General features: G+C 68.6%; 52 protein-coding genes and 1 riboswitch (1 of these 53 only partly in view). Of the genes, 18 read left to right on the top strand and 34 right to left on the bottom strand.

Going from position 1 to position 56,229, the window contains the following annotated elements:
• From ACTJKH_RS06275 to ACTJKH_RS06265, 3 genes are all read right to left on the bottom strand, one after another.
• Window positions 1-343, bottom strand: the 5' portion of a protein-coding gene (locus tag ACTJKH_RS06275; protein WP_440736197.1) for a nuclear transport factor 2 family protein. The gene continues 47 nt to the left of window position 1, outside the view; 343 of the gene's 390 nt are visible here — the first part of the coding sequence; it begins with the start codon at window positions 341-343; its stop codon lies off the left edge, out of view.
• 36 nt (window positions 344-379) lie between these two features.
• The gene (locus ACTJKH_RS06270; protein ID WP_440736196.1) at window positions 380-1,171 is read right to left on the bottom strand and encodes a MoaF C-terminal domain-containing protein; all 792 of its coding nucleotides are present in this window, start codon (window positions 1,169-1,171) and stop codon (window positions 380-382) included.
• 278 nt (window positions 1,172-1,449) lie between these two features.
• Window positions 1,450-2,406: a helix-turn-helix domain-containing protein gene (locus tag ACTJKH_RS06265; protein WP_440736195.1), complete on the bottom strand. Its 957-nt coding sequence runs from the start codon at window positions 2,404-2,406 to the stop codon at window positions 1,450-1,452.
• A 111-nt stretch (window positions 2,407-2,517) separates the two neighbouring features.
• Between ACTJKH_RS06265 and ACTJKH_RS06260 the strand changes: the two genes are divergently transcribed.
• Window positions 2,518-3,624 (top strand): DUF998 domain-containing protein, encoded by a 1,107-nt coding sequence (locus tag ACTJKH_RS06260; RefSeq protein WP_440736194.1) that lies wholly within the window; start codon window positions 2,518-2,520, stop codon window positions 3,622-3,624.
• A 10-nt stretch (window positions 3,625-3,634) separates the two neighbouring features.
• Here ACTJKH_RS06260 and ACTJKH_RS06255 read toward each other — a convergent pair whose 3' ends face one another.
• Window positions 3,635-4,489 carry a MurR/RpiR family transcriptional regulator gene (locus tag ACTJKH_RS06255; RefSeq protein ID WP_440736193.1) on the bottom strand — a complete coding sequence of 285 codons (855 nt, stop codon included), beginning with the start codon at window positions 4,487-4,489 and terminating at the stop codon, window positions 3,635-3,637.
• 75 nt (window positions 4,490-4,564) lie between these two features.
• On the opposite strand from ACTJKH_RS06255, the gene ACTJKH_RS06250 reads away from it, so the two are divergent.
• Together ACTJKH_RS06250 and murQ are read left to right on the top strand one after the other, a co-directional pair.
• Window positions 4,565-5,542: an N-acetylglucosamine kinase gene (locus ACTJKH_RS06250; RefSeq protein WP_440736192.1), complete on the top strand. Its 978-nt coding sequence runs from the start codon at window positions 4,565-4,567 to the stop codon at window positions 5,540-5,542.
• A complete protein-coding gene (murQ, locus tag ACTJKH_RS06245; protein ID WP_440736191.1) occupies window positions 5,532-6,467 on the top strand; it encodes an N-acetylmuramic acid 6-phosphate etherase in 936 nt (311 codons plus the stop codon). Before ACTJKH_RS06250 ends, murQ begins: the two co-directional genes overlap by 11 nt.
• 70 nt (window positions 6,468-6,537) lie before the next feature.
• Here murQ and ACTJKH_RS06240 read toward each other — a convergent pair whose 3' ends face one another.
• Both ACTJKH_RS06240 and ACTJKH_RS06235 read right to left on the bottom strand, forming a co-directional pair.
• Window positions 6,538-8,517, bottom strand: coding sequence for a primary-amine oxidase (locus ACTJKH_RS06240; protein WP_440736190.1), 1,980 nt, complete (start codon window positions 8,515-8,517; stop codon window positions 6,538-6,540).
• Window positions 8,518-8,637: 120 nt separating this feature from the next.
• Window positions 8,638-9,222, bottom strand: coding sequence for a TetR/AcrR family transcriptional regulator (locus ACTJKH_RS06235; RefSeq protein WP_440736189.1), 585 nt, complete (start codon window positions 9,220-9,222; stop codon window positions 8,638-8,640).
• A 66-nt stretch (window positions 9,223-9,288) separates the two neighbouring features.
• Between ACTJKH_RS06235 and ACTJKH_RS06230 the strand changes: the two genes are divergently transcribed.
• Window positions 9,289-9,819 (top strand): hypothetical protein, encoded by a 531-nt coding sequence (locus tag ACTJKH_RS06230; protein WP_440736188.1) that lies wholly within the window; start codon window positions 9,289-9,291, stop codon window positions 9,817-9,819.
• Between the two features lie 33 nt (window positions 9,820-9,852).
• Here ACTJKH_RS06230 and ACTJKH_RS06225 read toward each other — a convergent pair whose 3' ends face one another.
• Both ACTJKH_RS06225 and ACTJKH_RS06220 read right to left on the bottom strand, forming a co-directional pair.
• Window positions 9,853-10,176 (bottom strand): DMT family transporter, encoded by a 324-nt coding sequence (locus ACTJKH_RS06225; protein WP_440736187.1) that lies wholly within the window; start codon window positions 10,174-10,176, stop codon window positions 9,853-9,855.
• Window positions 10,173-10,544: a DMT family transporter gene (locus ACTJKH_RS06220; RefSeq protein WP_440736186.1), complete on the bottom strand. Its 372-nt coding sequence runs from the start codon at window positions 10,542-10,544 to the stop codon at window positions 10,173-10,175. The genes ACTJKH_RS06225 and ACTJKH_RS06220 overlap by 4 nt, the downstream gene beginning before the upstream one ends.
• A gap of 201 nt (window positions 10,545-10,745) precedes the next feature.
• Between ACTJKH_RS06220 and ACTJKH_RS06215 the strand changes: the two genes are divergently transcribed.
• Complete coding sequence (locus ACTJKH_RS06215; RefSeq protein WP_440736185.1) at window positions 10,746-12,194, top strand: glyceraldehyde-3-phosphate dehydrogenase; 1,449 nt, start codon at window positions 10,746-10,748, stop codon at window positions 12,192-12,194.
• Window positions 12,195-12,230: 36 nt separating this feature from the next.
• Window positions 12,231-13,277 carry a winged helix DNA-binding domain-containing protein gene (locus ACTJKH_RS06210; protein WP_440736184.1) on the top strand — a complete coding sequence of 349 codons (1,047 nt, stop codon included), beginning with the start codon at window positions 12,231-12,233 and terminating at the stop codon, window positions 13,275-13,277.
• 15 nt (window positions 13,278-13,292) lie between these two features.
• On the opposite strand, the gene ACTJKH_RS06205 is transcribed toward ACTJKH_RS06210, so the two are convergent.
• Window positions 13,293-14,735 (bottom strand): helix-turn-helix domain-containing protein, encoded by a 1,443-nt coding sequence (locus ACTJKH_RS06205; RefSeq protein ID WP_440736183.1) that lies wholly within the window; start codon window positions 14,733-14,735, stop codon window positions 13,293-13,295.
• A 109-nt stretch (window positions 14,736-14,844) separates the two neighbouring features.
• Between ACTJKH_RS06205 and ACTJKH_RS06200 the strand changes: the two genes are divergently transcribed.
• Complete coding sequence (locus ACTJKH_RS06200) at window positions 14,845-16,707, top strand: phosphoenolpyruvate carboxykinase (GTP) (protein ID WP_440736182.1); 1,863 nt, start codon at window positions 14,845-14,847, stop codon at window positions 16,705-16,707.
• A gap of 140 nt (window positions 16,708-16,847) precedes the next feature.
• On the opposite strand, the gene ACTJKH_RS06195 is transcribed toward ACTJKH_RS06200, so the two are convergent.
• Both ACTJKH_RS06195 and ACTJKH_RS06190 read right to left on the bottom strand, forming a co-directional pair.
• Entirely contained in the window at window positions 16,848-18,731 is a 1,884-nt protein-coding gene (locus tag ACTJKH_RS06195; RefSeq protein ID WP_440736181.1) for an ABC transporter ATP-binding protein, read from the bottom strand.
• A 77-nt stretch (window positions 18,732-18,808) separates the two neighbouring features.
• A complete protein-coding gene (locus tag ACTJKH_RS06190) occupies window positions 18,809-19,015 on the bottom strand; it encodes an AsnC family protein (protein ID WP_259160017.1) in 207 nt (68 codons plus the stop codon).
• A 92-nt stretch (window positions 19,016-19,107) separates the two neighbouring features.
• Here ACTJKH_RS06190 and ACTJKH_RS06185 point away from each other — a divergent pair, with 92 nt between their 5' ends.
• Window positions 19,108-20,139 carry a S66 family peptidase gene (locus ACTJKH_RS06185; protein ID WP_440736180.1) on the top strand — a complete coding sequence of 344 codons (1,032 nt, stop codon included), beginning with the start codon at window positions 19,108-19,110 and terminating at the stop codon, window positions 20,137-20,139.
• A gap of 75 nt (window positions 20,140-20,214) precedes the next feature.
• Here ACTJKH_RS06185 and ACTJKH_RS06180 read toward each other — a convergent pair whose 3' ends face one another.
• A complete protein-coding gene (locus tag ACTJKH_RS06180; protein WP_210097367.1) occupies window positions 20,215-21,675 on the bottom strand; it encodes an MFS transporter in 1,461 nt (486 codons plus the stop codon).
• 148 nt (window positions 21,676-21,823) lie between these two features.
• Between ACTJKH_RS06180 and ACTJKH_RS06175 the strand changes: the two genes are divergently transcribed.
• Window positions 21,824-22,321, top strand: coding sequence for a metallophosphoesterase family protein (locus ACTJKH_RS06175; RefSeq protein ID WP_440736179.1), 498 nt, complete (start codon window positions 21,824-21,826; stop codon window positions 22,319-22,321).
• Window positions 22,318-22,839, top strand: a complete 522-nt coding sequence (locus ACTJKH_RS06170; RefSeq protein ID WP_440736178.1) for a GAF domain-containing protein — start codon at window positions 22,318-22,320, stop codon at window positions 22,837-22,839. The genes ACTJKH_RS06175 and ACTJKH_RS06170 overlap by 4 nt, the downstream gene beginning before the upstream one ends.
• Window positions 22,840-22,848: 9 nt before the next feature.
• Here ACTJKH_RS06170 and ACTJKH_RS06165 read toward each other — a convergent pair whose 3' ends face one another.
• The 5 genes from ACTJKH_RS06165 to ACTJKH_RS06145 all read right to left on the bottom strand — a co-directional run bounded on the left by ACTJKH_RS06165 (window position 22,849) and on the right by ACTJKH_RS06145 (window position 28,308).
• Window positions 22,849-23,214: an HNH endonuclease gene (locus ACTJKH_RS06165; RefSeq protein ID WP_440736177.1), complete on the bottom strand. Its 366-nt coding sequence runs from the start codon at window positions 23,212-23,214 to the stop codon at window positions 22,849-22,851.
• A gap of 37 nt (window positions 23,215-23,251) precedes the next feature.
• Entirely contained in the window at window positions 23,252-25,003 is a 1,752-nt protein-coding gene (locus ACTJKH_RS06160) for a glycoside hydrolase family 35 protein (RefSeq protein ID WP_440736176.1), read from the bottom strand.
• A gap of 65 nt (window positions 25,004-25,068) precedes the next feature.
• On the bottom strand, window positions 25,069-26,430 hold the full coding sequence (locus ACTJKH_RS06155) for an ABC transporter substrate-binding protein (RefSeq protein WP_440736175.1): 1,362 nt from the start codon (window positions 26,428-26,430) through the stop codon (window positions 25,069-25,071).
• A 68-nt stretch (window positions 26,431-26,498) separates the two neighbouring features.
• On the bottom strand, window positions 26,499-27,344 hold the full coding sequence (locus tag ACTJKH_RS06150) for a carbohydrate ABC transporter permease (protein ID WP_210099125.1): 846 nt from the start codon (window positions 27,342-27,344) through the stop codon (window positions 26,499-26,501).
• A gap of 46 nt (window positions 27,345-27,390) precedes the next feature.
• Window positions 27,391-28,308, bottom strand: a complete 918-nt coding sequence (locus ACTJKH_RS06145) for a carbohydrate ABC transporter permease (RefSeq protein WP_210097372.1) — start codon at window positions 28,306-28,308, stop codon at window positions 27,391-27,393.
• 160 nt (window positions 28,309-28,468) lie between these two features.
• On the opposite strand from ACTJKH_RS06145, the gene ACTJKH_RS06140 reads away from it, so the two are divergent.
• Window positions 28,469-29,452, top strand: a complete 984-nt coding sequence (locus tag ACTJKH_RS06140) for a LacI family DNA-binding transcriptional regulator (RefSeq protein ID WP_440736434.1) — start codon at window positions 28,469-28,471, stop codon at window positions 29,450-29,452.
• Window positions 29,453-29,467: 15 nt separating this feature from the next.
• On the opposite strand, the gene ACTJKH_RS06135 is transcribed toward ACTJKH_RS06140, so the two are convergent.
• From ACTJKH_RS06135 to ACTJKH_RS06110, 6 genes are all read right to left on the bottom strand, one after another.
• A complete protein-coding gene (locus tag ACTJKH_RS06135; RefSeq protein ID WP_440736174.1) occupies window positions 29,468-31,096 on the bottom strand; it encodes an MFS transporter in 1,629 nt (542 codons plus the stop codon).
• Entirely contained in the window at window positions 31,093-31,812 is a 720-nt protein-coding gene (locus tag ACTJKH_RS06130) for an ion channel (protein ID WP_440736173.1), read from the bottom strand. The genes ACTJKH_RS06135 and ACTJKH_RS06130 overlap by 4 nt, the downstream gene beginning before the upstream one ends.
• Window positions 31,813-31,820: 8 nt before the next feature.
• Window positions 31,821-33,254: a DUF2252 domain-containing protein gene (locus ACTJKH_RS06125; protein WP_440736172.1), complete on the bottom strand. Its 1,434-nt coding sequence runs from the start codon at window positions 33,252-33,254 to the stop codon at window positions 31,821-31,823.
• Entirely contained in the window at window positions 33,251-34,747 is a 1,497-nt protein-coding gene (locus tag ACTJKH_RS06120) for a hypothetical protein (protein ID WP_440736171.1), read from the bottom strand. Before ACTJKH_RS06120 ends, ACTJKH_RS06125 begins: the two co-directional genes overlap by 4 nt.
• A 15-nt stretch (window positions 34,748-34,762) precedes the next feature.
• A complete protein-coding gene (locus ACTJKH_RS06115) occupies window positions 34,763-34,918 on the bottom strand; it encodes a hypothetical protein (protein WP_440736170.1) in 156 nt (51 codons plus the stop codon).
• 63 nt (window positions 34,919-34,981) lie between these two features.
• Complete coding sequence (locus ACTJKH_RS06110; RefSeq protein ID WP_440736169.1) at window positions 34,982-37,504, bottom strand: LuxR C-terminal-related transcriptional regulator; 2,523 nt, start codon at window positions 37,502-37,504, stop codon at window positions 34,982-34,984.
• Between the two features lie 203 nt (window positions 37,505-37,707).
• Between ACTJKH_RS06110 and ACTJKH_RS06105 the strand changes: the two genes are divergently transcribed.
• The 3 genes from ACTJKH_RS06105 to ACTJKH_RS06095 all read left to right on the top strand — a co-directional run bounded on the left by ACTJKH_RS06105 (window position 37,708) and on the right by ACTJKH_RS06095 (window position 39,610).
• Window positions 37,708-37,965 carry a hypothetical protein gene (locus ACTJKH_RS06105; RefSeq protein ID WP_440736168.1) on the top strand — a complete coding sequence of 86 codons (258 nt, stop codon included), beginning with the start codon at window positions 37,708-37,710 and terminating at the stop codon, window positions 37,963-37,965.
• A 44-nt stretch (window positions 37,966-38,009) separates the two neighbouring features.
• Window positions 38,010-38,387 (top strand): SHOCT domain-containing protein, encoded by a 378-nt coding sequence (locus ACTJKH_RS06100; RefSeq protein ID WP_440736167.1) that lies wholly within the window; start codon window positions 38,010-38,012, stop codon window positions 38,385-38,387.
• 137 nt (window positions 38,388-38,524) lie between these two features.
• Complete coding sequence (locus ACTJKH_RS06095; RefSeq protein WP_440736166.1) at window positions 38,525-39,610, top strand: ATP-binding protein; 1,086 nt, start codon at window positions 38,525-38,527, stop codon at window positions 39,608-39,610.
• A gap of 18 nt (window positions 39,611-39,628) precedes the next feature.
• On the opposite strand, the gene ACTJKH_RS06090 is transcribed toward ACTJKH_RS06095, so the two are convergent.
• From ACTJKH_RS06090 to ACTJKH_RS06055, 8 genes are all read right to left on the bottom strand, one after another.
• Window positions 39,629-39,988 carry a Fe-S protein gene (locus tag ACTJKH_RS06090; protein ID WP_210097383.1) on the bottom strand — a complete coding sequence of 120 codons (360 nt, stop codon included), beginning with the start codon at window positions 39,986-39,988 and terminating at the stop codon, window positions 39,629-39,631.
• A gap of 53 nt (window positions 39,989-40,041) precedes the next feature.
• On the bottom strand, window positions 40,042-40,515 hold the full coding sequence (gene ribH, locus ACTJKH_RS06085) for a 6,7-dimethyl-8-ribityllumazine synthase (protein WP_056308824.1): 474 nt from the start codon (window positions 40,513-40,515) through the stop codon (window positions 40,042-40,044).
• Window positions 40,512-41,780 carry a GTP cyclohydrolase II gene (gene ribA, locus ACTJKH_RS06080; RefSeq protein ID WP_440736165.1) on the bottom strand — a complete coding sequence of 423 codons (1,269 nt, stop codon included), beginning with the start codon at window positions 41,778-41,780 and terminating at the stop codon, window positions 40,512-40,514. The genes ribH and ribA overlap by 4 nt, the downstream gene beginning before the upstream one ends.
• Window positions 41,777-42,406: a riboflavin synthase gene (locus tag ACTJKH_RS06075; RefSeq protein WP_259159991.1), complete on the bottom strand. Its 630-nt coding sequence runs from the start codon at window positions 42,404-42,406 to the stop codon at window positions 41,777-41,779. The genes ribA and ACTJKH_RS06075 overlap by 4 nt, the downstream gene beginning before the upstream one ends.
• Entirely contained in the window at window positions 42,406-43,440 is a 1,035-nt protein-coding gene (ribD, locus tag ACTJKH_RS06070) for a bifunctional diaminohydroxyphosphoribosylaminopyrimidine deaminase/5-amino-6-(5-phosphoribosylamino)uracil reductase RibD (protein WP_440736164.1), read from the bottom strand. Before ribD ends, ACTJKH_RS06075 begins: the two co-directional genes overlap by 1 nt.
• A gap of 66 nt (window positions 43,441-43,506) precedes the next feature.
• A riboswitch (FMN riboswitch) is annotated at window positions 43,507-43,652 on the bottom strand.
• A gap of 84 nt (window positions 43,653-43,736) precedes the next feature.
• Entirely contained in the window at window positions 43,737-44,570 is an 834-nt protein-coding gene (locus ACTJKH_RS06065; RefSeq protein ID WP_440736163.1) for a carbohydrate ABC transporter permease, read from the bottom strand.
• Window positions 44,570-45,583 (bottom strand): carbohydrate ABC transporter permease, encoded by a 1,014-nt coding sequence (locus ACTJKH_RS06060; RefSeq protein WP_440736162.1) that lies wholly within the window; start codon window positions 45,581-45,583, stop codon window positions 44,570-44,572. Before ACTJKH_RS06060 ends, ACTJKH_RS06065 begins: the two co-directional genes overlap by 1 nt.
• The gene (locus ACTJKH_RS06055; protein WP_440736161.1) at window positions 45,552-46,871 is read right to left on the bottom strand and encodes an ABC transporter substrate-binding protein; all 1,320 of its coding nucleotides are present in this window, start codon (window positions 46,869-46,871) and stop codon (window positions 45,552-45,554) included. The genes ACTJKH_RS06060 and ACTJKH_RS06055 overlap by 32 nt, the downstream gene beginning before the upstream one ends.
• 270 nt (window positions 46,872-47,141) lie before the next feature.
• Here ACTJKH_RS06055 and ACTJKH_RS06050 point away from each other — a divergent pair, with 270 nt between their 5' ends.
• The 3 genes from ACTJKH_RS06050 to ACTJKH_RS06040 are packed head-to-tail and all read left to right on the top strand — an operon-like array spanning window position 47,142 to window position 50,162.
• A complete protein-coding gene (locus ACTJKH_RS06050; protein WP_440736160.1) occupies window positions 47,142-48,143 on the top strand; it encodes an SIS domain-containing protein in 1,002 nt (333 codons plus the stop codon).
• Between the two features lie 14 nt (window positions 48,144-48,157).
• Window positions 48,158-49,045: a PfkB family carbohydrate kinase gene (locus ACTJKH_RS06045; RefSeq protein ID WP_440736159.1), complete on the top strand. Its 888-nt coding sequence runs from the start codon at window positions 48,158-48,160 to the stop codon at window positions 49,043-49,045.
• Between the two features lie 28 nt (window positions 49,046-49,073).
• A complete protein-coding gene (locus ACTJKH_RS06040; RefSeq protein ID WP_440736158.1) occupies window positions 49,074-50,162 on the top strand; it encodes a LacI family DNA-binding transcriptional regulator in 1,089 nt (362 codons plus the stop codon).
• Window positions 50,163-50,173: 11 nt separating this feature from the next.
• On the opposite strand, the gene ACTJKH_RS06035 is transcribed toward ACTJKH_RS06040, so the two are convergent.
• Complete coding sequence (locus ACTJKH_RS06035) at window positions 50,174-51,037, bottom strand: Fpg/Nei family DNA glycosylase (protein WP_440736157.1); 864 nt, start codon at window positions 51,035-51,037, stop codon at window positions 50,174-50,176.
• Between the two features lie 33 nt (window positions 51,038-51,070).
• Window positions 51,071-51,634: a GNAT family N-acetyltransferase gene (locus ACTJKH_RS06030; protein ID WP_440736156.1), complete on the bottom strand. Its 564-nt coding sequence runs from the start codon at window positions 51,632-51,634 to the stop codon at window positions 51,071-51,073.
• 78 nt (window positions 51,635-51,712) lie between these two features.
• Between ACTJKH_RS06030 and mfd the strand changes: the two genes are divergently transcribed.
• Window positions 51,713-55,276: a transcription-repair coupling factor gene (gene mfd, locus ACTJKH_RS06025; RefSeq protein ID WP_440736155.1), complete on the top strand. Its 3,564-nt coding sequence runs from the start codon at window positions 51,713-51,715 to the stop codon at window positions 55,274-55,276.
• Window positions 55,277-55,301: 25 nt separating this feature from the next.
• On the opposite strand, the gene ACTJKH_RS06020 is transcribed toward mfd, so the two are convergent.
• Window positions 55,302-56,229 (bottom strand): SDR family oxidoreductase (locus ACTJKH_RS06020; protein ID WP_440736154.1); only part of this gene is annotated, 928 nt, incomplete at its 5' end.

The following is a 56,229-nucleotide window of genomic DNA, read 5'->3' as shown; positions in this document are numbered from 1 at the left end:
CGAAGGCGACGACCTTGCCGTGCGCCAGCCGCCAGACGTGCGCGACGCGGGCAGCGAAGAATCGACCGGTCGACCGATAGGTGCCCGAGTAGGTGCCGATGCCCACGACCACGTCGCCGCCGTCGATGACCTCGTCGATCGTGACGGTGTAGTCGTCCCACTCCTCCTGGATCCGCGCGAACACGTGGGCCGTGACGGCAGCCGGCCCGATGTACGTGCCGGCATAGGGGAAGCCGGCCGCTTCGGTCCAGTGCACGTCGGCGGCGAACGACTCGAGCATGCCGTCGAGGTCTCCGCGGTCGTTGGCCGCGTAATGGGCCGTGATGATGTCTGCGTTGCCCATGAGGGATCCCTTCGTCCTCGAAGAATCGGTGCTGTGTCAGACCGGCTGCGCGTCGGGATAGTCGACGGAACCGAGAGGGTAGATGTGTCCGCCGCCTCGCGAGTGCTCGGCGTCGCCGTCGCCGTTCAGGCCGAGGAAGATGCCGGTCGTCATCAGCTGATAGCCGAGGTCGTGCAGCCAGACGCTGGCGACCGCGATTCGGAACTCGCGGAAGCAGAAGAGGTAGAGACCGTCGGCGAACTTCCAGACAGTCGACAGGTCCATGTCACCGTGGCCGCGCTGCACGCCCTCGAGGCATTGCCACGCGTAGCGCCGGCTCGAGATGTACACGTGCTCGTACAGATGGTGAGGGCTGTAACGGTAGATGTTGCGCTTGCCGATGAGATCGCGGCTCGGGCCGGGCACCTCTCCGCTGGCCGCGCCCCGATCCGTGGTCGCCGCCCAGAAGTCCTGCCCGACCTGCGGGATGCCTTCGACGGCCTCGGCGGCGATACGCGATCGCACGACCGTGGCGCGATGCGTCGTGGTGGAGTAGACGACCGTGATCGCCTCCCGTTCGCGGCTCTCGAGCGGGATGTTGACGAACATGACGTCATCGCGCACCGCGACGGCGTCATAGGGGTCGGTGCCTGACTCGCCGAGACCCGACCAGGTGACAGCCACGGCGTCGAACGAGAGCGACAGGGTGGAATCGTCGTCGAGCGTCAGCGTGATCATGGTGCCCGAAAGCGAGGCGTTCGGCAGCCGGAACGTGTCGATCCCCGCGGCGAACTCGTCGTAGGTGCGCCATTCGTCGAGCGCCGGGTCGGTCGTGACAGGGGCGGTCATGGGGATCCTGACGTCGCATGCGGCGGAGCATCCTCGCTCCGGGCACCGCATCCTCGCGGTGTGCTTGCCTCATGCTCCGGCGAGGCACGGCATCCGTTCAAGGGATGGGGAGCCATCGCGCGCCGAGAGTCAACCGGCGTGCCCTCCGGGGCAAGGACGTGCCCGGCTGGTCGATCGGCGACGGGCTGAGCGCGCGCCCGAACGGGCGCTGGGTGCGAGTCGGAACGCGGGATCGGCGCCCGTCGGAACGCGCGATCGGGTCGCGTCGGGACGCGCGATCAGTGCGCGGCGCGGTACTCGCTGGGGGAGACGCCGAAGGCCGTCTTGAACGCACGGCTGAAGTGCGCGGCGTCCACGAACCCCCAGCGTGCGGCGATGGCCGCGACCGGGCGGTCGGCGAGCATCGGGTCGAGCAGATCGCGTCGGCACTGCTCGAGGCGCCGCGTGCGGATCCACGTCGAGACCGTCACGCCCTGCTCCTGGAACAGCCCGTGCAGGTGTCTCGTCGAGATGAAGTGCGCCGACGCGATCGAGGCGGGTCCGAGGTCGGTGGAGGCGAGGTTGCGGTCGATGTACGAGCGGATGCGCTGCACCAGTGCGCGGTGCGGGTCGGCCGACCCCTCGTCGAGCCCGAGTTCTCGCGTGAAGACGGTCGTGACGAGGTCGAGCGCGCTGTGCGCCAGTCGTGCCCCGGTGGTTCCGGCGAGCTGATCGAGGTTGCCGGCGAGCTGTGTGAGGTAGGGCACGACCATTCCGCCGAGCCCGCCCTGCCCCGAGATCCGCACGGCCGTGAGCTGACCGACCATGTCGGCCGGAAGGCTGATGAGGTGCTTGGGGAACATCACGACCATGGTGCGGAAGTCGTCGTCGAACACGAGGGAGTACGGGCGATCGGTGTCGTACACGGCCAGGTCGCCCGGCTGCAGCACGGCTTCGCGGTCGTCCTGGATCAGCATCCCGGTTCCGGCGAGCATCAGGCTGAGCTTGAAGTAGGACCTGTCGCTGCGGGCGATGAGCTCGGGGGTGCGCTCGACGACATGCGAGGTCGCGCGCACCTCGTTCACATGCACCTCGTCGACGGATGCTCCGCGGATCACCCCTCGGAAGTGGTCGGGACCGTTGGTCGATACCTGAAGGGGGACGAACGACTCCGACACCGCGGCCCGGAACTCGCTGATGTTGCGCGCGATGAGCGTGGATACCGACTCGGCGGGGGCTGCGGGCACACCGTTCATGACTGATCACCTCGGGTGGTGGAACGACGACGTTGTATACGATCCGTTCCATGATGCTATCACCGGCGTGGCCGCGCAGCGAGGCTTCTATGATGTGCTCGGAGGCTGACGATGCGATATCTCGGTGAGAAGGTCATGCAGATCCTGCGTCAGCTGCGCGGGCCCGACACATCGGATGCCGTGTTCGAGGCGACAGCACTGATCGTCGGCGGGGTCTTCTTCGTGCTCGGCTTCGTGATCGGGTGGCCGGTCTTCTGGGGTCGGGAGATGGCGATCAGCGGGTCGGGATCCATCGGGATCTTCGCCGCAGTCGGTGGGGCCGTCACGGCTCTGCTGGCATTCGCACTAGGGCGGCTCGTCGTCCGCCCGGCGGTCGTGGCGCCCGACGGCACGCGAGACGGATTCAGCGTGCCCGGTGATCGGCTGCGCTGGTACGACCTCGCTGCGATCGCCTTCGCGCACGCGGCGATCGCGTACCTGGGCTGGCTCGGCATCGCCGAGCTTCTCGAGCGCAGCTTCACGGACGCGCCGGTGTTCGCCTTCCCCGGAGCGGTCCTGGTCGCGGTGGCATTCGCGCTCACCGCTTACGTGACGTTCCTCAGCGCCGTCGCGCTCACGCCGACCGTCCTGTCGCTGGTGCTCGCGGTGTTCCTCGTGGTCGGGGCGTTCGCCGCGATGCTCGCGTCCAGCGACGTGCACTGGTGGCGCGACAACCTCTCGGCTCTGGGCATGAGCACGAACAGCGCCTCCGTCGCCTTCAACGTCACGCTGGTGATCGCCGGCGTCATGGTCACCACGATCTCGCGCTACGCGACGGCGGGGCTGCCGATCGACGACCCCATCGATCGGCGAGGCCGCTTCATCGTGCGGGGCGGCCTGATCCTGATGGGCATCTTCCTCGCCTGCGTCGGGATCTTCCCCGTCGACGAGTTCTTCCTCGTGCACAACACGGTGGCCACCGGGATGGTGGTGGTGTTCGCCGTCGTCGTCGTGGGTCTGCCGTGGTTCCTCCGAGCGATCCCGCGGGTCTTCGTCGCGTTCGGGTGGGCCTACGTGCTGGTGATCGTCCTGCTCGCCGCGTTCTTCGCCGTGGGCTATTACAACCTCACCGCGGTCGAGCTGATCGCCGCCGTGCTGATCTTCAGCTGGATCATCGTGTTCCTGCGCACCGCGGGTTCGGTCGGCACCGAGCACCGCGGCGACCCCGTGCCGGCCTGAGACCCGAGCGTCAGCGCAGTGTCTGCGTGGCGTCGGCCGTGCGCTGCAACGCGTGCACGGAGTGGGCGTGGCGTTTCTGGGCCACGCCGACGAACAGGCAGTCGACCAGAGCGAGCTGGGCGATCCTGCTGACCATGGCGCCCGCCCGGAAGCGCGGTTCACGGGCGTGGCTGAGCAGCACGTGATCGACCTCGGCCGCGATCGGGGAATCGGATGCTCCGGTGATGCCGATCGTGGTGCTCGCCGCGGATCGTGCCGTCTGCACGAAGTGCAGCGTCTCGCGCGTCGTGCCCGAGTGGGAGAAGGCGATCGCGACGGTCTTCCTCGCTCCGAGTGCGGCCGCTGCGCTCGCCTCGTGCGCGTCGGTGAGGACGATCGCGGTATGCCCGATGCGCAGCAGCTTGTGGCCGAGGTCCGCCGCGACCAGACCGCTCGCACCGATGCCGAAGAGCAGGATGCGATCGGCCTCGTCTACCGCGTCGACAGCCGCTGCGAGCACGGCGTAGTCGAGGCCGGCGATCGTCTCCTCGATCGACAGGAGCTCGAGCGCGGCGACCTTGGCAGTGGCCTCGCGGAGCGAATCTGCCGAGGAGATCTCCGAGCCGAACCCCGACGAGGCGGGGAACTGCGCGGACTCCCGGCCCAGTTCGGTTGCCAGGGCCATTCGGAGCGCCGCATAGCCGTTCACGCCGATCGCTCGACAGAAACGTACGACGGAGGCGACCGAGGTGGCGCACGCGGACGCGATCTCGGTGATCGTGCTGTCGACGACGATGCGCGGATCATCGGAGATCGTGCGGGCGATGCGGGCGAGCGACGGTGGCAGCGTCTCGGCCGCCGTGGCGATCGTCGTCTGGATGCTCATTGCTCTCCTGCGTCGAGGCTGGTCCCGGTCTGAACAATTCTTTCATGACTGTCTTGAGATGCGTAGACTATTTCCATGCCTTCTCCGCGCGCCGTCATCGCCGTCGATCTCGGCAAGTCGCGGTGCCGCGCAGTGCTCTTCGAACCGAGCGCTCATGGTGAGGACCAGAAGGGGGCGGGTCTTCGCCGCCCTCTCTACGACGGTGTCGGAGCGCCCGGTCTCGCGTCCTCCGACGGCGTGGACGCCGCGCTCGAGGCGATCCTTCCGCTGAGTGCTCATCTCGATCAGTCGGTCGCCGCCGTGTCGATCGGCGCGGCCGGTGCCTGGACGGCGCCGACTGCAGCAGCCGCGCTCGCCCGGCGACTCCGCGCCGAGCTCCATGCACCGGTGGTCGTGACGTCCGACGTGGTGTCAGCTCACGCCGGCGCGCTCGGCGGGGCATCCGGGGTGCTCCTCATCGCCGGTACGGGAGCCGCGGCGCTCGGCCTCGACGCGGACGACGGCGCCGACAGCGATGACGACGGGGTCGACCGCCGCGATGGCGCCAGGCTCGTCGACGGCTGGGGGCCGGAACTCGGCGACTTCGGCAGCGGCTCGTGGCTCGGACGAGAGGCGCTGCGCGCGGTGCTGCGAGCTTCCGTCGACCTGGGGTCGACCACGGTGCTGACCGATGCCCTGAAGACTCCGATCGGCGACCCGACGGCGATTCCTGAATGGCTGGCGAGCGCCGCTCCGCTCGCGCGACGCCTCGCGACGCTGGCGCCCCTCGTACTCGACGCCGCGGAATCGGGTGATCGCATCGCCGGTGAGATCGTCACCGAGGGCATCCGTCTTCTCGTCGCCTCAGCCGTCGCGGCGGCCCCCGCGTCTCGACCGGTCGCGCTGCACGGAGGCCTGACCGACCACCTCTGGTTCCGCACGGGTCTCGAGGCTGCTCTGCGCTCGGCGGGACAAGACGTCGTGCCGCCCGCGGGTGACGCTCTCGACGGCGCACTCCTGCTCGCCGAGCGCACCGATCTTCCCCATGAAAGGTTCGTGCACCGTGCCGAATGAAGAGAACAGACTGACCGACCTCCTCGATGTGCTCGCGGCCCTCGGCACCGAGGCGTCGTCGACCGAGCGAGGCGACCTCGATCTGCTCGGCACCGCCGAGCTCGTGACCCGGATGAACGCTGAAGATCGCCGTGTCCCCGAGGCCGTCGCCGAGCGCAGTGCGGAGATCGCTGCGGCAGTCGACGGCATCACCGCGCGTTTCCGCCGGGGAGGTCGCCTGATCTACATCGGTGCGGGCACGGCCGGACGCGTTGGCGTCCTCGACGCGAGTGAGTGCCCTCCGACCTTCGGCACGGATCCGTCGATGGTCGTCGGTCTGATCGCCGGAGGGGAGACGGCGATCCGCTCCGCCGTCGAGAACGCCGAGGACGACGGCGACGCGGCCGCCCAGTCGCTGCGCGAGATCGAGTTGACCGCGCACGACACGGTGGTGGGGATCTCCGCCTCCGGCCGCACGCCGTATGTCGTGGGCGGCCTGGAGTTCGCCCGCGGGGTCGGCGCGCTCACCGTCGCGATCGCCTCGAACGCGGCATCCGAGATCGGCGCGGTGGCCGACATCGCGATCGAGGTCGTCACCGGGCCGGAGTTCATCTCGGGCTCGACGCGCCTGAAGTCGGGAACGGCGCAGAAGCTCGTCGTGAACATGCTGACCACGCTGTCGATGATCAAGCTCGGCAAGACGCATCACGGTGTGATGGTCGACCTGCTCGCGACGAACGAGAAGCTCCACGCGCGGTCGATCCGCACGGTCACCGAACTCACCGGCGCGACGGTCGACGACGCCGCCGCCGCCCTGGCCTCGGCGGACGGCTCGGTCAAGCTCGCGATCCTGATGCTCTCGACCGGCGCATCGGCAGAGCGCTCAGTGCAGGCGCTGCAGGACGCCGACGGCATCCTGCGTGTCGCGATCGCCGGCCTCTCGTGAGGGGCACCGTCGACGCGTGTTTCCGCCGCGGTGCGCCCGACGAGAGCGACGCCGCGAACCCGGGCTCGGGTCAGTGGCCGCAGGCGCAGGATTCGCCACCACCGCAGCATCCGAGCGCTGTCGAGCCGTGCGCCTGAGATGACGGGGGCACGTCCATCGCGGGGTTCTGATCGAGGAAGCCGTTCGGCTTGAACCAGAATCCGGCGTAGTCGACGGGCATGATCGGCCAGTCTTCCGGACGAGGGAAGTGAGTCAGCCCGAATGTGTGCCACAGCACGATGTCCTCGCCGTCGAGCGAGCGGTCGCCGGCCGAGTACTCGGGCAGACCGGATCCACCCTGGTGCGCGTTGGGGTACCGACCGGCCGGCCAGTTCTGCCCCTGCTCGTGCTGTGTCGCCCACAGATGCTTGGTCGCGAAGGTCGCGCGCGCGGCGACCGACGACGCGGGGTCGGCCATGAGCAGCGCCGTCGGCTCGGGGATCAGGTGGTACGCGGTGGGGCGTCCGACGTGGTTCGTGCGGGTCGTGCTCTGCACCTCCCAGGCGCGGGCGACCGAGGTGTCGGCTTCGCGCTGAGCCTCGAGTTCGGTGCGGAGCTGGGTCTCGGACCAGGTGAACGCGTTGCCGAACGGATTCTCCGGACCCATCGGGATGCGCTGCGCGTCGATCTCGAAGAGGCGGTTCTCGGTGCCGTCGATCGCGACGTCGAGCCGTGCGCAGAACAGGTGCTGATGCACGGGGGCGAACACCCCGGGTGCGAGCTCGGTCGCGTGCTTCTGCCGCACACCGGGCTCGCCCGCACCGGCGAAGACGACGCCGGTCGCCTTGGCCACGACCTCGATCGAGCCGTCGAGCGAGAAGTTCCAGTAGAAGCCGTAGTCGTAGTTGCCGATGGTCGAGAAGTACGAGATCACGAAGCGGCGCGAGCGGCGCACGTCCGAGCGCCCTGCGAGGTCGGTGTGCTTCCAGAGGATGCCGTAATCCTCCTCATGCATGCAGACGACGTTCGGGATGCGCACGGGGTTGCCGTGATCGTCGGCGACGTAGCCGTCGAGGTAGCGGATCACGCCCAGGCAGTCGCATCCGAGCTCGAGATGGTTCGCGTTCTTGCCGAGCAGGTACTCGCCCGCGTCGAAGTAGCTGATCCAGAATCTGCCGGGAGCGGTGTCGCCGTAGGGCACGACCATCTCGGGCACGCTCGCTCGGCTGAGCACAGAGCGTCCGTCGAAGGCGACGTCGTGCAGCACGAGACCCTCACGGGCGTTGAAGCTCACCCGCATCGACCAGTTCTCCCACTCGACGAGCGATCCGGTGACCGCGAAGCTCGGCCCTTCCGGCTGCGTGATCTCGATCGGCTTGAGGGTCGTCCGAGCCGCACCCTGCACCTCCGAGTAGTAGTTGCCGTGGCCGGTGGGAACGGGCACGTCGCCCTCGTCGTCGATGCGGATCACGCTGCCCGCGGTCAGGTCGATGTGCACCACGAGTCCTTCGACCGGATGCGCCCAGGGTGAGTCGTTCTCGTCGTACTTCAGGAAGGTGAGCGATCGGATCACTCGGCGGCCCACCTCGTCCGCTCGACCGGTGTATCCCGGAGCGAGAGGGCCGCAGAAGGCGAGCTCCATGTGCTCCGCGAGGCCGCGGCGCGTCATCGCGGCCCGCCATTCGGGGGAGGCTTTGACGATCTCCTCGGCGCGCCCGTACTCCTCGAACAGGTACTGCGGCTGTCCGTAGGGCGGGGCATCGTTCGGCACCCGTTCGGTGCGCAGCACCTCGCCGCGGGTGATCGAGACGATGACCTCGGTCGCTGTGCCCGTCGCCGTGTCGAGCAGTGTGGCGTCGATGCGTCGGTCGATCGGCGCACCGGGCTTCCACGTCGCGAGTTCCTGCTTGGTGGGCTCGTCGGGCAGGAGCATCGGCACACGCACGGTCTCGCCGAGCAGGCCGGCGGATTCGAGCACGGCTCGGGCTGCGGCGATCTCCTCGCCGGTGAGCGGGTCGAGCGGGTGCGGCGTGGCGATCCGATCGATCGTGACGGGCTGGGGGTGGGACATCGTCGTACCTCACTATTTCGAGCGAGTGCTCAATAAACGGATTGGCATGATGGTACGCCGATGCGACCGACGCGCACAAGGGTGTCGGGGAGGGTGTTTCGGAGGGGGGAGCGCGAGTGCTCAGGCCCGCCAGGGCGAGAGGATGCTGTCGAGCACCGCGAGGTGCGCCTCGGCGCCGTGGGGCTCGGTGACCTCCAGCACCTGCTGGCCGTAGGTGATCGATCGCAGCAGCGACATGAGTGAGTGCTTCGGTGTCGCAGGTGACAGCTCGCCGTCGGCGACGGCTTCGTCGAGCGACTCGCTGATCCCGTCCTGCCAGGTCGCGAACGTCGGTGAGCCGGCATCCGGGCTGGATGCGAGAGCCGTGAGGCGGCCCCAGAAGCCGACCACCACGTACGCCTCGGTGCGGGTGCCGTCGTCGACGGGGAGCACCTCGCGCATGAGGGCGTCGAGTCTGGTCAGGCCGCGGAGTCCCATCGTCGCCGACCGGATGCGCTCGTCGGTGCGCCGGGTGATCTCCGCCGCGGCCGCGCGGACGACGTCGTCGAAGCCGTCGAAGTAGTGCCAGAGCGAGCCCGTCGCCACGCCGAGCTCCTTGGCCACTGCGCGCGAAGAGACCGCCTCATGCCCGTCGCGTGCCGCCACGGCGAGGAGCGCCTCGGCGATCTGCCGGCGGCGCTCATCGTGATCGACGACACGGGGCACCCGCCCATCCTGTCGCATCCACCGGGGGTCTGGCTATTTTGAGCAACTGATCAATATGATGCGGGTGTGGATCCGCTCCTTCCGTCGGCGCCGTGGCTGATGGCGCTCGCCGCCATCGTCTCGGCCACGGCGTGCGTCGCCGTCTGGCGCGCCGTGCCGTGGCAGGGGAGACAGAGCGCGCTGATCATGGCGGCCGCGATGATCGTGATCGCGGTCACCGGCGGCGACGCGATGATCGGTCTCGCGCTCGGGGTCATCCTTCTCGTGTCGGCCATGCTCGGCACAGCCGGTGTACGGGGCACGCCTGCCGCGGCGACGTGCTGTCACCGCGCCCTGGTGTCGCTCGTGATGGCGATCTGCTCGTTCGAGAGCCTGTCGACGGGCGACACGGTGGTCCAGTCGGGCGGACACGGCGGACACGGACTCGACGGGCTGCTGTCGGCGCTCGTCATCGTCGGGGTCATCGGGGTGGTGCTCTGGACGGTCGTCTCGGAGTGGGTTCTCGTTCCCGTGCATCAGGGGCGCACCGCCCGTCTGCTCACCGTCGAATCGTGGGCGATGGCTGCGGGAGTCACCGTGATGTGCCTGGGGTTCTGACGCGGCGACGCGCAGCGCCGTCGGCGGGACGCGTCAGTGCGTGCCGCCGAACTCGATCAGCACCACACCCAGGGCGATCAGCGCGACGCCGATCGCCATCATGACTGAGAAGTGATCCTTGAAGATCACTCGGCCCAGGATCGCCGTGATCGCGACACCGGCGGCGGCCCACACGCCGTAGGCGACGCCCACCGGCATTCCCATCGCGAGGATCGTGCCGAGCAGGGTGAACGCGGCGAGGTACCCGATCACGATCACCGGGATCCACCGGCGGCGGCGCAGCCCCTCGGAGGCGCGCAGGCTCAGGGTGGCGGTGACTTCGCTCGCGATCGCGAGCGCGAGCAGCACCCAGGTCATGACGCAGCCTCCGGCGCGGACTCGCGCGTGTGGGATCCGAGCTCGACGAGCAGCACCCCGAGGACGATCGCGCCTATTCCGACGATCTGCACCGGTCCCAGCAGCTCGCCGAAGAGCACCGTGCCCATGATCGCGGTGAGCACCACGCCGATCGCCGACCAGATCCCGTAGGCGACGCCCACCGGCATGCCACGGTCGAGCACGATCGACAACAGCCACAGAGACCCCGTGTAGCCGATCACCACGGGGATCAGCCACAACGGGTGCGAGACGCCCTCGGCGGCGCGGAGCGACAGCGTCGCCGACACCTCGAGGGCGATCGCGAGCAGCAACGGAGGCCACGCCGACGGGCGGGAGCGGTCTGTCATCGGGGGCCTTTCGACGCGGGGTGCGTGGGGGAGAACGCGTCGGATGCTCCCAGGATTCCCTGTCGTGCAGGTGAACGATGAGGGGAGCAGGCGATTTCGGAACACCCGTGCTCGGCGCGTACCCTGGACGCATCCCCCGAAGCTCACCCGGCAATCTCGCGCGCCGGCGACCTCGGCGCGCTCACACATGCAAGGACGCAGATGAACGTAACCGCCGCACCCCACGACGACTGGACGGCGAGCGAAGAGCTGGCCGAGCGGATGATCCCGCTCATCGGAGCGCTCAGGCGCGACCACGACGTGGTCACCTCACTGCACGGACACCGACTGCTCGGGCTCTCGGCCACGGGGATCGTCGAGGTGCACGACAGGGTCGCGCAGCTCGGTCACGGGCAGCTTCCCCTCGACGAGACGCTCGCCGTGCTCGAGGCGATCGCCGAGCTCGCGCCCGGTGCGTCCTCCCTCGATCTCGCGCGCCTGGTCGAGGGCCATGCCGACAGCGACCTGCCCCTCGATGCTTACCTCGCTGACGCGCTCGCCCCGGCGATCGGAGCTGTCGCGGCCGAGCCCACCGACGTCGTGCTCTACGGCTTCGGGCGAATCGGCCGGCTGCTCGCCCGCATCCTGATCGCGCACACCGGGGGCGGCAGCGGCCTGCGTCTGCGGGCGATCGTGGTGCGTCGTGGGTCGGACAACGATCTCGTCAAGCGCGCATCCCTCCTGCTGCGCGACTCGGTGCACGGTCGGTTCGCCGGTTCCGTCACCGTCGACGAGCAGGCCGATCAGATCATCGCGAACGGCACCCGCATCCAGGTCATCTACTCCGACGACCCCGCGACGATCGACTACACCGCCTACGGCATCGATGACGCGATCGTCGTCGACAACACCGGGCGCTGGCGTGACGAGGCGGGCCTCAGCCGCCACCTCGAGTCGACCGGCGTCGCTCGCGTGCTGCTGACCGCGCCGGGCAAGGGCACGCTGAAGAACATCGTGCATGGCATCAACGACGGCACCATCGACCCCGACGACCGCATCATCACCGCGGCGTCGTGCACCACGAACGCCATCACGCCGGTGCTCAAGGCGATCGACGAGGCGTACGGCATCGTCCGAGGTCACGTCGAGACGGTGCACTCGTTCACGAACGACCAGAACCTGATCGACAACTTCCACAGCGGTGACAGACGAGGTCGTTCGGCCGTGCTGAACATGGTGATCACCGAGACCGGAGCGGCCAAGGCCGTCGCCCGTGCGCTTCCCGAGCTCGAGGGCAAGCTCACCGGATCCGCGATCCGCGTGCCCACCCCCGACGTCTCTCTCGCCGTGCTGCACCTGAGCCTCGAGCGGCCCGCCGTGAAGGACGAGCTGAACGACTACCTGCGCCGGGTCTCGCTGCACTCGAAGCTGCGTCAGCAGATCGACTACGTGGAGAGTCCCGAGGTCGTCTCCACCGACTTCGTCGGCTCGCACCGTGCGGGGATCGTCGACGGACTCGCTACCATCGCGAACGACCGGGACGTCGTGCTCTACGTCTGGTACGACAACGAGTACGGGTACTCGTGCCAGGTGATCCGCGTGCTCGAGGTCATGGCGGGCTCGCACCCCGTCGTGCTGCCCGAGCGCCGAGAGGTGACGCTGCACGGCTGAGTGCGCGATGTCGGCGGTGCCCGGCATGATGAGGGCATGAAGACCGCGACTGTGCGCGCCGAGCGCCTCCGTTCGCATCGACTCAGCGCGCCGGCACGCACGGTGGTCGACGCCGCGTCGCACATGCTCGCGGTACAGAGTCAGGACTTCGTCGCGGGGCGATGGGCTCTGGCTGCGCGCACTCGCGGTGAGCCGACGCGGAGTGCGGTCGATCGCGCCTTCGCTCGGGGCGACCTGGTGCGGGCGTGGACCATGCGTGGCACGCTGCACATCATCCCCGCGCGCGACCTCCGCTGGGTGCTGTCGGTGACGGCGGATCGACAGCGCCAGCAGGCGGCGGGCCGGCGGCGCGATCTCGGCATCGACGGGGAGATGGCGTCCGCGGTCGTGGAGGCCGTGGTGCCGCGACTCCGCGACGGCGGCCTCACACGGGCGGAGATGTTCGAGGTGTTCTCCGCTATCGGCATCGACCCGAGCGGGCAGCGGGGCATCCACCTGCTGAGCGAGCTGACCCTCGACGGTCTGATCTGTCAGGGGCCGGTCGTCGAGCGAGACGGCGTGGGAAGGGAACAGCGTTTCGTGCTGGTCGAGCAGCACATCCGCGAACACTCGACGCCGGACGACCCGCTCGCCGAGCTGTTCGCCCGCTACATCGACGGGCACGGTCCGGCCGGGGTCGCCGACTTCGCCTGGTGGTCCGGGCTCACCCTCGGGCAGTCGCGTGAGGCGCTCACCCGCGCAGGCGGAAGAGTCGTGGAGTTCGATGACGGGGTGTACGTCTCGACCGCCCGACCGCGACGCTCGGCGGGCGCGGAGGGTGTGCTGGCGCTCGGAGCCTTCGACGAGTACTACATCTCTTACGCCGACCGCACGGCGGTCTGCGCCCCCGAGCATCTAGCGCTGGTGGGGCCGGGGAAGAACGGCATGGTGCGCGCGACGATCGTCTCGGACGGCCGGGTGGTCGGATGCTGGACGCACGCGAGCGCCTCACTCGGCACCCCACCGGAGCTCTTCGCGCCGGGAGTCGACGAGGAAGCGGTGCGCAGGGCTCTCGCGCGGTTCGCTCGCTTCCTCGACGGCTGACGGGAGCCCAGGTCGTCACTCGATCGCGTGACGCCCCAGGAAGTTGTAGACCTCGTTGTCGTCGACGCCGGGGAACGCGCCGCGGGGGAGCGGCGAGAACATGTGCGTGTGCACGCGGGCGCTCGGCCAGGCCTTGCCGTTCCATCGCTCGGTCAGATCGGCGGAGGGGCGGCGGCAGCAGGCCTCGTCGGGGCAGCTCGACACGGCGCGATCCGTCGTCTCGCGTCCGCGCCACCAGCGGGCGTCGTCGAAGGGCACGCCGACCGTGATCGAGAACTCGCCGTCGGCGGCAGCGCCGGTCTGGGTGGAGCACCAGAAGGTGCCCGACGGCGTGTCCGTGTACTGATGGTGCTCGTTCGTGCGGTTCTGCTGCGTGAACGCCGCCCGCGCCTGGAACTTGCGGCACACGCGCTGACCCTCGACGGCACCGGTGACGTCCATCGGCAGGGGGAGGTCGTCGTTCTCGTACACCCGCGTGATCGCACCGGTGGCGTCGACGCGGAGGAAGTGCAGCGACATCCCGAGGTGCTGCGTGAGCAGGTTCGTCATGCGCATGCCCGCCGCCTCGTGCGTGACGCCGAACGCGTCGCGGAAGTCCTCCACCGCGAGGTTGCGATCCTTCTTCGCCTGCTGCAGGAAGGCCACGGACGCGGTCTCGGGCATCAGGCAGGATGCCGCGAAGTAGTTGATCTCGAGGCGCTGCTGCAGGAAGTCCGCATAGTCGGTGGGAGGGGTGTGCCCGAGCAGGCGGTGCGCCATCGCCTGCAGCGCCATGGATCGAAGGCCGTGGCCACCGGGGATCGAGGCCGGCGGCAGGTAGATCCGTCCGTTCTCGAGGTCGGTGACCGATCGCGTCGAGTGCGGCAGGTCGTTGACGTAGATGAGCTCGAACCCGAGCTTCTCAGCCATGATGCTGACCGTGCGGTGCGTGAGCGCGCCCTGCACGTGGCCGGCCGAGCGCAGCTGCTTCTCGGCGAGCTTCTCGATGTCCCCGAGATAGTTGTGCTGCGCACGCATACGCAGCCGCAGCTCGGTGTTGGCGCGGCGGGCCTCCTCCGGCGTCGCGATCGCCTCGCGCTCGCGCCGCTGCAGCTCGCGGTGGAGTCCGAGCATCGACTCGATCGTGTCGTCGCTCATGCCCTTGGTCACGCGCACGGGGGCGATGCCGAGCTGGCGGAACACCGGGCTCTCCTGGGCGCGTTCGAGCTCGATCTCGAGGGCGGCTCGGCGGTTCGGCGGCTCGCCGGAGATCAGATCGGTGACCTCGGTGCCCGTCGCGTGCGCGATCGCCTGCAGCAGAGAGAGCTTCGGTTCGCGTTTGCCGTTCTCGATCAGGCTCAGTTGCGAGCCGGCCACTCCGACGAGCGCGCCGAGCTCATCGAGCGTGAACCCCTTCTCGAGGCGGTGGTGTCGGATGCGGTGGCCGAGAGTCGCGAGGTGGATGCCGGAGGGAGCCATTCCTTGATCCTAGCGAAAGAACATCGATTCTTATCGCCACGAATGGCCGAAAGTCAGCGTCGAACCGGAAGATGATGGAACAAACGCCCCTCACTTCAAAGGAGTAGTCATGGCGATCGCCGAAGTCTTCACCCCCCGAGCAGCATCCGTCGCACCGGTGCGCACCTTCGGGACGGCTCCGACGTATGACACCCCTGCGATGGCAGAGCTCGCGGCCTGGGTCGACGAGATCGCCGCCCTCACCCAGCCGGCCTCGATCCACTGGGTCGACGGCTCGCGGGCCGAGAACGACTGGCTGCTGCGCGGCCTGGTCGACGAGGGCAAGCTCATCAAGCTCAACCCCGAGTGGCGACCGGGCTCGTACCTCGCCCGCTCGCACCCCAGCGACGTCGCCCGCACCGAGGGCCGCACGTTCATCTCGTCGGAGAACGAAGAGGATGCCGGTCCCACGAACAACTGGGCGCCTCCCGCGCAGATGCGCGAGAAGATGACCGAGATCTTCGAGGGATCGATGCGCGGTCGCACGATGTTCGTCGTCCCGTTCTCGATGGGCCCCGTCGGCGGCCCGCTCTCGCACATCGGCGTCCAGGTGACCGACAGCGCGTACGCCGTGGCATCCATCGGCATCATGACCCGCGTCGGCGACGCGGTCACCCGCCAGATCGCCGACGGTGCGCCGTGGGTCAAGACGGTCCACTCCGTCGGTGCACCGCTCGCCGCGGGTGAGGCCGACGTCGAATGGCCGTGCAACGACAACAAGTACATCGTGCATTTCCCCGAGACGCTCGAGGTCTACTCGTTCGGCTCCGGTTACGGCGGCAACGCGATCCTCGCGAAGAAGTGCTTCGCGCTGCGCATCGCCTCGGTCATCGCCCGTGACGAGGGGTGGCTCGCCGAGCACATGCTGCTCATCCGCGTCATCGACCCCGCGGGCAAGGCGTACCACGTCGCCGCGGCGTTCCCCTCGGCGTGCGGCAAGACGAACCTCGCGATGCTGCGGCCGACCATCCCCGGCTGGCGCGTCGAGACGCTCGGCGACGACATCGCGTGGATCCGCCCGGGTGAAGACGGTCGCCTGTGGGCGATCAACCCCGAGGCCGGCTTCTTCGGTGTCGCACCCGGCACCGGCGAGTCGACCAACGTGACGGCCGTCGAGACCCTCTGGGGCAACACGATCTTCACGAACGTCGCGCTGCGCCCGGACGGCGACGTGTGGTGGGAGGGTCTGACCGATCAGGCGCCCGCGCACCTCGTCGACTGGGAGGGCAACGACTGGACCCCGGATTCCGACCGTCCTGCCGCGCATCCGAACTCACGCTTCACGGTCTCGGCCGCGCAGTGCCCGCAGATCTCCGAGGACTGGGAAGAGGCGGTGCCGCTCGACGTCATCCTCTTCGGCGGTCGTCGCGCGACCAACGTGCCGCTCGTGGTCGAGGCGACCGACTGGACGCACGGCGTGTTCCTCGGGTCGAACATCTCGTCCGAGCGCACGGCCGCTGCCGAGGGCACCGTCGGCGAACTGCGCCGCGACCCGTTCGCGATGCTCCCGTTCTGCGGGTACAACATGGCCGACTACTTCGGACACTGGCTGAAGGTGGGTCGTGGCCTCCGGTTCGACCGCGCCCCGCGTATCTTCCAGGTCAACTGGTTCCGCCGCGGATCCGACGGCCGGTTCCTGTGGCCCGGATTCGGCGACAACTCGCGGGTCGTCGACTGGATCATCCGCCGCATCTCCGGCGAGGTGTCCACCGTCGACAGCCCGATCGGTCGCCTGCCCATCGTCTCGGACCTCAACCTCGACGGCATCGAAGTGCCTGAGGCCGATCTCGACGAGCTGTTCTCGGTCGACGCCGAGGCATGGAAGACCGAGGCCGACCTGACGGAGGAGTTCTACGACACCTTCGGCGACAAGGTCCCGGCTGCGCTCCGCGCCGAGCTGGCGTCGCTGCGCTACAGGCTCGACAAGGCCTGACACAGACCGGCGCCGGTTCGGGGGAGCCGGCGCCTCATCCTTTCCCAGACCCGCGAAGGCGGGACGTCAGAGACGAACCCATGGCTGAGTGGTCTCCGGCATCCCGCCTTCGCGTACTTTCTTCGCCGCAGTGCCGGGCGTCAGGCGAGCAGCTGGTGGCGCGCGAGGTCGCGGTACAGCGGCGTCGACTCGACGAGTTCTGCGTGCGTGCCCTGACCCACGACGACGCCGTCCTGCAGCACGACGATGAGGTCGCTGTCGACCACGGTCGACAGCCGGTGCGCGATCACGATGAGCGTGCGGTCGGTCGAAACCGCATCGATCGCCTCGCGCATGCGCTGCTCGTTGACCCCGTCGAGCGATGAGGTCGACTCGTCGAGCAGCAGGATCGGGGCGTCGGTCAGCAGGGCGCGCGCGATCGCGAGGCGCTGGCGTTCACCTCCCGAGAGCATGACGCCGTCTTCGCCGACGGGTGCGGCGAGCCCGAGCGGATTGCGCTCGAGCACATCGCCCAGGTTCACGGCGCGCAGCACGTTTTCGCACTCGGCATCCGAGGCGTCGGGTGAGGCCAGTCGCAGGTTGTCGGCCAGGGTTCCGGCGAGCGTCGGCGCATCCTGTTCGACGTAGCCGAACTGCGCGCGCAGCTCGTCACGAGGGTAGGTGCGGGCGTCGTGCCCGTACAGGCGGATCGAGCCGCCGGTGGGGTCGTAGAACCGCTCCACGAGCGACAGGATCGTGCTCTTGCCGGCACCGCTGGGGCCGACGAGCGCCACGCGGGAGCCTCGTGACACCGCGAACGACACTCCGCGCAGCACCTCGCGCTCGGGCGCGGGCGTCGCCTCGTCAGCGGACTCGAGGTGCGCATCGGCGAGCAGCGTCTGCGCCTCCTTGGCGGCGGCCTGGCGGGCGGCGACGACGTTCTCGGGATACCGGAAGCGCACATCGCGGAACTCGATCGCCGGAGCCGCGGAGTCGGGGGCATCGCGCGAGAAGGAGGCCGCGGTCTCGGCGTCGTCCTGCGTCTCGGTCGGCAGGTTCAGCACCTCCTGGATGCGGCCGAGCGCGCCGAGCGCCTGATTCACCGATGTGATCGCTCCGAAGGTGGTGGCGAGCGGCATCACGAGCATGAACAGGAACATGATGAACGTGATCAGCGAGGCGATCGTGATCGCGCCGGCCGCGACGCGGAATCCGCCGACGCCGAGGACCACGAGCAGCGATACCTGAAGGGCGACACCCGCGATGGGTACGACCAGCGACGAGATCTTCGCGATCCGCACGCCGATGCCGTACGCCTCGGATGCGAGCGTCGACACCGACTCCGTCTCGCGCTCGGTGGCGCCGGAGGCGCGCACGGTGCGGATCGAGCCCACGGCCCGCTCGACGCCCGAGGCGAGCTCGCCGACCTTCTCCTGCTGAGCGGTCGAGGCGGTGCGGATGCGGCCGCTGAGTGCGGTGACGACGACGACCGAGATGCCGATCACGATGACGATGAGCAGGAGCAGCACCGGGTCGATCACGAGCATCGCGATCAGGGCGCCGAGGAAGAGGATCGCGCTGCCGACGGCATCCGCGAGCCCCTGGGTGAGCACGGCGTACAGCAGCGTGGTGTCGGTGCCCACCCGCGAGACGAGGTCGCCGGTGCGACGAGCGTCGAACTCGCTGATCGGCAGATGCAGGATGCGGGAGATGAGCTTGCGCCTGCTGGAGTACACGACGGCGGTGCCGGTGCGCTGCAGCAGGTAGTGCTGGTAGCCCGAGATGATCGACGAGACCACCACGAGCCCGACGAGCACCCACACGAGGATGCCGAGGCCCTGATCGGACTGCACGGCTTCGATGACCTGTCCGACGAGCAGCGGCTGCGCGAGCGAGGTGGCAGCGCCGAAGACGCTGAGCACCGCGACGACGATGAGCGTGCGCTTGTGCTCGAAGAGGAAGGGGAGGAGCTGGCGGAAAGTGGCGCGCGGACCATCCTGCGGCGCGCCGCGTCCGCGTCGGCGTGACGTCGCCGTGCTGGACATGCGGAACCTCGTTCTGAAAGGGGTAGTTCGACCGTACTTCGTGCAGGGCCGAATTCTGTGGATGGGCTGTATGCGCCTCAGCGCTTGCCGAACCGGCGGTGCGCGGCCTGCTTGGTCACGCCGAGTGCGCTCGCGATCGCCTGCCAGGAGTACCCGAGGTTGCGCGCGCGGCGCACCTGGGTCTCCTCCGAGCGGGCGAGCTCGGTGCGCAGTGCCGCGAGGCGGTGGAGTTCGGAGAGGGGCTCGCCGCCGTCGTCCTGTGCCAGTGCTGTCTCGATCGTCATGATGACCTCCGGCGTCAATCATTGTTGACGCATCGCAGTCTGTCAATTCATGTTGACGCGCGCCGCCGCGTGCGCGGTGCGAGACTGGGCAGATGCTGGCTGCACCGAAACCCAAGCCTGGCGACAGAGTCGCCGTTCTGTCTCCCGCGTTCGCGGCGCCCGCCGTCGCGCCGGAGATCCACGAGCAGGCGATGCGAAGGCTCCAGGACCTCACGGGGCTGATCCCCGTCGAGTATCCGACGACGCGTCAGCTCGATGCGAGCCCCGAGGCCCGCGCCGCCGACGTGAACGCGGCCTTCGCCGACCCCGGTATCCGCGCGATCCTCGCGACGATCGGCGGTGACGATCAGATCCTCGTCGTGCCCCACCTCGACGCTGCACTCGCGCAGGCCGATCCCAAGCCCTTCCTCGGTTACAGCGACAACACGAACATCCTCAACTGGCTCTGGCAGCACGGCGTCACCGGGTACTACGGCGGGTCCACCGCCGTGCATCTCGGCCCGGGGCCCGCGGTCGACGACGTGCACCTGCGGTCGCTGCGCGCGGCGCTGCTCGACGGCGGCACGGTCGAGATCACGGAACCCGGCGAGTCGGAGGACGTGGGGCGGCGGTGGACCGACCCGCGATCTCTCACGGAGTACGGCGACCGCACTCCGACCGAGGAATGGACCTGGTCGGGTCCGGACGTACACGTCGAGGGGCGCACATGGGGCGGATGCCTCGAGGTGATCGATCAGCTGGCCCTCGCCGACCGGCTGCCCACGGCATATGACCTGCGGGGCCGCATCCTGCTGCTCGAGACGAGCGAGGAGCGTCCGCCCGCGAGCTGGGTCGGTCGGTGGGTACGCGGACTCGGAGAGCGCGGCATCCTCGATGCCGTCGCGGGTGTCGTCGTCGCGCGTCCGCCCGTGAGTGACTTCGAGTTCCTGCCGTCGCGCGAAGAAGCCGATGCCCTTCGCGCGGCGCAGCGCGACGTCGTGATCGAGACGGTCGCGCGCTACAACCCGGATGCCGTGGTGTGCGTCGGAGTGCCCTTCGGCCATACGCGACCCCAGTGGATCCTGCCGTACGGCGGCACGATGACTCTCGACGGGGCCGCGCGTACGGTCACAGCCTCGTACTGAGCCCTACGGCCACCCCGAGCACGCGAAAGGGCGGCACCCCCGAGGAGGTGCCGCCCTTTCGCGTGAGGCGACGTGTCAGAGTTCGACGGCCGCGGCGACGCCGAGGTCCTCCTCGTAGTCGTTGTCCTTCGTCTCCTTCGACAGGAGCAGTGCGATGAACGTCAGCACTCCCATCGCGGACAGGTAGAGACCGACGAGCCACGGAGCGCCGTCGCCGAGTTCCCAGAGCCACAGGGCGATGAGCGGAGCCACGGCCGCACCGAGGATGGACGACACGTTGTACGAGATCGCGGAGCCCGTGTAGCGGACGTTCGTCGGGAAGAGCTCGGGAAGCAGCGCGCCCATCGGGCCGAACGTCGCCCCCATGAGCATGAAGCCGAACACGAGGAACGCCTGCGCGAGCGCGCCGGTGAACTTCGGGTCCATCGCAGGGAGCAGGAAGGCGTTGAACGTGAAGCCGAACACGATGATGAGCCCGGTGACCCACAGCAGCAGCTTGCGGCGACCGATCGAATCGGCGATCGGCCCGGAGAGCAGGGTGAAGATGCCGAAGAACACCACGCCGACGATCTGCATCAGCACGAAGTCGGTATAGGCGAACCCGAGGCCCGGATAGAACTGCGCGGCGAAGGCGGACGCATCGAAGTCCTTGCCCGTCGCCTCGGCGGCGGCCTGCGCGGCGGCGGACGCCGTCTCGAGGGTGGCCGGCTTCGTACCGTACGCGAGGGTGAAGTTCGTCATCAGGTAGAAGAGCACGTAGGTGGCCAGCATGATGAACGTGCCGAGGATGAGCTGCTTCCAGTGATGACGGAAGACCGTCGCCAGCGGCAGCTTGCGGATCGCGCCCTTCTTCTCGGCCTTCTTGAACGTGTCGGACTCGACGAGCTTCAGTCGCACCCACAGCCCGATGATGACCATCACGGCCGAGAACAGGAACGGGATCCGCCAGCCCCACGACAGGAACGCCTCGGACTTGAGCGCCGGGTTCTCGGCGTGCGGCAGCAGCCAGTTGATCCCGAGGAAGAGGAAGTTGGCGATGATGAAGCCGAGCGGTGCACCCAGCTGCGGGAACGTGCCGTACCAGGCGCGCTTGCCCTTGGGAGCGTTCTCGGTGGCCACCAGCGCGGCCCCCGACCACTCGCCGCCGAGCGCGAAGCCCTGAGCCAGACGCAGCAGCAGGAGGAACAGCGCGGCCCACCAGCCGATCTGCTGGAATGTGGGGAGCAGGCCGATCACGAACGTGGCGATGCCCATCGTCAGCAGGGAGGCGACGAGCGTCGCCTTGCGTCCGAACTTGTCGCCGAAGTGGCCGAAGACGACCGCACCGATCGGGCGAGCGACCATCGCGGCGCCGAATACGGCGAAGGATGACAGCAGTGACGTGGTGTCGTTTCCGGTGGGGAAGAAAAGCACCGGGAAGACGAGGACGGCCGCGGTCGCGTACGCGTAGAAGTCGTAGAACTCGATCGTGGTGCCGACGAGGCTCGCCGTGATGACGCGCGAGCGCGGATTCGCGGGCGCTGTGGTCGTACTCATACTGCTCCTTAGATCTGCGGCCCGGTATACCAAGGCACCGACAGATCCTACGCCTTCCTGAGTGTTTGCTGGGTGCGTGTGACGTCGTGGCGACGGTCGTGCGTAGAGTCGGAACCGACTCCGATGCCCGCCTGAGAGGGGGAAGGCCGTGACGACGAGCCTGCTGCTGATCGCCGACACGCATGTGCCTGCGCGCGCCCGACGCCTGCCCGACTCGGTGCTCCGGGCCATCGACGAGGCGGACATCGTCGTGCATGCCGGGGACTGGATCGATGTCGCGACCTTCGACGTGCTCGAGTCGAGGGCACGGACGCTGTACGCCGTGTACGGCAACAACGACGGCCGCGCGTTGCGCGATCGGCTGCCTGAGATCGCCCGGTTCAGCGTCGAAGAGGTCGACGTGGCAGTGGTGCACGAGACGGGGCAGAAGCAGCGTCGGGAGGAACGGATGGACGCCGCGTTCCCCGGAGTGGATCTGCTCGTCTTCGGGCACTCCCACATCCCGTGGGACACCGTCGCCCCGTCCGGGATGCGGCTGCTCAATCCGGGATCGCCCACCGACCGCCGCCGTCAGCCGGAGTGCACGATGATGACGGTCGCGATCGACGGCGCACGGATCGCGGCAACGCTGGTGCCGATCGAATGACCACCGCACGTCGTGCGGACGAACACGTCGAGGTTCCCGCGGTGCACCGCGCCCCGATGCGGTCGCGCGATGACGGGGTGCGCGAGGGGCTCGCGGTCGAGCGCGCACTGCAGATCGGGGTCTGCGGCGTGGGAGGACGCCTCGACCGCGCCCCGGATTCGCCGGCAGACGCGCTCGCCGCCGTCGATGCCGCCTTCGATGAGCGGATGGCCCGCCGTCTGGAGAGGTTCGTCTCCGCCCCCGAAAGATCCTTCGTCTGGACGCGCGACGTCGACGGACTGCTGTGGCTGGGCCGGATCACCGGACCCTGGCGCTACGACGCCTCGCCCGAGGCGCGAGATGCCGATCTCGTCCACGTGCGCGCATGCGACTGGCTCGATCGTCCGGTCGAGCCAGTCGCGGTGCCGTCCGGCGTGCACGAGGCGTTCGCGCGCGGCGGTCGCAACTGGCAGAGCATCACCCGGGCCGATGCCGCTCGCCTCACCGCCGCTGTCTGGGAGGTGCGCCGGGGCGGGTGATGAGGCCGTTCAATCGGTCTGGCGCAGGTCGCGGAGGATGGCGGCGTATCGGCCGAGGAAGGCGCGCTCGTCGAGTCGCTTGCGTCGGAGCCACGACGTGACCTCGTCGTTGCGCTTGCTCGCGTTGCACGATCCGCACGCGGGCACCACGTTCTCGACGGTGTAACGGCCGCCTCGGGAGATCGGCATCACGCAGTCGCGTTGCAGGGCGAGGTCGACGGCTCCGCAATATGCGCAGCCTCCCCAGGCGCCCTGAAGCCACGTCCACTGTTCGATGGTGAGGTCGTTGTCCGCCCGTGCCACGCGGCCCTGGCGTCGCTTCGCATAGCGGGCGCGCGCAGCGGGCGTGGGGGTGGAGAACCTTCGGCGCGGCACAGAGACACGGTACTGGGCGGATGCCCGTGCCTGCGCTCTATTCCTCTGTGTCGCCGAGAGCGAGTGCCGAGACGAAATCGGCGGTGGGGGCGAGCAGGTGCTCGAGCTCGAGCACCACGAGGCGGTTGGTCCCCGGGGAGGTCGCGGGCGCAGGCACGAAGAGCGTGCCCTGCGGGCCGTTCCGCCAGTACCGCCCGAGGAAGAACCCGTTGACGAAGGCGAAGCCCTTGCTCCACGACGCGGTGTCGAGGAAGAGGTTCGCGGGGGAGTCGAGGTCGAAGTCGGCCACCCATGCCGACGGGCCGGCCGGCCCATCGGATGCATCCGCGACCCCGTGCGCGTGCCGCGCCGCGATCTCGGCCGCGATCTCCGCGACGTCCAACGGTGTCGAGCGCCACCCGGTCAGCGGAACGCTGTTGAGCGTCGGCGACCCGATGAGGCCCTTCTCTTCGCCGAGACGGTGGTCGTAGTTCACCCGGCCCTGCTCCTCGACGAGGATGCTGAGGGTGCGCCCGGCGGGAATGCGCAGCACGCGGTCGTGGCGTGTGCGGGAGAGTGTTCCGACGACCTGGTCGTCGACGCTCACCCAGCCGAGGTCGCGTACCTCGTCGAGCACGAGCTCGCCGCCCTGGCGGTCCGGCAGCTCGACGTCGTAGCGGACGAGGGCGCTCAGGTGCTCGAGCTCATCGAACGTCGCCGGGGCGTCGGTGACGGGCGCGCTCGCCGCGGCATCCGTCCAGGAACCTGCGAGGGCGAGCGGCACCGAGAACGCGGGCGAGGGCACGGCGGATTCCGGACGCTCATCGGGCACGGGCGCGTACTTGGCGATCACGTCGCGGAAAGCGAAGAACTTCGCGGTCGGGTCGCCGGCCTCGTCGAGAGGGGCGTCGTAGTCGTACGAGGTGACGATCGGCAGGTAGCGGCCCTTGTGGTTCGCGCCGTTCGTGAGGCCGAAGTTGGTGCCGCCGTGGAACATGTAGATGTTCACCGATGCTCCGGCCGCGAGGAGCTCGTCGAGGTCGGCGGCCGCGGCATCCACGTCTGTGGTGTGATGCACGCCGCCCCACCAGTCGAACCATCCGTCCCAGAACTCCGAGCACATCAGCGGGCCGGTGGGCTGGTGGGTGCGCAGCGTGGCGAGGCGTTCGGCGCTGCGCGAGCCGAAGGATCCGGTCTTGTGCAGCTCGGGCAGGCTGCCGTCGGTGAGCATCTGGTCGGTCGGCTGGTCGACGGTGGTGAGGGGGACGGTGATGCCCGACTCACGGGTCAAGGCGACGAGCGCTTCGAGGTAGGCCTTGTCGGAGCCGTAGGCCCCGTACTCGTTCTCGATCTGCACGAGCACGACCGAGCCGCCGCGGTCGATCTGCCGCGGGGCGACGATCTCGTAGACGCGGCGCAGGTACTCGCTCACATCGGCGAGATAGCTGGGTTCGGATGACCGTAGTTCGCGCTCGCCGGCGGTGAGCCAGTTCGGAAGGCCGCCGTTGTGCCACTCGGCGCAGATGTAGGGGCCGGGGCGGACGATCGCATCCATGCCCTCGGCCTGGATCAGATCGAGGAAGCGTCCGAGGTCGTTCCACCCGGAGGCGTCCCACTCACCGCGCCGCGGCTCGTGGGCGTTCCAGGCGACATAGGTCTCGATCGTGTTGAGTCCCATCAGACGGGCCTTGCGGATGCGGTCCTGCCACTGGTCCGGGTGGATGCGGAAGTAGTGGAGGGCTCCGGCGATCACCCGGTGGGGGCGCCCTGCGCGGAGGAAGTCTGTCTCGCCGATGGAGAAGGAGGTCACGATGAGGTGCTTTCGATGGGGAGGGCCGGACGGGGAGAGTGTCCCCGTCCGGCCCGGACGTGCGATTACTTGTTGACGGCGAAGCCCTGCGAGTTGCCGTACTCGACCAGCGCATCCTGCCAGGTCACCAGCCCCTCGTTCAGGTCGGTGCCGTTCTGGTACGACTGGCCCACGGTGTCACCGAAGATGCTGTTGCCGTAGACCTGGTAGGGCAGGTAGCTCCAGCCTTCGACGACGTCATCGGCCGCGGCCGCGAGGACCTCGTTGATCTTCTGGCCGCCGAAGTACTCGGGTGCGTCGGCGAGGAACTCCTCGCTCGAGAGCTCGGCGGTGGTCGACGGGAATCCGCCCGACTCGAGGAAGGTCGAGATGCTGTCCTCGGAGTTGTTCAGCCACCACAGGAATCCGGCTGCGAGCTCCGGGTTCTTGCTCTGCGTGGTCACGGCCTGGCCGCCGCCGCCGTTCTCGGCGGTCGCCGGGGTGCCGTCATAGGTCGGCATCGGCGCGACACGCCAGTCACCGGCTCCGTCGGGGGCTCCGGTGATCAGGTTTCCGGGCATCCAGGCGCCGATCACGAGGGTCGCGAGGCTGCCGTCTCCGAGGGCGCGGAACCACTCGTCGCTCCAGCTGCCGTAGGGCGCGAGCAGGTCCTCCTCGACGAGGCGGTTCCAGTTCTCGGTCCACTTCTTGGAGCCGTCGTCCTGCAGGTCGATCGTGACGTCGGTGCCCGAGGTGGCGAACGGCTTGCCGCCGGCCTGCCAGATCATCGACGTCGCGAAGCCCGCGTCGCCGGTGTCGTTGGTGATGTAGGCGTCGGGGTTCGCGGCGTGGATCGCCTTGGCGGCCTCGTAGTACTCGTCCCACGTGGTCGGCACGGCGACACCGGCGGCGTCGAACACGGCCTTGTTGTAGAAGAGGGCCATGGGGCCCGAGTCCTGCGGCAGGCCGTAGATCGCGTCGCCGTCGGTGACGGAGTTCCACGTCGAGGCGGTGTAGTCGTCTTCGAAGTCGGCGAAGCCGTACTGCGAGAGGTCCACGAAGGCGTCGGTCAGCGCGAACTGCGGGAACGCGTAGTACTCGATCTGCACGACGTCGGGGGCGCCGGAGCCGGCCTTGATGGCGTTCTGGAGCTTGGTGTACTCCTCGTTGTTGGTGCCCGCGTTGACCACGTTCACCTTGACGTTCGGGTACTCCTTCTCGAAGGCGGCGACCTGCGCCTCGGCGGAGGGGGTCCACGACCAGTACGTGATCTCGCCGCCCTTCTCGAGAGCCGCTTCGACCGAGTCGAACGAGCCGTCGCCGGCGGCGGAGCCGGAGCCCGAGCCTGCGTCGCCGGTGCTGCAACCGGCCAGCGCCAGCGCTGCCACGGTGCCGGCCGCGAGCACGGCGAGGGCGCGCCGTGCAGCGGGGGAGGGAAGGTGCTTCATTGCTGTGTCCTTTCGGGGGTGCGGTCCAGCGTCGGACCGACGTGTGCGGTGCAGAGGGATGCCGGGAGCTACTGCTTGACGCTTCCGGCGGTGAGACCTGACTGCCAGAAGCGCTGCAGCAGCAGGAAGGCGATGACGATCGGGATGATCGTGAGCAGCGAGCCCATGATCACGAGGTTGTAGATCGGCTGCGACCCCGCGCCGATCGCCTGCGAACTCCACTGGTTGAGACCGACGGTGAGCGGGTACCACGCGGGGTCCGAGAGCATGATCAGCGGCAGGAAGTAGTTGTTCCAGGTCGCCACGACGGTGAACAGCGCGACGGTCACGATGCCGGGGGCGAGCAGACGCATCGAGATCGTGAAGAACGTGCGGAACTCGCCGGCGCCGTCGATGCGGGCGGCTTCGAGCAGCTCGGTCGGCACGGATTCGGAGGCGAAGACCCAGATCAGGTAGAGGCCGAACGGGCTGATGAGCGACGGGATGATCACGGCCCACGGCGTGTTCGTGAGGCCGAGCTCGCTGAAGAGCAGGAAGGTCGGCACCGCGAGGGCCGTTCCGGGCACGGCGACCGCGCCGAGGACGACCGCGAACACCGCGGGGCGACCGGGGAAGCGGTACTTCGCCAGGCCGTAGCCGGCCATGGTCGCCAGGAGCGTCGCTCCTCCGGCGCCCACCACGACGTAGAGCAGCGTGTTGCCGAGCCACCGCAGGAAGATGCCGTCCTGGTACGAGAACGTGGCGACGAGGTTGTCGAAGAACGCGAAGTCGTCGGAGAACCACAGGCCGAACGAGCTGAAGAGTCCTGACTGCGTCTTGGTCGAGCTGAACAGCAGCCAGACGAGCGGCACGAGCGTGTACAGCGCGTACGCGACCATCACGATCAGCAGCGTCTTGGACTTGCGCGGGTTCATCAGGTCGTGGCGCTTCTGCGTGGAGCGGGCGAGGGGGAGTGCCATGTCAGCGCACCTCAGACTTCGAGCCGCGCAGCTGCACGACGTAGGCGATGACCGCGGTGATGACGCCCATGATGATGGCGATCGTCGCGGCGTAGTTGAACTGCTGTCCGGCGAACGAGAGGTTGTACGCGTACATGTTGGGGGTGAAGTACGTCGTGATCACGTTCGGGGCCAGGGGGCGCAGGATGTTGGGCTCGTTGAAGAGCTGGAAGCTGCCGATGATCGAGAAGATCGTGGCGATCACGAGAGCACCGCGGACGTTGGGGATCTTGATCGAGAAGATCGTGCGCCACGCTCCGGCGCCGTCGAGGGATGCCGCCTCGTACATGTCGGTCGGGATGGTCTTCAGCGAGGAGTAGAAGATCAGCATGTTGTAGCCGACGAACTGCCACGTGACGATGTTGCCGATCGAGATCAGGATCCACTCACGGGCGAACGGGGTGATGAGGTCGCTGCCGAGGAAGTCGTTGAGGTTCGATGTCAGACCGAACTGGTCGCCGTAGATGTAACCCCACATGAGCACGGCGACGACGGCCGGCACGGCGTACGGCAGGAAGATCAGGATGCGGAAGAAGGATGCTCCGCGCAGCCGTGCGCTGTCGAGGGCGAGAGCTGCGGCGAGGGCGAGGACGAGCATGATCGGCACCTGCACCACGAGGAACAGGACGACGCGGCCGAACGCCTCCCAGAACTGCGAGTCCGTGAGTGCGCGCACATAGTTGTCGAAGCCCACGAACGCGGTGCCGCCGATGAGCTTCTCCTGGAAGAAGCTCAGGTAGAGGGCGTACGCGAGGGGTGTGAGGAACACCAGTGCGAAGACGACCATGAACGGGCCCACGAAGGCCCATCCCTTCCAGTCGCGCTTCTCGCGCCGGCGGATGCCGTGGCCCGCAAGTACTGCGGAATCTTGAGTCGTCATTGACGAGAACCTTCTTAGAGATCGAGCGCTCACCGCGCCGTGTGTCAACGTCAACATATGCGATGCGCTGGTAGTGTGTCAACGTCAACATATGAATGGATGGTTGATCGTGACCTCGGAGCAGTCGGCAGAGCCGCCGCAGCGGCGCAGAGACCCCTCGATGGAGGACGTCGCGCGCGAAGCGGGCGTCTCGGGCCAGACCGTCTCCCGTGTCGTCAATGCCCGCGGCTACGTCGGCGCCACGACCAGAGTGCGCGTCGAAGACGCCATGCAGCGGCTCGGCTACCGGCCCAACAGCGCCGCTCGAGCCCTGCGATCGGGGCGCTTCCGCGCGATCGGCGTGATCATGTTCTCCTTCAGCTCGTACGGAAACCAGCGCACCCTCGACGCGATCGCCGTGCGTGCCTCGCAGATGGGGTACGCGCTCACCTTGATCCCCGTCGAGTCGAGCGCCCGCGACACGGTGGCCGGGGCCTTCCGCCGACTCGAAGAGCACGCCGTCGACGGGATCATCATCGTGATCGAGGCTCATCAGCTCGACGAGGCCGAGGTCGAGATCCCCGACGGCCTCCCGGTCGTGCTGGTCGACTCGAATCGCGGCGACGCGCATCCGTTCGTCGACACCGATCAGGCCCAGGGGGCCCGACTCGCGACCGAGCACCTGCTCGACCTCGGGCACCGGACGGTGTGGCACATCGCAGGCCCCGCGAAGTCGTATTCGGCGGAGCGGCGACGCGAGTCCTGGCGGCAGACGCTCGAGTCACGCGGAGTCGTGGCTCCCGAACCGCTGCAGGGCGACTGGTCGGCCGAGTCCGGCTATCGGGCGGGTCTCCGGCTGCGAGACGACGCCACGGTCACGGCTGTCTTCGCGGCGAACGACCAGATGGCGATCGGCGTCGTCCGGGCCTTCCGCGAGGCAGGTCGCGACATCCCGGGAGACGTCAGTGTCGTCGGCTTCGACGGTCTGCCGGACGCGGCGCAGCTCTGGCCCCCGCTCACCACCGTGCAGCAGCATCCCGAGCGCGTCGGCGCGCTGGCCGTGGATGCACTGCTCGCCGAACTCGACGGGGGTGAGCGCACCCAGACGCCCCTCGTCGGCACAGAGCTCGTGGTGCGCGAGAGCACGGCATCCCCTCGCCGCTGACCTCGGGCTGACGGATCAGGTCCTCTCCGGCTCGCTCGCGTCGGCGCCCGTTCGCCGGCGGATCATGGCCTCTGCCGGGATGCCGCGCGAGAACAGGATCGACAGCAGGCTGATCACGATCAGGCCGACGAATGCCACGCGCAGCGATGACAGCTGCGATTCGCGATAGATCCCCGCGAGTTCGGTCGCCTCGGTATCGGTGAGACCGGCGGCCTCGCCGATGCCGACCACGTCGGCTGCCGGCACCACGGTGACGCCGCGATCGGTCGCCGCGCTCACGGTCGTGCGCACCTCGGAGGGAAGATCGCTGGCGGCCACGCCGGACGCGAACGACGTCGACAGTGCTCCGATCAGCAGCGAGCCGATGAGCGCGGTGCCGAGCGAGGAGCCGAGGTTCTGGAAGACTCCCTGCAGCCCGCCGGCTTCGCTCGTGTCCTTCTCGCTCACACTCGACATGTTCACGTTGCCCAACTGTGAGGCCAGAAGCCCCAGGGCGCTGCCCGTCAGGAACATGCCGATGCCGAACAACACGCCGCGCAGGTCTTCCGTGATCGAGCCGAGCAGCAGCACCGCGCTGAGCACGAGGATCGACTGGCCGACGCGCACGATGCGTCGAGGCGACCATCGCCGTGACAGCGCCGTCCCCACGATCGAGAACAGCACCAGGGCGACGGAGAGGGGGAAGATCTTGATCCCTGTCTCGAGCGCGTCCAGACCGAGCGTCATCTGCAGGTACACCGGCACCATGAAGAAGAGTCCGGCGGTCACCGTGTACTGCGCGCCGAGCACCGAGAGGCCGCTGCGCAGAGTGGTGATCGAGAACAGGTCCGGCTGCATCAGAGGGGATCGCCCGTCGCGCAGGAGACGGCGCTGCCATCGGATGAACAGCGTGATCAGCGTCGCGCCGAGGCCGATGCACCATGCGGTCAGCGAGACCCCGAGGGGAGCGACCGGAACACCCGCGATCTCGGGAGCGTGCAGGGGGATCACCCACCCCCATGTCTTGCTCTGCAGCATCCCGAACACGATCAGCACGAGTCCTGCCGACGACAGCAGGACGCTGCCGATGTCGATGCGGATCATCTGCCGCGGGGTGGAGTCGGTGATGATCCGCGCGCAGAGCACGACGATGAGCATGATCACCACCTCGGCGACGAAGACGAAGCGCCAGCTGGAGTAGGTGGTGACCGCGCCGCCGATCAGGGGCCCTGCGGCGACGGCCGCGCCCGAGACCGCGCCGATGACGGCGAACGCCGTCGCTCTCTCCCGCCCCTGGTAGTTGTCGGCCACGAGGGCGGCGATGGCGGGTATCACCAGAACCGCGCCGAGGCCCTCGATGATGGACCAGCCGAGGAACAGGAATCCGACCGAGGGGCTCACCGCCGTGATCAGGGACCCGAGTGCGTAGACGCACGAGCCGATCACGAACGCTCGGCGGCGGCCCCACACGTCGCCGAGCTTGGCACCGAACAGCATGAAGGCGGCCATCGTCAGGGTGTAGAAGGTGATGGCCGCCTGCATCGCGGCCACCGAGGTGTCGAGGTCGGTCACGACCGTCGAGATCGACACGTTCATGACGGTGCCGTCGAGCACCATCACGAACTGGGCGGCGCCCAGCACGAACACCACGTTCCATCTCTTCATGACTGCCCTCCTGGTGAGGATCCGGCGGCGAGGTGGGGACCCGGGGTCTTCGCCTCCTCATAGGCGGGCCGCCGGGAGCCGCGCATGATCCGAGCCACGGCGGTGATCAGGAAGAGCTGTCCGGTGATCGCCTCGGCGACGGCGATCCCCTGCACACCCGGAGACACCGGAACGATGTTGCCGTAACCCGTGGTGGTGAGCGTCGTGAACGAGAAGAAGAGCTGGCTCGAGAGCGAGTCGACCGTCTGGTCGCCGAACGTCGGCGCGACCGTCACCAGCGCCACGAGGTTGTACACCTGCGTGAAGAACATGCCGACGAGCACGTACGCGGCGATCGCGGCGAGCAGCGCCTCGACGTCCAGTCCTCGCCGGTGCACCTGGTGACGGATGATCGCCACCGGTGCGAGTAGGAAGGCGAGCGCGGATGCCGCAGACAGGGCGATGTCGAGCACATCGCCGCGCAGACCCAGCAGCGCGACGACCAGGGTGGCGACAGCCCCGATAGACAGGATGACCCACGCCGTGTGCTGCACCCTCTGATGCGCCTCGGTCACCCACAGCACGACGGCGACGGTCACGAGCTGCACGATGAGCGCCCACGGGCTGGGATCCGTCGTTCCCTGCGCCGCGCACAGTGCATACGCGACGATGAGCAGTGCGATCACCAGCCAGTACCCGGAGCGTCGATCCCAGACGGCGGTGACGACGTCGCGCATGGCCCGACTCACCTCTCGTCGCCGCCGTGCGGAAGCCGCCCGGATGCCAGCGCCCCGGTGAGGGCGTCGAAGTCGTGCTGGTTCTGTGCGGCATATGCGGACGCGAAGTCCGCGATCGCCTCCTCGAACTCCGCACTCCGCCCGACGTATCCGGCGATCTCGACCCTGTCGCCGGCCCGTGCGTGCGCGCGGGCGAGGGTCTCGCCGCAGATCCTGGCGTACAGAGTCGCACCTCGAACCGTCATGGCATCCGGATCGATCCCTCCTTTCCCGTCCTGGAGCTGCCGAAGGTAGAAGTCACGGTGCTGTCCGTCGAGACCGGTGATGGACTGCCATCCGAGGAAGATGTCGCTCGCCGCCTGCATGAGGCGCTGCCCTCGGACGACGCGTTCCGCGTGGCTGTCGAACTCGCTCGCGCCGAGGAAGCGCTCGAGGACGGACGCCTGGGCCTCCTTGGCCTGGAGCAGAAGCGGATCGTCATCGTCGCGACCGCTGAGCAGGATCACCCACGCCCGGGTTCCCACGCTTCCCACGCCGACGACCTTGCGTGCCATGTGCCGGTATCGATACTCCGCGATCGGATGCCGAGAGCCGCCGAGCGTCTCCCGATAGCCGTCGAGGATCCGGCGCATGACCTGCGCATCATCGGCGGCAAGTCCGGCATCTCCGGCATCGCGCAGCAGGTCCTCGACGGGCATGATCAGCGGTGGGGCGGCGGTGATCCGGAGCTGCCCGTCCACCTTGCTCACCAGCTTCCTGAACGCTTTCCGGCTGTCGCGAGTGCCCGCTTTCGCGATGGTGGCGTCCAGACGGCGGACCTCGTCGTCGCCCACGTGTCGATCGCGCCGTTCCTCGCGGATCACCCGCCGTGCACGGTCGGCGTCCAGTCGGTCGTACCAGGCATCGAGCACCGTGGCCTTGGCCGCCGCGCGGATCGCCGACCGATACCCGCGGGCTGCGGCGAGGACGCATGAACGCTCGTCTTCGGCGCTGAAGCCTCGGTACCTCGACGCCACGGCGAAGCTCGCCGCGAGCCGCTTCACATCCCACTCGAAGGGCCCGGGCGACGTCTCGTCGAAGTCGTTGATGTCGAAGGTGAGGAGCCGCTCGGGGGTGCGGTAGAGCCCGAAGTTCGACAGATGCGCATCGCCGCAGAGCTGCGTGATGATGCCGGTGTGCGGGGCCGACGCCAGGTCGGATGCCATCAGCAGCGCTGCTCCCCGGTAGAAGGCCAGCGGCGACGTCGACATCCGGGCATACCGCACGGGGGTGAGCTCTCGCACGCGCGACTCTCCCTGCTCCTCGAGCAGGGAGATCGGGTCGGGGCGGTCAGGAGAAGGCGACCAGGTTCCGAGCTGCGACCTCGGCGCCCGCACGCGGGCCGCTCGCCCGGCCGAGCGACGTGCGGCGAAGGGCTCCGCGGCCTCCGTCGTCGCGCTCATGGGAGGGTTTCTCCGGCAGGGACGGCAGGGACGGCAGAGACGGCAGGGACGGCAGGGTCTCCGGGGGCGCCCGCGACGACAGGGCTCGCACGGCCGATCTCGTCGTCCGCCGGCGGCTTCTCGGCCTCGTGCGTCGGGGCATCGTCCTGATCGTCTTCCTCGGCGGAGGGAGGTCGCTCGACGAGCTCCAGGATCAGCACCGCCAGCAGGGCGAAGGCCAGCGTCCACAGGATCAGTGACGTGCTGAGAGGGCGGACGAGGAGGACGACTGCTGCGCCGACCAGCGTGATGGCGACGCGGAGGAGCGTCCGCCGCGAGTGCAACCACGCGCCGACGCGCCCGGTGCTGAGACCACGGCGCTCCAGCGTCGCGCGAAGCGCCGCAGCACCCGCCTTCGCGGCAGCCCGGAGACGGCGGGGAACCTCGAAGGGGCCTGCGAACCACCCGACCACCGCGGTGACGAGCGCGAGCACCAGGACGGCCACGGCCGTGTCGCGCATGGCGCCGACGACCTGCTCGTAGATCGTCCCTCCGGCATCGACGGGGATGCCGTTCGTGCGCATGGCCGCGTCGAAGAAGATCCGCCCAGCCGCGAGGCCGGCGAGCACGATCACCATGACCAGGCCGAGGGAGAGCGCGGCGGTGATCAGTGCGACGGAGCGACGCCGAGCTGCCAGCACACCGGCCGCGAGCAGGAGGATCGCCACCCAGGGCAGCCAGAGACCTGCAGCCACCACCAGCTGATATGCCAGCTGCACCGTGGGGAGCGAGTCGACCTGCGCGACGGTGATGGTCCTGTCGACCGTCGGAATGGACGCTGCGAATTCGACGCCCTGATCGACGAGGACTTCTTTCGCGGCCTCGATGATCGGTGCGAGCTGGATCCCGATCGTGCCGTCGGACCCGAGAGCGATCGCCGCATCCGGGTCGTTCTGCAGTGCCGACACCACCTGCGAATGGCTGATGCGCAGCGCGCTCGCCCAGACGTTCGCGAACGCCTCGGACTCCACGAAGCGTTCGACCACGGTGGCGACCAGCGATTGGAGCCCCTGCGCGGCAGGTCCCTTGAGCAGCTCCAGCGCTCGGGTCGCCGCCGGGCCTGTCCCGAGCTCGATGACGCCGTCGATCACGTCCGTGGTGAGGGCCGGAATGTCGACCTGCCCGTCGATCGCCTCGACGACCTGATCGGTGACCGCCGCCTGCACGGCGGGGTCGGTCGCGAGGCCGGCATAGCTCGCGACGAAACGGTCGGTGTCGGTGAGCTGCACGTTCCCCCAGGCCGCGACCAGTGCGAGAGGGGCGACGAGCGTTCCCAGCACGATCAGGACGGTCGCCGAGAAGGTGCGTCCCCACCCGCGGGATCGGCGGCGCGACTCGACCGGACCGGGCGTCGGGGCGGGGGTGACCGCCGGGATGCCGCCGCGGAGCGCGCTGTTCTCGGCTTCGAGGGCAGCGAGGCGCCGCTGCAGCTCCTGGACGGTGGACCGTGCCATGAGGGTTCTCCTTCCTCAGACTTTTCGCGCTCTGACGGGGATGAGGACCTGCGTGATGACCAGCAGGATCGCTGCGGTGATCGGGATCGACACCAGAGCACCGAGCAGGGCCTCGCCGATGAGCGCCCCGATGATGAGGGGTGACTCCTCAGGCACGTTCGCATGGCTCACGGTGCCACTCTCGGGCTCAGGGCGTACGGCCGCGTCACCCTTTCAGGGCGATATACCGCGGCGTCAGATCAGTCCGAGATCCTGAGCGCGCGCGACGGCGGAGTTGCGGTTGGGAACCGCCAGCTTTCGGTAGATGTGAGCCATGTGGGTCTTGATCGTGTTGGGCGACACGTAGCAGCGGGCAGCGAGCTCGATGTTGGTCATCCGGGTCGGCAGGTACGCGAGGATCTCGAGTTCGCGATCAGTGAGCTGCTCGGCCAGCTCGGGCGAGGATGCGCGGGCGCGACGGAGCAGGCTCACCCGTTCCAGCACGGTGGCGCGGAACGGCGTCGGGGTGCCGGGGAGGTCGGCGATCAGACGCGTGACTTCGGGGCCCGCGTGCACGAAGACGGCGACCAGATCGTGCTGTGAGGCCAGGTCGAGGGCCCTGTGCATGGCGTCCGCGCCCGCGCCCGCGCCGCCTTCGCGGGCGTCGAGCCAGGAGCGGAGGATGAGCTGCTCCACGCCGGCGCGAGGCACCGACTCAGACGGCTCCGGGGAGACAGCATCGAGGTGGGCGCGAGCGAGGTCGAGACGGTTGCGGGTGAGTGCGGCGGCGGTCGCCTCGAACACCAGAGGCGACCAGCGTCCTGCCGGCGGATGACGCAATCCACCGTTCGACGCATGCGCGAGGCGCAGCGTGCGAGCCTCCTCGGCCTCGAGCGCCGCCGCGACGATCGGCGGCGGCGTCGACGGAAGCGGATCGACCGGGTCGACGACGTCTCCCTCGCTGAGAACCCTCGTGAGATGCGCGATCCACATGAGCTGAGTGCGGTGGTTCGCGGCGGCGCGGAGTGCGCCCTCGTGCAGGGCCGTGGCGGCGGCGGACGGGGTGCCCCGCTCGATCGCTGCGAGCGCCGCGGCCAGGAAGGCGTCTGCCGGTGACGGATGTGCGAGCAGGCGGGTCTCGGCTGCGAGGTCCAGTGCCTCCTGCGAGATCGCCGCGGCAAGACGCAGCCGTCCGGCCCACGCCTCCAGCAGCGCGAGCGAGCCGAGGAGATGGATGCGGTACAGGCTGTACTGGGCCCCTGGCTCGGCCAGCGCCTCGTCGAATCGTCGTCGCGCAGCGCCGAGATCACCGGCGAGGAAGAGCGCGCGGCCTGCCGAGGTCAGCGAACTCGTGCGCAGCAGGTGCGGGTGCGTGAGACCCAGCAGCTCGGGCGGGTGCAGATCTGGATTCTCGCCGAGCAGCGTCACCGCTGATTCGGCAGCGTGCAGGGCGACGCGGGGATCAGGCCGGAACTGCACCCGCGCGGCGAGATACGTGTGGATGATCGCCGATCGGCCCGGTGTGAGGGTCGGCCGATCGGCCTGTTCGCGGAGCACGTCCTCGGCTCGGGCCGCATCCCCGTTCATCATCATCAGCATCCCGCGCAGGATCTCGACGTCAGGACGGGTCGCACGGAACTCTCCCGGCAGCGCATCCAGCCACCGGCTGACCGACACGGTGTCGTTGCGTTCGAGTATCTCGCGGCCGCATCCGGAGATGACGGTCGCCGCACGCTCCCACGAGCCGGCTTCGAGAAGGTAGTCGATGGCCGACGACGCGTCGCCCCGTGCGATATGCCAGTCGGCCGCGGCCGTGAGGATCTCGGTCGCCGCTCCGGGGTGCTCGGCCTTCAAGCGGTAGCGCAGGAGCTCTCGGAACATCGGGTGGAAGCGGAACCACTCCCGATTCCGATCGAGGGCGACGAGGAACATCGACTCTCTCTCGAGCCCCTCGAAGAGCGACGTCGCGTCGTCGACGGAGAGGATCGACTCGACGAGTTCTGCGGACATCCGGTCGAGGACCGAGAGGCGCAGCAGCAGCCATCGGCGCTCGGGAGGCTGCTGGGCCAGAGCCTGTTCGCTCAGATACTCGGAGATGAGGCGATCGGTGCCGCGCAGCTCCCTCGCGAACTGCTCCGGATCGGCCTCGCTGCGCAGACCGAGACCGGTCAGCACCACGCCGGCGGCCCACCCCTCGGTGCGCTCCATGACTGCTGAGAGAGTGCGGGGGCTGACGGGAGCGCCGATGATCCGCTCGAGCAGCGTCGCACTCGCGGCCTCATCGAGCGCAAGGTCGCTCTGTCGCAGCTCGATCAGCGAGTGGCTCAGTCGGTGACGCCCCCAGCCGAGGCCGTAGTCGATACGTGACGAGAAGATGAGGTGGGTGTGCTCGGGAACGTTGTCGGCGAGCCACCAGAGGTCTGGCAGCAGCGGCGACCCGGCGAGGTGCTGCAGGTCGTCGAGCACGAGCACGACCGGGGGATGCTCGCGGAAGACTCCGACGAGAGACTCGAGGACGGGGTGCCCGAAGGCTCGCGTGGTGACTGCGTGCGGTCGTCCGAGATCCGTCGTCCCATGGTCGGGAGGCAGCACCGCGCTCAGGAGATGGTCGAGGAGACGGCGCGGATCGCTGTCCGCCTGCTCCAGGCCGATCCAGATGACACGCACGTCGGGGTGCGATGCCGCCCACTGCGACAGCAGCACCGTCTTACCGGAGCCGGCTGGGGCCACGACGACGCTGAGGGGCGCGTTCAGCGTCGCGTCGAGTCGGCTACGCAATCGTGGTCGCTCGACGGCGTGGGCCGGCGGGGGAGGTATGGCTGTCATCGGCGATTCCGCTGTCAGTATGGCAGGGCGCGGTCGCATCATCCACAGCCGGTTCAGATCATCCGCAGAGGATGAGGACGGCCGTGATCCGCGCGTGCATCATGGGACGATCGCGCTCGCGCCGATGTTGCTCGTGCTCCAGAGAGGCTGCCGTCATGACCCGGGTCTTCGAAGTGCTCGTCCGAGGACGGATGAGCCCGCAGCTCGCACAGGCGCTGGACGGCTTCACGGTGCAGGACAGACCAGGCGGACTCACGAGCATCCTCGGACCGGTCGACGATCAGCCGCGCCTGCTGGGTCTTCTCGGAGCCTTCGACGACCTCCACATCGAGGTCATCTCGGTGAATCCCGTCCCCGCGGTGCAGGACGTGTCACCCGGGCAGGGTGACGCGGGCGCATCCTCACGTGGCTAGCTTCGGAGCTGGTACTCACCACCTCCGACCGAAAGGCATCGCGCATGTCCATCTGGGATCTCGTGGCCTGGTTCTTCTGGGCCTTCGTCTTCATCTCGTACCTCATGGTCGTCTTCACGATCATCGGCGACATCTTCCGAGACAGCTCTCTCAACGGGTGGCTGAAGGCGGTGTGGATCATCTTCCTCGTCTTCCTTCCGTTCCTGACATCACTCGTGTATCTCATCGCCCGCGGTCAGGGGATGGCGCAGCGGCGCGGCGAGCAGATCGCCGAACTGCAAGCGGCTCAGACCGCCTACATCCGGGAGACCGCAGGCTCTTCGCCGGCGGACGACATCACGAAGGCGCGGAGTCTGCTCGACTCGGGCGTGATCACCCAGGCCGAGTTCGAGACGCTCAAGGCGAAGGCGCTCGCGTCCTAGCTGATCCGGGGAGCGGCCGACGGGCGGAGGACGTCCGTCGCCCACTCGGACGGGCGAGCCGCGTCACCCGAGAAGTGTGATGACCCCGTCGGGAGTCCGAGGCAGGCTGGAGGCCGACGAAGGGCGGGAGGCCGGGCATGACCGAACTGACCATAGGCACGATGACGGATGATGCGGGAACGTCTGTGCAGCTGGACGCACGCCGCTTCAACCGACATACGTTCTGGTGCGGCCAGAGCGGCAGCGGGAAGACGTATGCGCTCGGCGTCGTGCTCGAGCAGCTCCTGCTGCACACCGAACTGCCGATGCTCATCCTCGATCCGAATGCTGATTTCGTCAGGCTGGCGCAAGCTCGGGCAGATGCGCCACCCGAGCACGCCGCGCGGATATCGCAGAGCGACATCCGCGTGTTCCGCTCGGGTCATGGCGAGGGAGACAAGGTGCACGCCCGCTACATCGACCTGTCGCCGGCCGCCAAGGCGGCTGTCCTGCAGATCGACCCAATCGCCGACGCGGAGGAGTACAACGTCCTGCTGCACTGGGCGCTGAGCGTCACCGAGTTCGACGCAGACCGGATGCTCCGGGATTTCCGGGCCTCGGGCGATCCAGCGCACATCCGGCTCGCGAACCGCATGGAGAATCTCCAGGTCCTGGAGTGGGATCTGTGGTCGCGGGGAGCGCACTCGGTCGTCGACGTGATCGACGAGAGACCCAGGGCGACGGTCCTCGATCTCGGGGGATTCGATCACCCGGCCGAGCCCAAAGTCGCGGCGCTCGCGGTGCTTGAAGCGCTGTGGGCCCGGCGCGAGAGCCGGCGCCCTCTGCTCATCGTGATCGACGAGGCCCACAACATCTGCTCACCGGAGCCGCGAACCGCCGTCGAGCGGGCCCTCACCGAGCAGCTCGTCCAGATCGCCGCCGAGGGACGCAAGTTCGGCCTGTGGCTGTTCCTGTCGACGCAGCGCCCGACGAAGATCCATCCGAACGTGCTGTCGCAGTGCGACAACCTCGGACTCATGCGCGTCAATGCTCCGCGCGACATCGCGGAGCTCGCCGACGTGTTCGGCTTCGTGGGCGAGGACGACATCCGTCGCGCGCAGGGATTCGCTCAGGGGCAGGCGCTCTTCGCCGGTGGCTTCATCACGCAGCCGACCTTCGTGCAGATGGGCGAGCGACTGACCGAGGAGGCCGGTGGGGACGTCAAGGTCCCGCTGCGCTCGTGACGGAGCGCGGCGAGCAGGTCAGCGCCAGATCGTGGCGATGGCGGCGTTGACCGCCGTGAGGATGCCGACCAGCCAGAACATGACCGCCGGAACAGAGCCCGCCTTGCGCTGCTTCGACGTCCCGATGCCGAGGAGTGCGCCGATCACCAGGAGCACGACGAGCTTCGTGCCGATCTTGGCGTAGTTCATCTCGACGCCCTCGGGCAGACCCCAGGGCGCCGCGAGAGCGAGGCCGGCGAGAGCCGCGATCGTCATGCCGATGCTCATCAGACGGGTGAACTGGCGCTTGCCGCCGAAGGCCTGCACCGCCCAGGCTCCCAAGAGCACGGCGAAGCCGATGAGATGGACGAACAGAACGACGTGGCGCAGAGTCTCCATGCCCTCACGGTAGGAGAGCGTGGGACCCGCCCGCCAGCAAGGGCAGGCTGACCTCAGCCGCGCAGATCGCGCACGAGAAGGGCGGTGCGCAGCGCAGCATCCGCCGCCTCTGCGCCCTTGTCCTCCTTCGAGCCCTCGAGGCCGGCGCGGTCGAGGCCCTGCTTCTCGTCGTCGAGGGTGAGCACTCCGAAGCCGACCGGCTTGCCGGCGTCGAGCGAGACACGGGTGAGCCCGTCGGTGGTCGCCGCCGAGACGTACTCGAAGTGCGGGGTTCCCCCGCGGATGATCACGCCGAGCGCGACCACGGCGTCGGCGCCGCCTGCGAACGCGGCCTGGGCCGCGAGGGCGAGCTCGAACGAGCCGGGCACGCGCACCAGTCGGTATGCGGCGTCGGCGTCGTCGAGCACGCGCTGCGCACCGGCGATCAGGCCGTCGGTGATCACGTCGTGCCAGGTGCCGGCGACGATGACGACCTTCAGTCCGCGTCCGTCGATCTTCTCGGTCTTGGGTGCTCCTGCGCCGCTCATGCGTCGTCCTTCCGTCCGTCGGCGAGAGCCTGTGCGAGCTCCGCCTCACCGATGATGTGACCCATCCGGTCACGCTTGGTCTCGAGATACTGGTGGTTGTTGGGGCCCACTCCGACGATGAGCGGCACCTGCTCGACGACGTCGAGTCCGAGGCCGCGCAACTGGTTCACCTTGTCGGAGTTGTTCGTCAGCAGGCGAACCTTCGACACCCCGAGGTCCGCGAGGATGCCGGCCGCAGCCGCGTAGTCGCGGGCATCCGCCGGGAGACCGAGCGCGAGGTTCGCATCGACGGTGTCGAGGCCCTCCTCCTGGAGGCTGTAGGCGCGGAGCTTGTTGATCAGGCCGATGCCCCGACCCTCGTGGCCGCGCATGTAGATGACGATCCCGCCGTCCTGCTCGATCGCGTCGAGAGCCGCATCCAGCTGCGGGCCGCACTCGCACTTGAGCGAGCCGAAGGCCTCACCGGTCAGGCACTCGGAGTGCACGCGCACGAGCGCCGTCTCGCCCGGCTCTCCCGAGACCACCGCGATGTGGTCGGTCCCGGTGACCCGGTCTTTGTACGCGAGGAAGCGGAACGTGCCGTGCGTCGTGGGAACCGTCGCGTCCGCCCGCAGGCTCACTCGCCTGCTGGCGCGTTCGGGAGACCATCCGGAGGGGTCGATCTCGTTGAGATGGGCGATGAGCTGCTCGATCGTGATGACCGGCACCCCGTCGCGTGCGCCGAGCTCGATGAGCCCGGGAAGCCGCATCATGCTGCCGTCCTCGGCGACGACCTCGGCGATCGCGCCCACCGGGCGAAGGCCCGCCAGCTTCATCAGATCCACGGCCGCTTCGGTGTGGCCGCTGCGCTCGCGCACGCCGCCGTCGACCGCCCGGAGGGGGAGTACGTGTCCGGGGCGGATGATGCTGGTGGCCGTCGACTCGGGGTTCGCCAGCACGTTCAGCGTGTGAGCCCGGTCGTGCGCGCTGATGCCGGTCGTCACGCCTTCGGCCGCGTCGACACTGACCGTGTACGCCGTCGACCGGGCGTCCTCGGATGCGGCGACCATCGGCGGCAGGTTCAGGTTGTCTGCGAGATCCGCGGGCATCGGAGCGCAGATGAACCCGGACGACCAGCGCACGGTCCAGGCGACCCACTCGGGTGTCGCAAGCTCTGCGGAGAGGATCACGTCGCCCTCGTTCTCGCGGTTCTCGTCGTCGGCGACGAGGACCGGTCGTCCGGCGCGGAGGGCCTCGAGGGCCTCGGGGATGGTGGAAAGGCTCATCGTGAGCCTCCTTCCGGTGCTGCCCTGAACGCCAGCAGGCGTTCGACGTGACGGGCGAGGATGTCGGTCTCCAGGTTCACACGGTCGCCGACCGCGCGCGACCCGAGGGTGGTGGCTGCGAGGGTCTCGGGGATCAGCGAGATCTCGAACCAGGGGTTCTCCGCATCCACCGGGCTCACCGCGCTGACGGTGAGCGATGTGCCGTCGACCGAGATCGAGCCCTTGTCGACCACGAGTGGGGCGAGGTCGTCGGGCAGCGAGATGCGCAGAACGCTCCACTGCTCGCCGGGCCGCACGTCGACGACGCTTCCGACCCCGTCGACGTGGCCCTGCACGATGTGGCCGCCGAGACGTGCGCCGACCGGCATCGCCTTCTCGATGTTCACGCGGGTGCCGACGGATGCTCCGCCGAGGGCTGCGACATCGAGCGTCTGCTTCATCACATCGGCGTCGAAGGTGTCGGGCGTCGACCCCACCACCGTCAGGCAGACTCCCGAGACGGCGATCGACTCGCCATGGATCGCGTCGGACGCGGCCTTCGGCGCGCGCACGGTGAGTCGCCACCCGTCTCCTGCGGGCGAGATCGCGGTGATCTCGCCGATCTCCTCGATGATTCCGGTGAACATCAGGCGACTCCTTCTTCGAGGCCGAGTACGGGGTGGGCGATCGCGAGCAGATCGGCGCCGAGCGGCAGCCATTCCTCGACCGTCAGGCGGTGGGCGGCGTCGATCGATGCGACGCCGATGTCGGTCAGTGCGAGCCGGTCGCCGCCCAGCAGCACCGGCGCGATGTAGGCGAGCACCCGGTCGGCGAGGCCCTGGGCGACGAAAGCGCTCGCGAGCGTGGGTCCACCCTCGACGAACACGCTCTGGATGCCGCGCGAGTGCAGATCCGCGAGCACGGAGTGCAGGTCGTGGGTGTCGTAGAACAGCGGGGGCTTCGGGTGACGACGGATCGCCGCGTCAGCGGGAGTGGGGCGGGAGCCGATCACGACGGGGATCGGCTGTTCCGCGAACAGCGCGCCGCCGTCTCGTGCGGTGAGTGAGGGATCGTCGGCGAGCACCGTTCCGGTGCCGACGACGATCGCAGCGGCGGCCGCCCGGCGTCGGTGCACGTCGGCTCGTGCCTCGGGGCCCGTGATCCATTGGCTGGAGCCGTCGGATGCCGCGGCGCGGCCGTCGAGCGACTGCGCCCACTTCACGGTCACGTGCGGGCGCCCCAGACGCTGGGCGGTGAGCCAGCCGTCGATGATCGCGTGGGCGGCGTCGGCCTGCTCTCCGGAATCGACGCTGACACCTGCCGCGCGCAGGCGATCGGCGCCGCCGCCCGACACCGCGCCGGGATCGTCGAGTGCGTACACGACGCGGGCGACGCCGGCTTCGATGAGCGCGACGGCGCAGGGGCCGGTGCGCCCCGTGTGGTTGCAGGGCTCCAGGGTGACGACGGCGGTCGCGCCTCGGGCCGCATCGGGCGCGAGCTTCGAGAGGGCATCGACTTCGGCGTGAGGGGTTCCGGCGCCATGGTGCCAGCCTTCGGCGAGGACGGAGCCGTCGGCTGCGAGGATGACGGCGCCGACCTGCGGGTTCGCTCCGCGCGGGCCGAGGGCCGCGAGCTCGAGCGCGCGCGACATCGCGCGGCTCTCCGCCTCGTTGACTGCCATCCGTGATCCTCCCTGGGCTTCCGGGGATCACAGGGGGACCAGGGCGGGTTGCACATGCGGCGGCCCACCGTGCTGCCTCCCTTCCGGACTAGCGAGACTATGTCTCGCATCACCGTCGGTCCCGGAATTCCACCGGATCGGCATCTCGGAGAACCGAGACGCTCGCGGACTGTCACCGCCGGTTCGGATTCCCACCGACCCCGGAGCACGTTGTTGCTCTGAGTGTACTCAACGCACCCGAGGACATTTCATTCCGCGTCACGCTTCGCCACGATCGCCGCCATGACGGGCGGGGGTCATTTGCCGATGCCCTCGGAGAGGCCCTTGATGAAGTACCGCTGGCTGGCGAAGAACAGGACGATCACGGGAAGCGCCGCGACCACCATGCCCGCGAACACGACGGGGTAGTCGGTGCCGTGCTTGCTCATCAGACTGGTGAGCCCCACCGGAAGGGTCTGCACGCCGGAGCCGCTGGTGAAGACCATGGCGAAAAGGTATTCGTTCCAGGCGAAGAGGACGTGCAGGATCACCGTCGAGATGATGATGGGCTTGCACATCGGCAGAGTGATGCGCCAGAACGCCGTCCACCTGCTCGCGCCGTCCATCTCGGCCGCTTCGTCGACCTCGCGGGGGAGATCGATCATGTACGCGCGGATCAGGAACGTCGTGAACGGGATCCGAAAGGCGGTGTAGAGGATGAGGAGTGCCCAGAAGGTGTTGTAGAGCCCCATCGACTGGAACATGCGGACAAGGGGCACGAGCGCCACGGCGGGGGCGAGCATGAGCCCGCCGAGGATGAAGCCGGACGCGAGTCGTCCGAACGGCAGCGTCACTCGGGTGAGGCCGTACGCCGCCCAGGCGCTGATGAAGACCGTGGCGATCGTCGAGGTCACCGTCACGAGCACGCTCGCGGCGACGTAGTCGCTGACGCCACGGTTCCAGGCATCCGCATAGTTCGCCCAGTCCAGCTGCAAGGGCAGCGCGAACGGGCTGCCGAACAGCTCGGCGTTGGTCTTGAAGCCGTTCATGACCATCCACAGCAGCGGGTAGACGACCACGACGACCAGCGCGAGGAGGAACGCCCAGACGAAGACGCGCATGACCGCGGCGAGGAATCCGGTGCGGGTCATCAGAACTCCACCCTTCTGCGTCGTGTGTACCAGAGCTGTGCGAGGGCGATGAGGAGCGTCACCACGAAGATGACGGTGGCGATCGCGGCGGCGTATCCGAAGTCGTTGCGCACGAACCCGCTGCGGTACAGCCAGGTCGCCAGCACCTGCGTGGAGTTGTTCGGTCCGCCGCTGGTCATCACCATGACCTCGTTGAACACTTGGAACGCCCCTGAGATCGTGACGATCACCATGAGTCCGGTCATCTCGCGCACGAGGGGGACCGTGACATGGAGGAACCGTCGGATCGGGCCAATGCCGTCGAGGGACGCCGCCTCGTACAGCTCCGCGGGGATCCGCTGGATGGCGACGGCGAACAGCAGCGTCGAGTAGCCGAAGCCCTGCCACTGGCTCATCGCGATGATCGACACCATGGCCGTGGACTCCTGGCCGAGCCACGGCTGCGCTAGGAACCCGAGTCCGATGGTGCCGAGGAGCTCGTTCAGCATGCCCAGGTTGGGCTCGTAGATGAAGTAGAAGAGCAGGCCCGCCACCGTGAGTGAGATCGCGGACGGGACGAAATAGATCGCCCGCAGGATCTTGCGCCAGCGGATGCTGCGCAGGCTCTCGATCATCGCCGCGAGCACGAGCGCGCCCCCGACCTGGAAGACGATCGACAGCGCGGAGTACAGCGCGTTGTTGCCGAGGGCAGTCCAGAAGATCGGGTCGCCGAACAGCTTCTCGTAGTTCTCGAGCCCGACGAAGTCCGAGGCGCCCGAGTAGATGTCCCACTCCTGCGTCGAGAACGCGATGTTCTGCACCAGCGGCAGATAGACGAACACCGCGAGCACCACGAGGGCGGGCAGCAGCCAGGCGTAGCCGGCGAACCTTGTCAGCGCGCCCCGCGACAGGGGCGTTCGCGGTCCACGCGGGCGGCGGGGTGAGGTGATGGCCTCGGTGACGGTCGGGGGCAGGCGGAAGCCGGCCCCCGACCGCGACGGGTCACTTCGCTGCGTCGTTTGCGGTGCGGACACTCTGCAGCACCTCCTCGGGAGTGGCGCTGCCACTGATGATCGCCTCACCTCCGGCGAGCCAAGCATCGGCGACCTCCGGCACGGTCACGGTGTCGAGCCAGATGACCAGCTGCGAGGCATCGTTGACGGCGGCGATCCCCTCGAAGACCGGGGTGCTGGAGGTCTCCTCGGTGACGGCGCCGATGACTGTGCTGGGCTGTCCGTACGGCGGCGAGGAGAGCAGCGAGGCGTTGTCGGATTCGGTGGCGAACTTCATGAAATCGACGGCCAGGGCGGCGCGCGGCGAACGGGCGTTGATGAGGTAGCCCTCGGGGGAGCCCTCGATGGCGGAAGAGTCACCGGCCGCGCCTTCCGGGGCGGGGAGCGGGAAGATCCCGAAATCGTCGGTCGTGAGGGCGGACCCCTCGGCGGTGACTGTGTCGAACTCGAGGATCTCCTGGTAGTACATCGCCGCTCTGCCGCCGGCGAGTGCTTCCTGTGCCGTCGTGTACAGCACGCCGTTGGTGCCGTTGCCACTGTCCGTGCACTCTGTCACGAGCCGGTCGAACTGTTCGAGGGCGGCTACGTACCCGGGGTCTGTCCACTCGGCGGTGGTCGGATCGAAGTCGGCGTGCAGCACGTCGCTCGGCACGTTGTACGCGAACAGTTGCTGCAGGTAGTGCAGCGCCGGCCAGCCGTCCTTGTTGCCGAACGCGATCGGCTCGTAACCGGCGTCGCGCAGCGGGCCGCACGAATCGATGAGCTCCTCGAAGGACGTCGGCACCTCGATTCCGGCGGCGGCGAACGCCGACTTGCTGAACCCCATGAACTTGCCGTTGTTGTACAGCGGTACGCCGTAGTACTTGCCGTCGTATTCGAAGGCTGACAGGGAGGCCTCGCCGAAGCGGTCACCCCATTCGGTACCAGGAGCGATCACCTCGCTGAGGTCGGCGGCCAGCCCGCCTCCGACGAAGTTCTGCGCCCAGTCACCGGCCCAGGTGAAGTAGATGTCGGGCAGCGCCTGCGACGCGGTGAGCGTCTTCGTCTTGTCCTTGACCGACTGATCCGTCTCCTGGATGAGCTCGACCGTCACATCGGGGTGCTCGGCTTCGTAGGCGTCGGCGATCTCCTCGAAGTAGGACTCCAGCGGGTCGCCGCCGAACTTGGTCAGGATCGAGAGCGTTCCTTCGAAGACGGGTTCGTCCGTGACGTCCGCCGCAGGTTCGGCGGAGCCACCGGAGCAGCTCGTCAGGATCATCGCGGATGCCGCGACGACGACGGCGATCGGGAGCGTGCGTGTCTTTCGCATGGTCTGCCTCTCTGAACGGGCGGAGGGCGACCGCTGAGCGCGGTACCGATCCGCCATTGGAACTTCGGTGGGTGCCTTGTCGAGCGAGTGTATCCAAAACCTGACACCGGTACCAGACGCAATCGATGATTTTCTCGCAGATTTTCTCTTCTGGCCCGTAATCACAGGGATGTTTGACGACTGAGATCGAAGTGTGCAAGCATGACTCGCACCTGACACCGGTACCACACTGCTCGATCGGCACATGCCGACCGATTGAAAGGATCAATGATGCTCGGCTTCGATGAGACCGCCTTCCGCACCCAGATCGCGAGCGCCGTCGCGCTCCGACCGCAGATCGAGCAGCTGGTCGATCAGCTGATCGACAGCGGAGTCGACAACGTGCTGCTGATCGGCGCCGGCGGCACGTACAGCCAGATGTGGCCGTACGAGCTGCTCGCACGGGAGCGGTCGACCCTCTCGGTGCGCTCGGCGATCGCCGCCGAGCTCGTGGTGGCGGGCGACGCCCTGCTCGGGGAGCGCACGGCGGCTGTGTTCACGTCCGTCACGGGCACGACCGAGGACGTCGTGCGAGCCATCGAGTACGTCGCCGCGGCGGGGGCGACGACCATCGCGTTCACCGGCCACGCGGACTCGCCGATCGCGACCTCCGTCGACCACTCGCTCGTCTCCGAACCGAAGACCTGGCCCTTCGACATGCAGCTGCTGCTGCTCATGGGTCGACTGCTCGAGCGCCGCGGCGAGTTCGACGGGTACGCCACGCTGGCCGACCAACTGGTGCGTCTCCCCGATGCGCTCGTCGCCGCGGCGAAGCAGGCTGAGCCGATGGCAGCGGCCTTCGCAGACGCGCACGCGGACACCGACTACTACTTCCTGATCGGAGGTGGACCCCTGTGGTCCTTCGCATACCTCTATTCGATGTGCATCCTCGAAGAGATGCAGTGGCTGCGCACCACCCGGGTGCACAGTGCAGAGTTCTTCCACGGGTCGCTCGAGCTGCTCGAGGAGGACACCGCGGTGCTCATCTTCCAGGGTGAGGACTCCACGCGACCCCTCACCGATCGCGCCGAGGCGTTCGCGAAGCGGATCTCCCGCGACGTCACGGTGTTCGACACCAGGGAATACGCCCTCGAGGGCTTCAGCGCCGAGAGCCGCGCGCTCATCGCCCCCATCGTCCTCGACACAGTGATGGGCCGGGTGAGCAAGCACCTCGAGCGCGTGCGCGATCACTCGCTCGACCTGCGCCGCTACTACCGCGTCATGGATTACTGAGAGGCTCGGGGACGATGCGCGTACTCGGCTTCGGCGACAACATCGTCGACCGCTTCGTCGATCGCGGGATCGACTATCCGGGGGGCAATGCCGTCAACGTCGCGGTCTACGCGCATCGTCTCGGTGCCGAGGCCGAGTACCTCGGCGTGTTCGGTGATGACGACCTGGGGCTCTTCCTCCGCGCGGCGATCGAAGACGCCGGGCTGCCCACGACCCGAAGCCTCGTGAGACCCGGAGCGTCGGGAGTGTCGACGCTCCGGGTCGTCGACGGAGATCGCACCTTCCTCGGCTGGAACGGAGGGGGAGTCACCGTCAGTGCGCCGATCGACCTCGACGACGGACGTGCACAGTATGCCGCCGGTTTCGACCTCGTGCACTCGAGCGTCTACTCCCGGACCGAGTCGCAGCTGCCCCGTCTGCAGGCACTCGGCGGGCTCGTGAGCTTCGACCTTTCGAGCGAAGCGGAGTTCCGCGAGCCGTCCTACCTCGCGCGGGTCGCCCCGTTCGTCGATGTCGTGCTGCTCTCGTGCGCAGGTCTGGACGATGAGGAGGCCTTCGCGGTCCTCGACGCGGCGATCGCGCAGGGCGCCCCGCTGGCCCTCGGGACGAGAGGCACGCGAGGGGCCCTGGTGACAGACGGCACCGCGCGGCTCATGGCACCGGCCAGACTGCTCGCCGACGAGATGCTGGTCGACACGATGGGCTGCGGCGATGCCTATCTGGCCGGTTTCCTGGTCGCCCTCCACGGTGCCGGCTGGCGTCGCACGAACGCGCCGTCCGTCGAAGACCTGGGTGACGCGCTGGCGGCCGGGGCGGATGCCGCACGAGACCAGTGTCTCGTCGAGGGCGCCTTCTCGCGTGGCCGCCGGAGCGGCGCTGCCGTCACGGCTAACATGTGGTGAACCTGTGACACGGAAAGGGGCGAGGTCGATGGCTGCCGATCACTCCGTGCCCCCCACGATCTCCGAGGTCGCCGAGGCGGCGGGCGTGGGGCGGTCGACAGCGGCCCGCACGCTGGGAGGCTACGGCTACGTGAGCCCCGAGCTGCGCGAGCGGGTGCTCGCTGCGGCAGAGCGCATCGGCTACCGTGCCAACGCGCTCGCGCGGAGCATGTCGACCGGTGTCAGTCAGACGCTGGGCGTCATCGTGGCTGACATAGCCAACCCGTTCTTCGGCGGCGTCGTCCGCGGCATCTCGGACGCGTCGAGGGCGCGCGGATTCGACACGCTCGTGCTCAGTACGCACGAGGACCTCGACGAGGAGATCGCCGCCACCAACGTGCTCATCGACAAGCGCGTTGACGGCATCGTCGTTGCGTCCGCGGCACTCGACGCCGCATCCGCCGGCCACATCGAGCAGGCACGGTCGCACGGCATTCCCGTCGTGCTCGTCGACCGCGCCGTGCCGGGGCTCGACCTCGATGCGGTGGTGGTCGACAACCGCACGGCTTCGCGTGAGGCGGTGGCGCACCTGATCGCGGCGGGCCATCGGCGGATCGGGTTCGTCTGGGGGCCGCCCGTGGCTGAGCGCCCTCGGCGACGCCGTGACCTGATCGATCTCGCCTCCCGGAACCTCTGGACCGATGGAGAGCGACTCCAGGGCTACCTCGATGCGCTCGACGACGAAGGCATCGTCTTCGACGCGGACCTCGTGATGGTGGGGGAGAAGACCGAGGAGAACGTGGTGCGCGAGGTCTCACGGATGCTCGCGACCGAAGATCCGCCGACGGCGCTCTTCTGCACCGAGAACGATGCCGTCACGGGTGCGCTGCGTGCGCTGCGCGCCGCGGGGCTCAGGGTAGCCGACGACGTGTCCCTCATCGGATTCGACGACAGCTCGTGGGCGGCGGTGATGGAGCCCCCGCTCACCATGATCGAGCAGCCCACCCTGGCCCTCGGCGTGCGCGCAGCGGAGGCTCTCTTCGCCGTGATCGACGGGAAACCCGCACCCGCCGGTCGCTACACTCTCGGAACGCGTTTCATCGAGCGGGCCTCGGTCGCCGCGCCGCGGAAACGGTGACAGCGCTCGAGCTACTTGAGCAGTCTCGACAGGCGGCGATCGGCGAGGGGTTTTCCGCCGGTCTGGCAGGTCGGGCAGTACTCGAGAGAGCGGTCGGCGAAGAAGACGCTGCGCACGGTGTCTCCGCACACCGGGCAGGCCTCACCCCGGCGGGCATGCACCTGCATGCCGCGGCGCTTCGCGTCCTTCAGATCGGCGGGGGGTTTGCCCGACGCCTCTGCCACAGCATCCGTCAGCGTCGTCTGCATCGCCGCGAACAGTCGGTCGACCTCGTCATCGCCGAGCTTGTCGGCGATCGCGTAGGGAGACATGCGGGCCGCGTGCAGGATCTCGTCGGAGTAGGCGTTGCCGATGCCGGCGATGACGCTCTGGTCACGGAGCAGCCCCTTGATCTGTGTGCGACGCCCACGGAGCAGCCCGCCGAAGACCTCCCGAGTGAAGGTGGATTCGAGCGGATCGGGCCCGAGCCGGGCGATCCCCGGCACCTCCTGCGGGTCGCGGACCACGTACACGGCCAGCGACTTCTTGGTGCCCGCCTCGGTGAGGTCGAATCCGCTCTCGTCGTCGAGTGCGACGCGCAGCGCGATCGGAGACTTGCCCGGCTTGATCAGGGTCGTCGGCAGCGTCTCATACCAGCGCAGCCACCCGGCCTTGGCCAGATGGAAGACGAGGTGCAGCTCGGCGCCGCAGGAGAGCACGAGGAACTTGCCCTGCCTCGACGCGGCGGTGATCTCGGCACCGTGCAGGGCGGTGTTCGGCGGATCGTAGGTCTTCAGCGCGGCGATCGCGCCCACGGTTGTGCGGACGATGGTGCGCCCCACGGCGCGCTCCGTCAGGAACGTCGTCAGGCCCTGGACTTCCGGCATCTCAGGCATGCGCTCATCCTGCCACCCACGACCGACACCGGACTAGAGGATCGGCCAGTCCACGGGCGTGCGGTCATCTGTCGCCAGAAGGCCGCCGAACCATCCGTCGTCGCGGCCGCGTGCGCCGGTGAGGGCTTGGCGCCCGAGCCCCTCATAGCGGAATCCGAGCGCGCGAGCGGCTCTGGCGGAGGGCACGTTGCCCGCGACCGCGCGCCAGCCCAGCCGTGCGAGCCCGAGCTCGTCGAAGCTCCAGGTGACAACGGCGCGCGCCGCCTCGACGAGGTATCCCTGACCGCGAGCCGGCGCTGCGACCCAGTATCCGATATCCGCATCCCCGCCGGTGTAGTGCTCGGCCACGCGATGCAGTCCGACCGAGGCGACCAGCTCGCCGTCACGGTACGCGCACCAGATCCTCTGGCTGCCGTCGGCCCACCACTCGCCGATCAGACGCACGTAGTCCTCGGCATCCGTGCGCCTGTAGGGGCTCGGCACGGTCGTCCATCGCGAGATCTCCGGGTCCTGGCAGGCCGCGGTGATCGCGTCGATGTCGGATTCGTCCGGCACGTGCAGGACGAGACGCTCGGTGGTGAGGGTGACCGGTTCCATCCGTGCATCCTATGGAAGGCGGAGTGCCCGTCCGGAGACCCGGGAGCCCGTGTCGGTGGCCGCGGCTAGGCTTGTCCGGTGACTGTGCCGGGGATTCTGCGCGCCTTGGAAGAGGCATCTCTTTTTCGTGACGCCCTGAGCTGGGCTCAGACCGATGCCGACCTCGGCCTGGTCGACGGACTCGACGCTCCGGCGCTCGCCGGGCTCCTGGCGAAGCGACGTGCGGCCGGGCATCCACCGGCACTCCTCACCGTCGTGCCGACGGGCAGGCGTGCTGAGAGCCTCGCCGCGGCGCTCGGCGCCTACATCCCCGACGCCGAGATCGTCACCTTCCCCGCCTGGGAGACGCTGCCGCACGAACGGCTCAGCCCGAGCACCGACACGGTCGGCCAGCGCCTGCAGACGCTCCGTCGCATCGCCGAGTGGTCCGGCGACCACCCCCTCGTCGTCGTCGCATCGGTCCGCGCCGCGCTGCAGCCGATCGCCGGCAACCTCGGTGAGATCGCGCCGCTGGAGCTGCGTACGGGAACCCGTGGGCACGAGCTCGATCATGTCGTCGAGCAGCTCGTGGAGCGGGCGTACTCACGCGTCGACATGGTGTCCCGACGAGGCGAGTTCGCGGTGCGAGGCGGCATCCTCGACGTCTTCCCCGCGATCTCGGAGCATCCGTTCCGCGTCGAGTTCTTCGGCGATGAGGTCGACCAGATCCGTGCGTTCTCGGTCGCCGATCAGCGCTCCCTCCCCGGCGACGTCGACGACGTCGACCTTCCGCCGAGCCGCGAGCTGCTGCTGACCCCCGACGTACGCGACCGCGCGCGGGCGCTGATCGGCGGATTCCCCGCGATCGCCGGAATGCTCGAGAAGATGTCCGAGGGCATCCCGGTCGAGGGCATGGAGTCGCTTCTCCCGGCCGTCTCGGGTCCCCTCAAGTCGCTCGCCGAGTACCTCCCGGAGGGCGCGGCGACGGCGGTCGTCGATCCCGAGCGCTCCAGCGCCCGCGCCATCACGCTCGGCGAGACCAACCGCGAGTTCCTCGATGCGGCCTGGAGTGCGGCCACCTCCGGGGCCTCCGCACCCATCGACCTCGGTGCCGGAGACTTCCTCACGATCGCCCGGCTCCGCGAGGTCGTCCGCGACCGCGGCGGCGTGTGGTGGCGGCTGAGCCCGTTCGCGATGGGCGGTGAGGATGCCGAGACCATCGACGCCTCCGTCATCCCGTCGTTCCACGGCAACGTCGACGGGGCGATCTCGTTCGTCGACGCCAAGGTCGCCGAGGGATGGCGCGTGGTCGTCATCGCGGCGGGTGCCGGACTCGTCGACCGCGCGCGCGACGTGCTCTCCGACCGCGGCATCGCGGCGCGCATCGTGTCCGAGCTCGTCGATGCACCGGACACCGGCGTCGCGACGCTGGTCACCGGTTCCGTCGAGGCCGGATTCCAGATCCCCGAGGCGAAGCTCGCCGTCCTCACCGACAACGAGTTCTACGGCCGCACGATCGGTGGCGACCAGCGCGTCGTCAAGAAGCTCGCCTCCCGCCGCAAGAACGTCGTCGACCCGCTGCAGCTCAAGCAGGGCGACTTCGTCGTGCACAACACGCACGGCATCGGCCGGTTCGTCGAGATGACGCAGCGCGAGGTCTCGACCGGCGGACGCAACGCGACCAAGTCCGTGCGCGACTACCTCGTTCTCGAGTACGCGCCGTCGAAGCGCGGTTACCCGGGCGACAAGCTGTTCGTGCCCACCGATCAGCTCGATCTGCTGTCGAAGTACGTCGGCGGTGAGGGCCCGACCCTCTCGAAGATGGGCGGCAGCGACTGGTCGCAGGCCAAGGGCAAGGCCCGCAAGGCCGTGCGAGACATCGCCGTGGAGCTCGTCAAGCTGTACTCGGCACGCATGAGCGCGAAGGGGCACGCGTTCGGTCCCGACACCCCGTGGCAGCGCGAGCTCGAAGAGGCGTTCCCGTTCGCGGAGACCCTCGATCAGCTGCAGACGATCGACGAGATCAAGGCGGACATGGAGCGTCCGATCCCGATGGACCGCCTGCTCTCGGGCGATGTCGGCTTCGGAAAGACCGAGGTCGCCGTGCGTGCCGCGTTCAAGGCGATCCAGGACGGCAAGCAGGTCGCGATGCTCGTGCCGACCACGCTGCTCGTGAAGCAGCACCTCGAGACCTTCACCGAGCGCTTCGCCGGATTCCCCGTCAAGGTGCGCCCGCTCTCGCGCTTCCAGAGCGACAAGGAGGCACGTCTGACGCTCGACGGCCTGCTCGACGGCACGGTCGACATGGTGATCGGCACACACCGGATCCTCACCGACCAGGTCATGTTCAAGGACCTCGGCCTGATGATCATCGACGAGGAGCAGCGCTTCGGCGTCGAGCACAAGGACACGCTCAAGAAGATGAAGACCAACGTCGACATCCTCGCGATGAGTGCGACGCCGATCCCTCGTACGCTCGAGATGGCGGTCACCGGCATCCGTGAGATGTCGACACTCGCGACTCCGCCGGAGGACCGGCATCCGATCCTGTCGTTCGTCGGACCCCGCAGCGACAAGCAGATCACCGCGGCGATCCGGCGCGAGATCCTGCGCGAGGGCCAGGTGTTCTTCGTGCACAACCGGGTGCAGTCGATCCAGCGCGTCGCGGCGCAGCTCGCCGAGCTCGTGCCGGAGGCGCGTATCGCCGTGGCTCACGGCCAGATGGGCGAGCACGCGCTCGAGCAGGTCGTCGACGACTTCTGGGAGCGCAAGTTCGATGTGCTCGTCTCGACCACGATCATCGAGACGGGCCTCGACATCTCGAACGCCAACACGATCATCATCGACCGTGCCGACAAGTACGGACTCAGCCAGCTGCACCAGCTGCGCGGCCGTGTCGGGCGTGGTCGTGAGCGCGCCTACGCCTACTTCCTCTACGACGAGATGAAGCCGCTCAGCGAGACCGCGGCCGACCGTCTGCAGACGATCGCCGTGAACAACGACCTCGGTTCGGGCATGCAGGTCGCGCTCAAGGACCTCGAACTCCGTGGTGCGGGAAACCTGCTCGGCGGCGAGCAGGCAGGACACATCGCGGGCGTCGGCTTCGACCTCTACCTGCGGATGATCGGCGAGGCCGTCGCGACCTTCCGCGGCGAAGACGTCGAGTCCGGCCAGGAGCTGCGACTCGAGCTCCCTCTCGACGCGCGCATCCCCGAGTACTACATCGACAGCGAGCGGCTGCGTCTCGAGGCCTACCAGAAGCTCTCGGCCGCCTCGGCTGCGACCGCGAAGGACGATGCGATCGACCTGGTCATCGACGAGCTCACCGACCGCTACGGCACTCCGCCCGAGGAGGTCGAGGGGCTGATCGCGGTCGCCCGTCTGCGTCGCCGCGCGGCCAGGGCCGGCCTCGCCGACGTCGTCGTGATGGGATCGAACCTGCGTATCGCGCCCGCCCATCTCGAGGAATCGATCAAGGTGCGTCTGCAGCGTCTGTACCCGAAGGCCAAGCTGGTCGCGGGTGGCGACGCCCTCGTGGTGCCGATGCCGACGATCCCTGCGGCCGTGGGTGTCGGACTCGAACCTCTGCCGAACGCGGAACTGCTCGAGTGGGTCGGTCAGCTGCTCACGGCGATCTTCCCCGAACCGGCGAAGGTCGAGTGACGGCAGCTCTCCCGAGAGAGGGTCTTTACAGCGAGAAGCCGCCGTCCGTCGTCAGCACCTGGCCGACGACCCACGACCCCGCATCGCTGCAGAGCCAGCCGATCAGTCGCGCCGGGTCGTCAGGGCGCCCCACCCGGCCGAACGGCGTGCCGGCGATCCACTCGTCGACGCCTGACAGGTCGCGATCCGTGGTGTCGGCGTCCAGGTATCCCGTGTTCACGGGGCCAGGGTTCACGGTGTTCAGCACGATCCCGACGTCGAGGAGCTCCGCAGCGGTCGAGCGGGTGATACCCGCCAGAGCGGCCTTGCTCGTCGCATACGAGATCTCGCCGCGCATCGCACCGTGCCCCTGACCCGAGGTCATCCAGATCACGCGGGCCGTCGGTGCCTCGAAGGGGCCCAGCGAGGGGATGCTGTCGCCGGGGCGCGCGGTGGGAGTCGCCGCCCCGCCGAGCTCTGTCCGGATGCGGCGCGCCACTCCGGCGGTGAGCAGCAGCGAGGCGCGCGCGTTGGCCTGCCAGTGAGCGTCGAGCCGCTCGGCCGTCATGTCGAAGATCGAGCCGTCACCGCCGCTCATCGCCTGGTTGCAGACGACGATGTCGAGTCGCCCGGAAAGGGACCATGCCGCGTCGAGCAGCGGTTCGATGCCGGCCGGGTCGCGCAGGTCAGCCTGAGCGTCGCCCATCACGGCCCCGGGTACGAGCGAGTCGCGGATGCCGTCTCGCACCGCGTCGAGGTCGTCACCGCCCCACGGATGATCGAGATCGTGCGGACGGAAGTGGTGGAAGAACACGTTCGCGCCGAGCGACGCGAGGGTCGTGGCCGTCGCGAATCCGATGCCGCGGCGACGGGAGACACCCGTGACCAGGGCGGTACGGCCGAGGAGGGGGAGTTCGAGGGAGTGCATGACGGAGGCCTTTCGATCGTGGTGCCGGGGCGCAGACGTGCGGCCC

The sequence above is a fragment of the Microbacterium sp. 22215 genome (genome assembly GCF_052045655.1).
Lineage (GTDB): Bacteria > Actinomycetota > Actinomycetes > Actinomycetales > Microbacteriaceae > Microbacterium > Microbacterium phyllosphaerae.
This window is presented reverse-complemented; position numbering and strand designations above follow the sequence as displayed.

Coding starts and splice junctions, on each gene's coding strand:
- ACTJKH_RS06270 (WP_440736196.1), bottom strand. CDS start 1,171: ATGACCGCCCCTGTCACGACCGACCCGGCGCTCGACGAATGGCGCACC.
- ACTJKH_RS06265 (WP_440736195.1), bottom strand. CDS start 2,406: ATGAACGGTGTGCCCGCAGCCCCCGCCGAGTCGGTATCCACGCTCATC.
- ACTJKH_RS06260 (WP_440736194.1), top strand. CDS start 2,518: ATGCGATATCTCGGTGAGAAGGTCATGCAGATCCTGCGTCAGCTGCGC.
- ACTJKH_RS06255 (WP_440736193.1), bottom strand. CDS start 4,489: ATGAGCATCCAGACGACGATCGCCACGGCGGCCGAGACGCTGCCACCG.
- ACTJKH_RS06250 (WP_440736192.1), top strand. CDS start 4,565: ATGCCTTCTCCGCGCGCCGTCATCGCCGTCGATCTCGGCAAGTCGCGG.
- ACTJKH_RS06240 (WP_440736190.1), bottom strand. CDS start 8,517: ATGTCCCACCCCCAGCCCGTCACGATCGATCGGATCGCCACGCCGCAC.
- ACTJKH_RS06225 (WP_440736187.1), bottom strand. CDS start 10,176: ATGACCTGGGTGCTGCTCGCGCTCGCGATCGCGAGCGAAGTCACCGCC.
- ACTJKH_RS06220 (WP_440736186.1), bottom strand. CDS start 10,544: ATGACAGACCGCTCCCGCCCGTCGGCGTGGCCTCCGTTGCTGCTCGCG.
- ACTJKH_RS06215 (WP_440736185.1), top strand. CDS start 10,746: ATGAACGTAACCGCCGCACCCCACGACGACTGGACGGCGAGCGAAGAG.
- ACTJKH_RS06210 (WP_440736184.1), top strand. CDS start 12,231: ATGAAGACCGCGACTGTGCGCGCCGAGCGCCTCCGTTCGCATCGACTC.
- ACTJKH_RS06205 (WP_440736183.1), bottom strand. CDS start 14,735: ATGGCTCCCTCCGGCATCCACCTCGCGACTCTCGGCCACCGCATCCGA.
- ACTJKH_RS06200 (WP_440736182.1), top strand. CDS start 14,845: ATGGCGATCGCCGAAGTCTTCACCCCCCGAGCAGCATCCGTCGCACCG.
- ACTJKH_RS06195 (WP_440736181.1), bottom strand. CDS start 18,731: ATGTCCAGCACGGCGACGTCACGCCGACGCGGACGCGGCGCGCCGCAG.
- ACTJKH_RS06190 (WP_259160017.1), bottom strand. CDS start 19,015: ATGACGATCGAGACAGCACTGGCACAGGACGACGGCGGCGAGCCCCTC.
- ACTJKH_RS06185 (WP_440736180.1), top strand. CDS start 19,108: ATGCTGGCTGCACCGAAACCCAAGCCTGGCGACAGAGTCGCCGTTCTG.
- ACTJKH_RS06180 (WP_210097367.1), bottom strand. CDS start 21,675: ATGAGTACGACCACAGCGCCCGCGAATCCGCGCTCGCGCGTCATCACG.
- ACTJKH_RS06170 (WP_440736178.1), top strand. CDS start 22,318: ATGACCACCGCACGTCGTGCGGACGAACACGTCGAGGTTCCCGCGGTG.
- ACTJKH_RS06155 (WP_440736175.1), bottom strand. CDS start 26,430: ATGAAGCACCTTCCCTCCCCCGCTGCACGGCGCGCCCTCGCCGTGCTC.
- ACTJKH_RS06150 (WP_210099125.1), bottom strand. CDS start 27,344: ATGAACCCGCGCAAGTCCAAGACGCTGCTGATCGTGATGGTCGCGTAC.
- ACTJKH_RS06145 (WP_210097372.1), bottom strand. CDS start 28,308: ATGACGACTCAAGATTCCGCAGTACTTGCGGGCCACGGCATCCGCCGG.
- ACTJKH_RS06140 (WP_440736434.1), top strand. CDS start 28,469: ATGGAGGACGTCGCGCGCGAAGCGGGCGTCTCGGGCCAGACCGTCTCC.
- ACTJKH_RS06135 (WP_440736174.1), bottom strand. CDS start 31,096: ATGAAGAGATGGAACGTGGTGTTCGTGCTGGGCGCCGCCCAGTTCGTG.
- ACTJKH_RS06130 (WP_440736173.1), bottom strand. CDS start 31,812: ATGCGCGACGTCGTCACCGCCGTCTGGGATCGACGCTCCGGGTACTGG.
- ACTJKH_RS06125 (WP_440736172.1), bottom strand. CDS start 33,254: ATGAGCGCGACGACGGAGGCCGCGGAGCCCTTCGCCGCACGTCGCTCG.
- ACTJKH_RS06120 (WP_440736171.1), bottom strand. CDS start 34,747: ATGGCACGGTCCACCGTCCAGGAGCTGCAGCGGCGCCTCGCTGCCCTC.
- ACTJKH_RS06105 (WP_440736168.1), top strand. CDS start 37,708: ATGACCCGGGTCTTCGAAGTGCTCGTCCGAGGACGGATGAGCCCGCAG.
- ACTJKH_RS06100 (WP_440736167.1), top strand. CDS start 38,010: ATGTCCATCTGGGATCTCGTGGCCTGGTTCTTCTGGGCCTTCGTCTTC.
- ACTJKH_RS06095 (WP_440736166.1), top strand. CDS start 38,525: ATGACCGAACTGACCATAGGCACGATGACGGATGATGCGGGAACGTCT.
- ACTJKH_RS06090 (WP_210097383.1), bottom strand. CDS start 39,988: ATGGAGACTCTGCGCCACGTCGTTCTGTTCGTCCATCTCATCGGCTTC.
- ribH (WP_056308824.1), bottom strand. CDS start 40,515: ATGAGCGGCGCAGGAGCACCCAAGACCGAGAAGATCGACGGACGCGGA.
- ribA (WP_440736165.1), bottom strand. CDS start 41,780: ATGAGCCTTTCCACCATCCCCGAGGCCCTCGAGGCCCTCCGCGCCGGA.
- ACTJKH_RS06075 (WP_259159991.1), bottom strand. CDS start 42,406: ATGTTCACCGGAATCATCGAGGAGATCGGCGAGATCACCGCGATCTCG.
- ribD (WP_440736164.1), bottom strand. CDS start 43,440: ATGGCAGTCAACGAGGCGGAGAGCCGCGCGATGTCGCGCGCGCTCGAG.
- ACTJKH_RS06065 (WP_440736163.1), bottom strand. CDS start 44,570: ATGACCCGCACCGGATTCCTCGCCGCGGTCATGCGCGTCTTCGTCTGG.
- ACTJKH_RS06055 (WP_440736161.1), bottom strand. CDS start 46,871: ATGCGAAAGACACGCACGCTCCCGATCGCCGTCGTCGTCGCGGCATCC.
- ACTJKH_RS06050 (WP_440736160.1), top strand. CDS start 47,142: ATGCTCGGCTTCGATGAGACCGCCTTCCGCACCCAGATCGCGAGCGCC.
- ACTJKH_RS06045 (WP_440736159.1), top strand. CDS start 48,158: ATGCGCGTACTCGGCTTCGGCGACAACATCGTCGACCGCTTCGTCGAT.
- ACTJKH_RS06040 (WP_440736158.1), top strand. CDS start 49,074: ATGGCTGCCGATCACTCCGTGCCCCCCACGATCTCCGAGGTCGCCGAG.
- ACTJKH_RS06035 (WP_440736157.1), bottom strand. CDS start 51,037: ATGCCTGAGATGCCGGAAGTCCAGGGCCTGACGACGTTCCTGACGGAG.
- ACTJKH_RS06030 (WP_440736156.1), bottom strand. CDS start 51,634: ATGGAACCGGTCACCCTCACCACCGAGCGTCTCGTCCTGCACGTGCCG.